This window comes from Bradyrhizobium sp. Kon37 (assembly GCF_055807535.1).
Genome location: NZ_JBVVOY010000001.1, coordinates 449,259 through 506,569, shown reverse-complemented (window position 1 = coordinate 506,569; position 57,311 = coordinate 449,259). Strand labels below are relative to the sequence as shown.

48 protein-coding genes and 1 pseudogene (2 of these 49 cut by a window edge) are annotated in these 57,311 nt (G+C 64.1%); 30 read left to right on the top strand and 19 right to left on the bottom strand.

Annotated elements, in window-relative coordinates; all coding sequences use genetic code 11:
* Together AC0L3J_RS02410 and AC0L3J_RS02405 are read right to left on the bottom strand one after the other, a co-directional pair.
* Positions 1-362 carry the 5' portion of a cytochrome P450 gene (locus AC0L3J_RS02410; RefSeq protein ID WP_473345784.1) on the bottom strand. Its footprint begins 1,015 nt before the window's first position, so the window shows 362 of its 1,377 coding nt (coding positions 1-362); it begins with the start codon at positions 360-362; the stop codon falls past the left edge of the window.
* 237 nt (positions 363-599) lie between these two features.
* The gene (locus AC0L3J_RS02405) at positions 600-1,835 is read right to left on the bottom strand and encodes an LLM class flavin-dependent oxidoreductase (protein WP_473345783.1); all 1,236 of its coding nucleotides are present in this window, start codon (positions 1,833-1,835) and stop codon (positions 600-602) included.
* A gap of 234 nt (positions 1,836-2,069) precedes the next feature.
* Between AC0L3J_RS02405 and AC0L3J_RS02400 the strand changes: the two genes are divergently transcribed.
* Together AC0L3J_RS02400 and AC0L3J_RS02395 are read left to right on the top strand one after the other, a co-directional pair.
* Positions 2,070-3,482, top strand: coding sequence for an MFS transporter (locus tag AC0L3J_RS02400; protein WP_473345782.1), 1,413 nt, complete (start codon positions 2,070-2,072; stop codon positions 3,480-3,482).
* A gap of 141 nt (positions 3,483-3,623) precedes the next feature.
* A complete protein-coding gene (locus tag AC0L3J_RS02395; RefSeq protein ID WP_473345781.1) occupies positions 3,624-4,790 on the top strand; it encodes an extracellular catalytic domain type 1 short-chain-length polyhydroxyalkanoate depolymerase in 1,167 nt (388 codons plus the stop codon).
* A gap of 118 nt (positions 4,791-4,908) precedes the next feature.
* Here the strand turns inward: AC0L3J_RS02395 and AC0L3J_RS02390 are convergent, their stop codons facing one another.
* On the bottom strand, positions 4,909-5,589 hold the full coding sequence (locus tag AC0L3J_RS02390) for an MBL fold metallo-hydrolase (protein ID WP_473346061.1): 681 nt from the start codon (positions 5,587-5,589) through the stop codon (positions 4,909-4,911).
* Between the two features lie 170 nt (positions 5,590-5,759).
* Between AC0L3J_RS02390 and AC0L3J_RS02385 the strand changes: the two genes are divergently transcribed.
* Positions 5,760-7,361, top strand: coding sequence for an alpha-amylase family glycosyl hydrolase (locus tag AC0L3J_RS02385; protein ID WP_473345780.1), 1,602 nt, complete (start codon positions 5,760-5,762; stop codon positions 7,359-7,361).
* Positions 7,362-7,512: 151 nt separating this feature from the next.
* On the opposite strand, the gene AC0L3J_RS02380 is transcribed toward AC0L3J_RS02385, so the two are convergent.
* Complete coding sequence (locus tag AC0L3J_RS02380) at positions 7,513-9,210, bottom strand: alpha-amylase family protein (protein WP_473345779.1); 1,698 nt, start codon at positions 9,208-9,210, stop codon at positions 7,513-7,515.
* 241 nt (positions 9,211-9,451) lie between these two features.
* Between AC0L3J_RS02380 and AC0L3J_RS02375 the strand changes: the two genes are divergently transcribed.
* Positions 9,452-9,940: an MmcB family DNA repair protein gene (locus AC0L3J_RS02375; RefSeq protein ID WP_473345778.1), complete on the top strand. Its 489-nt coding sequence runs from the start codon at positions 9,452-9,454 to the stop codon at positions 9,938-9,940.
* 109 nt (positions 9,941-10,049) lie between these two features.
* Here AC0L3J_RS02375 and AC0L3J_RS02370 read toward each other — a convergent pair whose 3' ends face one another.
* Together AC0L3J_RS02370 and AC0L3J_RS02365 are read right to left on the bottom strand one after the other, a co-directional pair.
* Positions 10,050-10,604: an ActR/PrrA/RegA family redox response regulator transcription factor gene (locus AC0L3J_RS02370; RefSeq protein WP_007598178.1), complete on the bottom strand. Its 555-nt coding sequence runs from the start codon at positions 10,602-10,604 to the stop codon at positions 10,050-10,052.
* A gap of 103 nt (positions 10,605-10,707) precedes the next feature.
* On the bottom strand, positions 10,708-12,018 hold the full coding sequence (locus tag AC0L3J_RS02365) for an ActS/PrrB/RegB family redox-sensitive histidine kinase (protein WP_473345777.1): 1,311 nt from the start codon (positions 12,016-12,018) through the stop codon (positions 10,708-10,710).
* Positions 12,019-12,123: 105 nt separating this feature from the next.
* On the opposite strand from AC0L3J_RS02365, the gene AC0L3J_RS02360 reads away from it, so the two are divergent.
* The 4 genes and pseudogenes from AC0L3J_RS02360 to AC0L3J_RS02345 all read left to right on the top strand — a co-directional run bounded on the left by AC0L3J_RS02360 (position 12,124) and on the right by AC0L3J_RS02345 (position 16,361).
* Positions 12,124-12,927: an ABC transporter ATP-binding protein gene (locus AC0L3J_RS02360; RefSeq protein ID WP_473345776.1), complete on the top strand. Its 804-nt coding sequence runs from the start codon at positions 12,124-12,126 to the stop codon at positions 12,925-12,927.
* 109 nt (positions 12,928-13,036) lie between these two features.
* The gene (locus AC0L3J_RS02355) at positions 13,037-13,855 is read left to right on the top strand and encodes an ABC transporter permease (RefSeq protein WP_007616001.1); all 819 of its coding nucleotides are present in this window, start codon (positions 13,037-13,039) and stop codon (positions 13,853-13,855) included.
* Positions 13,856-13,976: 121 nt separating this feature from the next.
* The gene (locus AC0L3J_RS02350; protein WP_456767092.1) at positions 13,977-15,305 is read left to right on the top strand and encodes a polyhydroxyalkanoate depolymerase; all 1,329 of its coding nucleotides are present in this window, start codon (positions 13,977-13,979) and stop codon (positions 15,303-15,305) included.
* A gap of 217 nt (positions 15,306-15,522) precedes the next feature.
* Positions 15,523-16,361: pseudogene (locus AC0L3J_RS02345) on the top strand (M48 family metallopeptidase).
* 174 nt (positions 16,362-16,535) lie between these two features.
* Here AC0L3J_RS02345 and AC0L3J_RS02340 read toward each other — a convergent pair.
* Together AC0L3J_RS02340 and AC0L3J_RS02335 are read right to left on the bottom strand one after the other, a co-directional pair.
* The gene (locus AC0L3J_RS02340; RefSeq protein WP_473345775.1) at positions 16,536-17,195 is read right to left on the bottom strand and encodes a hypothetical protein; all 660 of its coding nucleotides are present in this window, start codon (positions 17,193-17,195) and stop codon (positions 16,536-16,538) included.
* A gap of 368 nt (positions 17,196-17,563) precedes the next feature.
* Complete coding sequence (locus AC0L3J_RS02335; RefSeq protein WP_473345773.1) at positions 17,564-19,777, bottom strand: transglycosylase domain-containing protein; 2,214 nt, start codon at positions 19,775-19,777, stop codon at positions 17,564-17,566.
* A gap of 167 nt (positions 19,778-19,944) precedes the next feature.
* On the opposite strand from AC0L3J_RS02335, the gene AC0L3J_RS02330 reads away from it, so the two are divergent.
* Positions 19,945-20,370: a DUF1330 domain-containing protein gene (locus AC0L3J_RS02330; RefSeq protein ID WP_219679800.1), complete on the top strand. Its 426-nt coding sequence runs from the start codon at positions 19,945-19,947 to the stop codon at positions 20,368-20,370.
* Between the two features lie 60 nt (positions 20,371-20,430).
* Here AC0L3J_RS02330 and AC0L3J_RS02325 read toward each other — a convergent pair whose 3' ends face one another.
* From AC0L3J_RS02325 to AC0L3J_RS02315, 3 genes are all read right to left on the bottom strand, one after another.
* Positions 20,431-21,657, bottom strand: coding sequence for an ABC transporter substrate-binding protein (locus tag AC0L3J_RS02325; protein WP_473345772.1), 1,227 nt, complete (start codon positions 21,655-21,657; stop codon positions 20,431-20,433).
* 217 nt (positions 21,658-21,874) lie between these two features.
* A complete protein-coding gene (locus tag AC0L3J_RS02320) occupies positions 21,875-23,101 on the bottom strand; it encodes an ABC transporter substrate-binding protein (protein WP_473345771.1) in 1,227 nt (408 codons plus the stop codon).
* Positions 23,102-23,236: 135 nt separating this feature from the next.
* On the bottom strand, positions 23,237-23,680 hold the full coding sequence (locus tag AC0L3J_RS02315; protein ID WP_473345770.1) for a DUF1304 domain-containing protein: 444 nt from the start codon (positions 23,678-23,680) through the stop codon (positions 23,237-23,239).
* 9 nt (positions 23,681-23,689) lie between these two features.
* Here AC0L3J_RS02315 and AC0L3J_RS02310 point away from each other — a divergent pair, with 9 nt between their 5' ends.
* The gene (locus tag AC0L3J_RS02310; RefSeq protein ID WP_473345769.1) at positions 23,690-24,220 is read left to right on the top strand and encodes a methylated-DNA--[protein]-cysteine S-methyltransferase; all 531 of its coding nucleotides are present in this window, start codon (positions 23,690-23,692) and stop codon (positions 24,218-24,220) included.
* Positions 24,221-24,227: 7 nt separating this feature from the next.
* Here the strand turns inward: AC0L3J_RS02310 and AC0L3J_RS02305 are convergent, their stop codons facing one another.
* A complete protein-coding gene (locus AC0L3J_RS02305) occupies positions 24,228-27,017 on the bottom strand; it encodes a [protein-PII] uridylyltransferase (protein WP_247285190.1) in 2,790 nt (929 codons plus the stop codon).
* Positions 27,018-27,204: 187 nt separating this feature from the next.
* Here AC0L3J_RS02305 and AC0L3J_RS02300 point away from each other — a divergent pair, with 187 nt between their 5' ends.
* From AC0L3J_RS02300 to AC0L3J_RS02275, 6 genes are all read left to right on the top strand, one after another.
* A complete protein-coding gene (locus AC0L3J_RS02300) occupies positions 27,205-28,176 on the top strand; it encodes an aliphatic sulfonate ABC transporter substrate-binding protein (protein ID WP_473345768.1) in 972 nt (323 codons plus the stop codon).
* 212 nt (positions 28,177-28,388) lie between these two features.
* Positions 28,389-29,234, top strand: coding sequence for an ABC transporter permease (locus AC0L3J_RS02295; RefSeq protein WP_473345767.1), 846 nt, complete (start codon positions 28,389-28,391; stop codon positions 29,232-29,234).
* 4 nt (positions 29,235-29,238) lie between these two features.
* On the top strand, positions 29,239-30,024 hold the full coding sequence (locus AC0L3J_RS02290) for an ABC transporter ATP-binding protein (protein ID WP_473345766.1): 786 nt from the start codon (positions 29,239-29,241) through the stop codon (positions 30,022-30,024).
* 53 nt (positions 30,025-30,077) lie between these two features.
* On the top strand, positions 30,078-30,587 hold the full coding sequence (locus tag AC0L3J_RS02285; protein WP_027566043.1) for an OsmC family protein: 510 nt from the start codon (positions 30,078-30,080) through the stop codon (positions 30,585-30,587).
* A gap of 177 nt (positions 30,588-30,764) precedes the next feature.
* Positions 30,765-31,568 carry a hypothetical protein gene (locus AC0L3J_RS02280; RefSeq protein ID WP_473345765.1) on the top strand — a complete coding sequence of 268 codons (804 nt, stop codon included), beginning with the start codon at positions 30,765-30,767 and terminating at the stop codon, positions 31,566-31,568.
* A 360-nt stretch (positions 31,569-31,928) separates the two neighbouring features.
* Entirely contained in the window at positions 31,929-33,605 is a 1,677-nt protein-coding gene (locus AC0L3J_RS02275) for a methyl-accepting chemotaxis protein (RefSeq protein ID WP_473345764.1), read from the top strand.
* A 109-nt stretch (positions 33,606-33,714) separates the two neighbouring features.
* Here AC0L3J_RS02275 and mutS read toward each other — a convergent pair whose 3' ends face one another.
* A complete protein-coding gene (gene mutS / locus AC0L3J_RS02270; RefSeq protein WP_473345763.1) occupies positions 33,715-36,453 on the bottom strand; it encodes a DNA mismatch repair protein MutS in 2,739 nt (912 codons plus the stop codon).
* Between the two features lie 214 nt (positions 36,454-36,667).
* Here mutS and pcaF point away from each other — a divergent pair, with 214 nt between their 5' ends.
* The 6 genes from pcaF (at position 36,668) to AC0L3J_RS02240 (ending at position 43,309) form a co-directional block, all read left to right on the top strand.
* Positions 36,668-37,876, top strand: coding sequence for a 3-oxoadipyl-CoA thiolase (pcaF, locus tag AC0L3J_RS02265; protein WP_456767105.1), 1,209 nt, complete (start codon positions 36,668-36,670; stop codon positions 37,874-37,876).
* A gap of 115 nt (positions 37,877-37,991) precedes the next feature.
* A complete protein-coding gene (locus AC0L3J_RS02260; RefSeq protein WP_473288398.1) occupies positions 37,992-38,885 on the top strand; it encodes a dioxygenase family protein in 894 nt (297 codons plus the stop codon).
* Positions 38,886-38,977: 92 nt separating this feature from the next.
* On the top strand, positions 38,978-39,679 hold the full coding sequence (gene pcaH / locus AC0L3J_RS02255) for a protocatechuate 3,4-dioxygenase subunit beta (protein ID WP_027514573.1): 702 nt from the start codon (positions 38,978-38,980) through the stop codon (positions 39,677-39,679).
* Positions 39,680-40,270 (top strand): protocatechuate 3,4-dioxygenase subunit alpha, encoded by a 591-nt coding sequence (gene pcaG / locus AC0L3J_RS02250; protein WP_027566037.1) that lies wholly within the window; start codon positions 39,680-39,682, stop codon positions 40,268-40,270. It abuts the gene before it with no gap.
* 207 nt (positions 40,271-40,477) lie between these two features.
* The gene (locus tag AC0L3J_RS02245; RefSeq protein ID WP_473345761.1) at positions 40,478-42,169 is read left to right on the top strand and encodes a methyl-accepting chemotaxis protein; all 1,692 of its coding nucleotides are present in this window, start codon (positions 40,478-40,480) and stop codon (positions 42,167-42,169) included.
* Between the two features lie 48 nt (positions 42,170-42,217).
* On the top strand, positions 42,218-43,309 hold the full coding sequence (locus tag AC0L3J_RS02240; RefSeq protein ID WP_473345759.1) for a phosphotransferase: 1,092 nt from the start codon (positions 42,218-42,220) through the stop codon (positions 43,307-43,309).
* 171 nt (positions 43,310-43,480) lie between these two features.
* Here AC0L3J_RS02240 and AC0L3J_RS02235 read toward each other — a convergent pair whose 3' ends face one another.
* The 3 genes from AC0L3J_RS02235 to AC0L3J_RS02225 are packed head-to-tail and all read right to left on the bottom strand — an operon-like array spanning position 43,481 to position 46,704.
* Positions 43,481-45,037: an MDR family MFS transporter gene (locus tag AC0L3J_RS02235; RefSeq protein WP_456767109.1), complete on the bottom strand. Its 1,557-nt coding sequence runs from the start codon at positions 45,035-45,037 to the stop codon at positions 43,481-43,483.
* 16 nt (positions 45,038-45,053) lie between these two features.
* Entirely contained in the window at positions 45,054-46,229 is a 1,176-nt protein-coding gene (locus AC0L3J_RS02230; RefSeq protein ID WP_473345758.1) for an HlyD family secretion protein, read from the bottom strand.
* Positions 46,222-46,704 (bottom strand): MarR family winged helix-turn-helix transcriptional regulator, encoded by a 483-nt coding sequence (locus AC0L3J_RS02225; RefSeq protein ID WP_007598134.1) that lies wholly within the window; start codon positions 46,702-46,704, stop codon positions 46,222-46,224. The genes AC0L3J_RS02230 and AC0L3J_RS02225 overlap by 8 nt, the downstream gene beginning before the upstream one ends.
* Before the next feature lie 157 nt (positions 46,705-46,861).
* Between AC0L3J_RS02225 and AC0L3J_RS02220 the strand changes: the two genes are divergently transcribed.
* From AC0L3J_RS02220 to AC0L3J_RS02195, 6 genes are all read left to right on the top strand, one after another.
* Positions 46,862-47,356 (top strand): Fur family transcriptional regulator, encoded by a 495-nt coding sequence (locus AC0L3J_RS02220; RefSeq protein ID WP_007598132.1) that lies wholly within the window; start codon positions 46,862-46,864, stop codon positions 47,354-47,356.
* A 36-nt stretch (positions 47,357-47,392) separates the two neighbouring features.
* The gene (locus tag AC0L3J_RS02215) at positions 47,393-48,346 is read left to right on the top strand and encodes a DMT family transporter (RefSeq protein ID WP_007615962.1); all 954 of its coding nucleotides are present in this window, start codon (positions 47,393-47,395) and stop codon (positions 48,344-48,346) included.
* 12 nt (positions 48,347-48,358) lie between these two features.
* Complete coding sequence (gene ispG / locus AC0L3J_RS02210) at positions 48,359-49,642, top strand: flavodoxin-dependent (E)-4-hydroxy-3-methylbut-2-enyl-diphosphate synthase (RefSeq protein ID WP_027514566.1); 1,284 nt, start codon at positions 48,359-48,361, stop codon at positions 49,640-49,642.
* Positions 49,643-49,775: 133 nt separating this feature from the next.
* Entirely contained in the window at positions 49,776-50,672 is an 897-nt protein-coding gene (locus AC0L3J_RS02205) for a TauD/TfdA dioxygenase family protein (RefSeq protein ID WP_473345757.1), read from the top strand.
* A gap of 80 nt (positions 50,673-50,752) precedes the next feature.
* Positions 50,753-52,090 (top strand): Rieske 2Fe-2S domain-containing protein, encoded by a 1,338-nt coding sequence (locus AC0L3J_RS02200; RefSeq protein ID WP_473345755.1) that lies wholly within the window; start codon positions 50,753-50,755, stop codon positions 52,088-52,090.
* A gap of 3 nt (positions 52,091-52,093) precedes the next feature.
* On the top strand, positions 52,094-52,915 hold the full coding sequence (locus tag AC0L3J_RS02195; protein WP_473345754.1) for an N-acetylmuramoyl-L-alanine amidase: 822 nt from the start codon (positions 52,094-52,096) through the stop codon (positions 52,913-52,915).
* 26 nt (positions 52,916-52,941) lie between these two features.
* On the opposite strand, the gene AC0L3J_RS02190 is transcribed toward AC0L3J_RS02195, so the two are convergent.
* From AC0L3J_RS02190 to AC0L3J_RS02180, 3 genes are all read right to left on the bottom strand, one after another.
* Positions 52,942-54,549 carry a Na+/H+ antiporter gene (locus AC0L3J_RS02190; protein WP_473345753.1) on the bottom strand — a complete coding sequence of 536 codons (1,608 nt, stop codon included), beginning with the start codon at positions 54,547-54,549 and terminating at the stop codon, positions 52,942-52,944.
* Positions 54,550-54,597: 48 nt separating this feature from the next.
* A complete protein-coding gene (gene bla / locus AC0L3J_RS02185; protein ID WP_473345751.1) occupies positions 54,598-55,464 on the bottom strand; it encodes a class A beta-lactamase in 867 nt (288 codons plus the stop codon).
* Between the two features lie 192 nt (positions 55,465-55,656).
* A complete protein-coding gene (locus tag AC0L3J_RS02180) occupies positions 55,657-56,031 on the bottom strand; it encodes a nuclear transport factor 2 family protein (protein WP_473345750.1) in 375 nt (124 codons plus the stop codon).
* A gap of 94 nt (positions 56,032-56,125) precedes the next feature.
* Here AC0L3J_RS02180 and AC0L3J_RS02175 point away from each other — a divergent pair, with 94 nt between their 5' ends.
* Together AC0L3J_RS02175 and AC0L3J_RS02170 are read left to right on the top strand one after the other, a co-directional pair.
* Positions 56,126-56,554 (top strand): GFA family protein, encoded by a 429-nt coding sequence (locus AC0L3J_RS02175; protein WP_473345748.1) that lies wholly within the window; start codon positions 56,126-56,128, stop codon positions 56,552-56,554.
* A 180-nt stretch (positions 56,555-56,734) separates the two neighbouring features.
* Positions 56,735-57,311, top strand: partial view of a caspase family protein gene (locus AC0L3J_RS02170; protein WP_473345747.1) — the 5' portion only. The gene runs 1,250 nt beyond the window's last position; the window shows 577 of its 1,827 coding nt (coding positions 1-577); the start codon lies at positions 56,735-56,737; the stop codon falls past the right edge of the window.

Genomic DNA, 57,311 nt, shown 5'->3' with positions numbered 1-57,311 from the left:
GACAGCGCCTTGCGGTGCAGCCGGTGCTCCTCGAAATCCAGCAGCATCAATCCGCGCGGAAACAACAGGCCCAGCACCTTGTTCCAGCCATGGGTGGAGGAGAACAGCTTTTGCTGGTCGAACAGCACGAGCTCGTTGGCCTCGGGGCCGAGCAGCACGACATTGGTCTCGCCGAAGAAATGCGTGCGATAGACCAGGCCGTATTTGGCGCCGTTCGCCTCGATATGCCCCTTGGGGTCGGCGAGCACCTGGAAGGTCTTGCCGATGATCGGCCAGCCTTCGTCGCCGGGGATATGTGTCAGCTCGTTGCGCTTGGGCGGAGTGAAGCCGAGCGCAGGCGCGGCCACATTCTGCATCGACATGACGATTGCTCCGGTTGGCTGAACCCAACATAACACAATCCGGGTGCGCTGATGCGCCGGTGCTTCGCTGCGGCCATCCTTCGAGACGCCCGCCTTTGGCGGGCCCTCAGGATGAGGACAGAGTGTGCGGCAGCAGTTTCAACGGACTCCGGTGCCGCTTAGCCTCATCCTGAGGAGACCGCGGAGCGGTCGTCTCGAAGGACGAGGCGTTCGCCGAGGTCCGGGCGGGCCCCCAACCTACCGTTTCGCCGCTTCCTTCTGCAAATCCGGCGCGTTGACGGCCGGAATCGCAACGCGGCCGGCGCCGGTCACCTTCAAAGCCTCGGCGGCCTTCTCGTTTTCCATGATCTTGGCCATCACGGCTTGGCCCGCGCGTTCGAAGATCGCGCGGTTCTCGATCACGAATTTTTGCGATTTGCGCAAGCCGTCGATGTAGCCGTTGATTTCGGGCACGACGTAGCGCGCGACCATGTCCCAGCTCCGGCGCGTGTTCTCCGGATTGGCCCAGTCGTGCACGAAGCCGATGACGGCGCCGACACCGCCGGAGACCTGCATCACGTTCTTGATCATCTTGACGAGGTCGTCGGGCGTGCCGATGACGGAGGCCGCGCCGTCGACGAAAGCGGTCTTGTCCACGGCCTCGTCGGGTGAGGCGAACGCGGTCAGGCCCGGCCGCTGCAGCGTGCCGACATTATATTCGTTGTGCCAGCGCATCAGCCCGGCGCCGGCCTCGCGGCGGGCCTGCTCGCGGGTCTCGGCGATGTGCCAGGTCAGCAGCACGCGCCAGTTCGCGCGATCGACTTTGGTGCCGTGCTTTTTCGCCGCGTCCTCGGCGAACTGCCATTGCTGTTGCAGCGACATCAGCCCCTGCGTCGTCATCGACCCCAGCGAGATGATGCCGATGCCGTATTTGCCGGCGAGCGTCATGCCGGAAGGCGAGATCTGCGAGGCCACCACGAACGGCATCTCCTCCTGCAACGGCAGGAGCTGCAGCGCGGCGTCGTTCATGGTGAACCAGTCACTCTTCGCGGTGACGCGCTCGCCGTCGAAGAGACGGCGGATCACCCCGATCGCCTCGTCCTGGCGGTCGCGCTGCGTCATCGGATCAATGCCGAGCGTATGCGCGTCGGAGGCGAGCGCGCCGGGACCGGAGCCGAAGATGGCGCGGCCGCCGGTCATGTGGTCGAGCTGCACCATGCGCTGCGCGACGTTGTAGGGGTGGTGATAGGGCAGCGACACCACGCCGGTGCCGAGCTTGATCCGCTTGGTGCGCTCGCCGGCCGCCGCCAGGAACATCTCCGGGGAGGCGATCATCTCCCAGCCCGAGGAATGATGCTCGCCGCACCAGAACTCGTCATAGCCGAGGCTATCCAACTGCTCGACCAGGTCGAGATCGCGCCGGAACTGGAGCATCGGATGCTCCCCGATCGGATGATGCGGGGCGAGGAAGGCTCCGAACTTCAGGCGCGCCATGGTGTTCTCTCCAACTTACATTTTTTGTTTGTTTGTGGCGCGAAGCTACGTGCTGAAGGCAGCGAACGCAATCGCGCGATGTCCCGCGCGGCGGAATGCAGCCATGCATGTGTCGTCTCCCTCTCCCGGCATGTGGAGAGAGGCGGAGCGCGCGGGGATCCTACCTTCGAGGTAATCGCGACGCCGCATTAGGCCTGCGATGATCGGCAACGACATCCGAAGGATCGCGCGCCGATGCATCAAACCGTCACAAAGCCTCTCGATACGTCGCGTCGCTGGTGGGTGCTGGCGATCGTGGTCGCCGCCCAGTTCATGTTCGGCGTCGATGCTTTCGTGGTCAACGTCGCCATTCCGACCATCGCGGTCGAGTTGAAGGCGTCGCCTGCGCAGATCGAATCCGTCATCGCGATCTATCTGATCGCCTATGCCACGCTGGTGGTCACCGGCGGCCGCCTTGGCGACATTCACGGCACCCGGAACGTGTTCCTGGCTGGCCTGCTCGGCTTCACCCTGACGTCGCTGTGGTGCGGACTGGCGCAATCCGGTGCGGAATTGATCGTCGCGCGGCTGACGCAGGGGGCTTCCGCCGCGCTGATGGTGCCGCAGGTGCTGGCGACGCTACATCTCCTGTTCACCGACGAACAGCGCAACCGCGCCTTCGCCATCTACGGCATCGTGCTGGGGCTCGCGGGTGCCGCGGGCTTTCTGCTCGGCGGTCTCCTGGTCACGATCGATCTCGCCGGCACCGGCTGGCGCTCGGTGTTCTTCGTCAATGTGCCGTGCGGTCTCGTCATCGCGGCTGCGGCCTGGCGCATCATGCCCTCGGTGCCGCACCGCGCCGGCACGCGGCTCGATATCGCGGGCAGCATCGTCCTGTTCGCCGGATTGCTGTGCATGATCGGTCCGCTGCTGCTCGGTCACGATGTCGGCTGGGCACCGTGGCTGTGGCTGGTGATGGCGATCGGCGCCGTGATTCTCCTGGCATTCCCGAAACTGGAGCATGCGGTGGCACGCGCCGGCGGCATGCCGCTGATCGATCTCTCGCTGCTGGCGGATGTCGCTTTCCTGCGCGGCCTCGGTGCGGCGTTCTTTTTCTTCTCCGCCAATCTCTCGTTCTATCTGGTCATGACGTTGTTCATGCAGCGAGGGCTGATGATCCCGCCGCTCGCGGCCGGCATGGCCTTCATTCCGCTCGCGCTCGCTTTCGTCGTGGCCTCGCGCCATAGCGGCGCACGGGCGCGCCATCGCGGCACCAGGGTCTTGATCGAAGGCTGCGCGCTTCAGATCGCGGGCCTCGCGGCGCTTGCGCTGGTCGCGTTCTCTGTCGATGCGCCGTCCGCGCTGCTGCTCGCGCTCACCATGATCGTCTTCGGCTACGGTCAGGGGCTGGTGATGGCGCCGCTGTCCGGCGCGGTGCTCTCGACGGTGAAGCCTGTGGCCGCAGGTTCTGCCTCCGGCATGTACGGCACCACGGCGCAGATCGGAAATGCGGCCGGAGTGGCCGCAATCGGCGCCGTGTTTTTTGCCGCCGAAGCGGTGCAATCAGCGCGCGCAGGATTTCTCGTCTCGCTCGCGCTGTTCGTGACATTAATCATGATCTGCGCCGCGTTCCTGGCGTGGATGCGCCGTTCATCTGCACGAAGTTGAGGCATTGCGGTTAATACGTGCGGATTTCTGCAGGTTTTCCTGTGATTTAGCGCATCATCGACAGCACGCGGTCTTTTTATTTTGCGCTGCAGCAACTATTTGGTTTGGGTGGACGTTGAACGTCGCCTGCCAGGAGCTGCCGTGTCGTTAACCAGAAATGTCGACCTCTTGAGACGTCTGCCAAAGCTGGACGGATTGCGCTTCGCCGACTTTGGCCGGAGCGCCGATGCGTCCAGTCCGTTGCAAGAGGTCACGGGCTTCGGCGACAATCCCGGCAATCTGCGCCTGTTCGCGTTCGTGCCGCCGCAACTGCAGAAGCCGCGCGCGCTCGTCGTCGTGCTGCACGGCTGCGGCCAGACGGCGGCAAGCTACGACGTCGGTGCCGGATGGTCGACGCTCGCCGAGCACTACGGCTTCGCGCTGTTGATGCCCGAGCAGCAGCGCATCAACAACAGCAACACCTGCTTCAACTGGTTCAATCCGGAAGACACCGCACGGGACAGCGGCGAGGCGTGCTCGATTCGCGAGATGATCGCACACATGATCGAAACGCATCGCGTCGATCCCAAGCGCATCTTCATCACTGGCCTGTCGGCCGGCGGCGGCATGACGTCGGTGATGCTCGCGACCTACCCTGAAGTCTTCGCGGCCGGCGCGGTTATCGCGGGACTTCCCTACGGTATCGCGACGAATCTGCGCGAGGCGCTCGACGGCATGTTTCATTCCCCAGAGCGGCCGGCGCGCGAACTTGGCGATCTGGTGCGGCGGGCCTCGGATCATCGCGGGCCCTGGCCCAGGATCTCGGTGTGGCACGGCAGCGCCGATCGCACCGTCAACCCCGGCAATGCCAACGAGATCGTCAAGCAATGGCTCGACCTGCACGATCTGCCCGAGGCCCCGATGGCGGAAACCAATATCGACGGCTATCCGCGCCAGGCCTGGTGGAACAAGGACGGCGAGACCCTCGTCGAATCCTACGCCATCACCGACATGGCCCACGGCACGCCGCTCGGCCTTGCCGACAACGACCAGCGCTATGGCGTGGAAGGCGCGTTCCTGATCGAGGCCGGCATCTCCTCGTCCTATCACATCGCCAAATTCTTCGGCCTCACCGGCTGGATTCCCGACGCGGCGAAGAAGGCCGAGCCAAAGCCACCGCCGGCCCGCTCGTCCGCGCCGCATCTGGCCCGCTCGATCCGCGCCGCGGTCGCCGAAGCGACGGCCGAGCCGAAGCGCGAGGACGCCCGCGGCTTCGATCTCGGCCAGATCATCACGCGCGCGCTCACGGCCGCGGGATTGATGAAGTAATTCAGGCCGTCGCGCCGATAAGGCAGGAGTTTTGTGCCGGTCGTCGCTGCGATCCGCGAATGGGGTGACCGCAACCTGAGCCAGCCCGCAGCGTTCGCAGACGCCGCGGAATAGGCGCTCACATCTCGCCGGTGATGAACGGATTGGTCATCCGCTCCTGGCCGATGCTCGAGCCGGCGCCGTGGCCGCAGATGAAGCCGACATCGTCGCCGAGCGGCAGCAGCTTGGTCTTGATCGAGTCGATCAGCGTCGCGTGACTGCCGCCGGGCAGATCGGTGCGACCGACCGAGCCCGCGAACAGGACGTCGCCGACATGGGCGAAACGCAGATCCTTGTTGAAGAACACCACGCTGCCGGGCGAGTGGCCCGGGCAATGATAGATCTCGAACTGGAGATCGCCGATCGCCACGCTGTCGCCTTCGTCGAGCCAGCGGTCCGGCTCGAAATTGCGCACCCCGCTCATGCCGAAGCGCGCGCCGCTCTCGACCACGTTGTCGAGCAGGAATTTGTCCGCGACGTGCGGGCCCTCGATCGGCACCTTCAGCGCGTCGCGGAGTTCAGCCGCGCCGCCGACATGGTCGATATGGCCGTGAGTGAGCCAGATCTTCTCCACGGTGACGCCGGTCTGCTTGATGGCCTCCAGGATTTTCGGCACGTCGCCGCCGGGATCGATCACCACGGCTTTCTTGGAAGGCTCGTCCCAGATGATGGTGCAATTCTGCTCGAACAGCGTCACGGGGACGATGATCGCGCCCGCCTTCGCGCCTGCCTCGGCTTGTGTCTCGTTTTGCTCGCTCATGCGGCCCACAATGCCGATTTTTCCCATGCCGCCAAGCAAAAGATTCGTGCCCTCGCCGGGAACAGCGGCAGCCATCGTCACACGGCCTCCCAATTCGCCTGCTGTTTTGAACCGGGGCGCTCGTTCCGCGTTCTCCCGCGCGACAAGCAGTTTTTGGATGGATTTCCCGCATGGCTCAGGGCGGCAGCAATTGGTGGCGCGACGGCATCTTCTATCAGGTCTATCCGCGCTCGTTTCAGGATTCAAACGGCGATGGTGTCGGCGATCTCGCCGGCATTTTGCAGCGGCTGCCTTATGTGAAATCGCTCGGCGTCGATGCGATCTGGCTGTCGCCGATCTTCCCCTCGCCAATGGCCGATTTCGGCTACGACATTTCCGACTACACCGGCATCGAGCCGCTGTTCGGCACGATGGCGGATTTCGATGCGCTGCTTGCCGCCGCGCACGACAACGGCCTCAAGCTGATCCTCGACCTCGTGCCGAACCACACCTCGGACCAGCATCCCTGGTTCGTCGAGAGCCGCTCCTCGCGCGATAATGCCAAACGCGATTGGTACATCTGGCGCGACCCGGGCGAGGGCGGCGGCGTGCCGAACAATTGGCTGTCCGAGTTCGGCGGCAGCGCGTGGCAGTTCGACGAGACGACCGGTCAATACTACTATCACGCCTTCCTCGCCCAGCAGCCTGACCTCAACTGGCGCAATCCCGATGTCCGCGCGGCGATCTACGACGTGATGCGGTTCTGGCTGGAGAAGGGCGTCGACGGCTTTCGCGTCGACGTGATCTGGCATCTGATCAAGGACGCCGAGTTCCGCGACAACCCGCCCAATCCGCATTATGTCGAGAGCCGGCCGCCGAACGAAAAGATCCTGACGCAATACTCCACCGACCAGCCGGAGGTGCACGACGTCATCGCCGAGATGCGCCGCGTCACGGATGCCTATGATGCTCGCGTCCTGATCGGCGAGATCTATCTGCCGCTCAATCGCCTGATGGCTTACTACGGGAACGACCTCACCGGCGCGCAGATGCCGTTCAATTTCGCGCTGCTCTCGACCTTCTGGAGCGCGCGCTCGATCGAGAAGATCGTCGAGGATTACGAGAAGGCGCTGCCGAAGGGCGCCTGGCCGAACTGGGTGCTCGGCAATCACGATCGCCCGCGCGTCGCAAGCCGCGTCGGGCCGGAGCAGGCCCGCATCGCCGCCATGCTGCTGCTGACGCTGCGCGGGACGCCGACGCTCTACTACGGCGACGAGATCGGCATGCATCAGCTCGCGATCGCGCCCGAGTTCGTGCGCGATCCCTTCGAGAAGAACGTGCCCGGCATCGGTGTCGGCCGCGACGGCTGTCGCACGCCGATGCAGTGGGATTCCTCCAACTTCGCCGGTTTCTCGGACGTCAGGCCATGGCTGCCGCTGCCGGAGGATCACATCCGCAACAACGTCGTCGATCTCGAAGCCGATTCACGTTCGATCCTGACGCTCTACAAGCGCCTGATCGCGTTGCGGAAGGGGTGTCCGCCGCTGGTCGCGGGCGACTATCATCCGGTCGCCGCGCAAGGCGATCTCCTGGTCTATCGCCGCGAGGCCGAGGGCAGGGCGGTGACCGTGGTGCTCAATCTCGGCCCTGAGCCGATCGCGGTCACCACCAGCGCGATCAGGTTCGGCAGCGAGATTCTGCTGTCGACATTTCTGGATCGCGAGGGGGAGCGGATCGAAGGCGTGCTGGATTTGCGTGGCAACGAGGGGGTGATCATCACGCCGCCTTCTTAGGTCGTCCTGGACAAGCGAAGCGCAGATCCAGGACCCATTACCCCAGGGAGTAGTTTGGCGAAGATCGTGGTTATCACTTCGTACGACAATGAACGATTGGGGTAATGGGTCCTGGCTTTCGCCAGGACGACAACGGAGTGTGTGGTCGCACCTACCCCGGATGCTTGTTACCCCGAACCGTCTTGTCGATGTCACTCCGCTTCAACAGATAATCCAATCCGCCGACACGGTACCAGCGATAACCGTAAGGCTCCAGCACGACGCGGTGCTGGCCGCGCTTGTCGGCGTGGCTGTGGTCCTCCGCGAGCAGATTGATAAGGTGCGCGCCGGCCTCGCCCGGCAGCCCCGCCGAGAACGCGATCTCGCGCGGCTTCTCGTCGAGATTGTGCACGAACAGCACGGAATTGTTGCGCCAGTCGTAGCGCATGATGAACACGGCGGGATCGCGCGTCGCGATGATCGAAAAATCGCCCCAGCCGATCTCCGGCACCTCTTTGCGCATGCGGACGATGCGCTCGGTCCAGTTCAGCATCGAGTTGGGATCGCGCCGCTGCTTGGCGACGTTGACGTGCGGATAGCCGTACGGTCCTTCGTCGATGACGGGCAAGGCCGGCTTGTCGCTGGTGGTGAAGCCGCCATGCGGCTCCGTCGACCATTGCATCGGCGTGCGCGCGCAATTGCGCTCGGGGAGCGAAAGATCATCGCCCATCGCGATCTCGTCGCCGTAGCGGATCACGGGCGTTCCCGGCAGTGTGCACATCAGGCTGTAGGCGAGCTCGAGCCGCCGGCGGTCGCCACCCAGCATCGGCGCCAGCCGGCGGCGAATGCCGCGGTCGTAGAGCTGCATGTCCTTGTCAGGACCGAAGCTTTTGAACACGGCGTCGCGCTGCGCCTTCGTCAATCGCCCGAGATCGAGCTCGTCGTGATTGCGCAGGAACAGTCCCCATTGCGCCGAGGCCGGCCGCGGCTTGGTCGCCTTCAGTGCTTTCCCTAGCGGGCGGGAATCGGACGAGGCCAGCGCATAGAACAGATGCTGGTTGACCTGGAAATTGAACATCATGTGCATGCGGTCGGCATCGCGGCCGAAATATTCCATGTCCGTCTTCGGCAGCACGTTGGCCTCGGCGAGGATGATGGCATCGCCCTGCCGCCATTGCAGGAATTCACGAAACGTCCGCAGCATGTCGTACTGCTCGGCCGGCTTTTTCACCTTGGCGCCTTTGGTCGCGATGACGAAAGGCACGGCATCCATGCGAAAGCCTGAGACGCCGAGTTGGATCCAGAAGCCCATGATCTTGAGGATCTCGGCCTGCACGTTCGGGTTCGAGGTGTTGAGATCGGGCTGGAAATCGTAGAAGCGGTGGAAGTACCAGGCGCCGGCTTCCTTGTCGCGCGTCCAGGTCGATTTCTGAACGCCGGGAAACACCATGCCCTGATTGGCGTTGGCCGGCTTCTTGTCGGACCAGACATACCAGTCGCGGTAGGGCGAATTCCTGTCGCTCCGCGCCGCCTTGAACCAGGGATGCTGGTCGGAGGTGTGGTTGACGACGAGATCGATGATGACGCGAATGCCGCGTTGCTTGCAGCCATGGGTAAACTCGACGAAATCGCCGAGCGTGCCGTAGCGGGCATCGACACTGTAATAATCTGCGACATCGTAGCCGTCGTCGCGGCCGGGCGAGGTCTGGAACGGCATCAGCCAGATCGTGGTGATGCCGAGGCCGTGCAGATAATCGAGCCGGCGCAACAGGCCCTTGAAATCGCCGATGCCATCGCCGTTGGCGTCCATATAGGTGCCGACGGACAGGCAATAGATGATGGCGTTCTTGTACCAGAGATCGTCGATCATGCGCGCGCAGCCTCGGTGGTCCCGCCGAGGTGCGGCGGCTGCGTGATAAGTGTTAGGAGCGAGAGCGGTTCCGTACGCAGCCGTCGTCCTGGACAAGCGAAGCGCAGATCCAGGACCCATTACCACAGGCCAAAATTTGACGAGGGCTGGTGGTTATCAGCTCGTGCACCAACGATCCCTTGGGGTAATGGGTCCTGGCTTTCGCCAGGACGACGACGGAGGAATCGGCTATCCTCCTCCCATGGACAACGCCGCCCGCATTGCCATCGTGCCACCACCCGACCGCCGTCAGTCGGAAACGGCGCTGGCGATCGCGCGCGGTACGGCGCGATTGTTGCGCTCGCTCGGCTTCACCTGCATCAGCGAATTGCCGCTGCCCTCCGGGCGGCGCGCCGATCTCGTCGCGCTGAACGAGCGCGGCGAGATCTGGATCGTCGAGATCAAATCGTCGGTGGAGGATTTGCGCGCCGATCAGAAATGGCACGAATACCGGGCGCATTGCGATCGGCTGTTCTTCGCCTTCACGCAGGACCTGCCTTGCGAGATCTTTCCGCAAGACACGGGTCTGATCATCGCGGATGCCTATGGCGCGCACCTACACTGCGAGGCGCCCGAGCACAAGCTCGCTGCGGCCACGCGCAAGCAAATGACTGTGCGGTTCGCGATGGCGGCGGCATTGCGGATCAACCGGCTGGTCGATCCGCAGGGGCATGCGGAGTTTTGGGAGTGAGTCCGTAGCCCGGATGGAGCGCAAGCGAAATCCGGGATTTGCGCATACGGAACGGCTGTCCCGGATTGCGCTTCGCTCCATCCGGGCTATGCAATGATCCGCGACGCCGTTATCGCGGCGCGCGCTTCGCCAGAATCCGCTGCAACGTACGCCGATGCATATTCAGCCGCCGCGCCGTTTCCGAGACGTTGCGGTTGCACATCTCATAGATGCGCTGGATGTGTTCCCAGCGCACGCGGTCGGCCGACATCGGGTTCGCCGGCAATTCGGATTTGTCCGAGCCGGTCGACAGCAGCGCCGCGACCACGTCGTCGGCGTCCGCGGGCTTCGAGAGATAATCGACCGCACCCATCTTCACCGCGGTGACGGCGGTGGCGATGTTGCCATAGCCGGTCAGCACGATCGCGCGGGCGTCGGGGCGCTTCTTCTTCAGCGCCGAGACCACGTCGAGACCGTTGCCGTCACCGAGCCGGAGATCGACCACGGCGAATGCCGGCGCCGCCTTGCCGATCTGCGCCAGACCGTCCGAGACGGTGTCACATGACGTCACCGCAAAACCGCGCGTTTCCATGGCGCGCGACAGCCGCTCCAGAAACGGCTTGTCGTCCTCCACGATTAGCAGCGAGCGGTCGGTCTGTTCGTTCAGTTCGGCGATGGCGTTCAAGGTTTCGTCCTCTCTCCAGCGCTCCTACATATGGCGGCGCAATCGGGCGGTGCCAAGGGCGCCAATAGTCGATCGGCCCCGTTGTGCGACGCAAGGTCGCGGCCTATCCTATTGTTTCTTCAAAGGTCTCGATAGCCTCAAAACGCTCTCGCGGCCACGTGATCTGGACCACTGCGCCATGGTCCGGAAAGGTGCGGTTGGTAAACGAGACCTTGGCGCCGGTGCGCTCCAGCAAAGTGCGCGCGATGAACACGCCGAGCCCGAGGCCGCCGCCTTCGTCCTGGCTGCGCCGCCGCGACAAATAGGGCTCGCCGATCCGGTTGAGGATGTCAGGCGGAATACCGGGACCATCGTCGGAGATCACGATCTCGATCGTGTCCTTGTTCCACCACGCATTCACCTCGACGGTGGTGCGGGCGAAATCGACTGCGTTCTCGACGATGTTGCCGACCCCGTAGAGGATCGCCGGATTGCGCGAGCCGACCGGCTCGGCCACGATGGCGACGGCGATGCGCACCTTGATATCCACGCCGAAATCGCGGTGCGGCGCCACCACCTCCTCGATCAGCTCCGACAGCTTCATGCGGTCGAACGGCGCCCCGGTGGAGGAGAGCTGGGTGATCTTGCTCAATATGTCGCGGCAACGCTGCGTCTGCTCGCGCAAGGTCTTCAGGTCGGCGGCAAAGTTCGGCTCCTTCACCGTCTTCTCCAGCTCGCGCGAGATCAGGAAGATCGTCGCAAGCGGCGTGCCGAGCTCGTGCGCTGCGGCCGCAGCCAGGCCGTCGAGCTGGGTCAGATGCTGCTCGCGCGTCAGCACCAGCTCGGTCGCGGCCAGCGCGTCGGCGAGCTTGCGCGCCTCTTCGGTGACCTGGAACGAGTAGAGGCTGGTGACGCCGATCGCGAGCGCGATCGAAAGCCAGACGCCGACGAGATAGATCGGCGGCAGCACCAGCGGATCGTCGGAATCCCAGGGCAGCGGCAGATGGAAAAAGAACAGCACCGAGGCGCAGGCGACAGCCAGCACGCCGAGGCCGAAGGTGAAGCGGGCCGGCAGCGCGGTCGCCGAGATCAGCACGGGCGCGAGGAACAGGAACGAGAACGGGTTCTGGAGTCCACCGGTGAAGAACAGGAGACCCGCCAGCTCCACGATGTTGAGCGCGAGCAGTCCGGCCGCCTGCATCGGCTCCAGCCGCTGCAGCGGATTGGACACGGTCTGGAGCCCCAGATTGAGCGCCGCCGACAGCGCGATGATGCTGACGCAGGGGACGATCTCGACGTTGAATTCCAGCCCCTGCGCCACGATGAAGATCGCGGCGAGCTGGCCCAGCACCGCGAGCCAGCGCAGCCGCAGGATGGTATCCAGGCGGATATGCCGCTGCGCGGGGCGAAAGTCGGAAGCGGCAAGTTCGGTCATTTCGGCCAATGGGGCGGTGCCTTCTCGATCACAAGCGCGCGGCTCACGGAACCACCGGATTACAAGCCTTGCGCTCTCCGCTGCAATAGCAGAAGAACGCCCAGCATGACCGAGAATGACAAGGCTTCAAGCTGGCCGACTGTCGCGGATCGCAGCCTCTCCGCGGCAATCGCGGTCGATCACCTCGTCAAGGTGTACAAGCAGACCCGCGCTGTCGACGACATCTCCTTTTCGCTTCCGCGTGGCAGCATCACCGGGCTGCTGGGCGGCAACGGCGCCGGCAAGACCACGACCATCGCGACGATCATGGGCCTGGTGCTACCGACCTCCGGCCGCGTGCAGGTGCTCGGGCATCGAATGCCGGAGGACAGCGCTTCCGTGCTGGGGCGGATGAATTTCGAGAGCCCCTATGTCGACATGCCGATGCGGCTCACGGTGCGTCAGAACCTCACCGTGTTCGGCAAGCTCTATGCGGTGAAGAACCTCTCCGACCGCATCGCTGAGCTGGCCTGCGACCTCGATCTCACCGAATTCATCGACCGCGCCAACGGCAAGCTCTCCGCAGGACAAAAGACGCGTGTTGCGCTTGCCAAGGCGCTGATCAACCAGCCCGAGCTGCTGTTGCTGGACGAACCGACCGCCTCGCTGGATCCCGACACCGCCGACTGGGTCCGGGGTCATCTGGAGCGTTATCGCAAGGCGAACAACGCCACCATCCTGCTGGCCTCGCACAACATGCTCGAAGTCGAGCGGCTCTGCGACCGCGTCATCATCATGAAGCGCGGCCGTATCGAGGACGACGATACGCCCGAAGCCATCATGGCGCGCTACAACCGCAGCACGCTGGAGGAAGTGTTCCTGGACGTCGCGCGCGGCCGGGTGAACGGCGCGCAGGAGGCGGCACGATGAGTGAGGCCGTATGTTGCGACCGTAGCCCGGGTGAGCGAAGCGATACCCGGGAACGCCGCCAGCAAGGTCCCGGATGTCGCTTCGCTCATCCGGGCTACGCGGTGCAGCAATGAGTGAAGCCTCCCTCCATCGCGGCATCTCCCTCCACCGCATCGGCGCGATGATCCTGCGCTATTGGTACCTCTTGCTGTCGTCCTGGCCGCGGCTGCTCGAGCTGCTCTACTGGCCGGCGCTGCAGGTCATCACCTGGGGCTTTCTTCAGCTTTACATCGCGCAGAATGCAAACTTCTTCGCGCGTGCCGGCGGCACCCTGATCGGCGCCGTCATCCTGTGGGACATCCTGTTTCGCGGGCAGCTCGGCTTTTCGATCTCGTTCCTGGAAGAGATGTGGGCGCGCAACCTCGGCAATCTCATGATGAGCCCGTTGAAGCCGATCGAATTCCTGCTGTCGCTGATGATCATGAGCCTGATCAGGCTCGCGATCGGCGTCATTCCGATGACGCTGCTCGCGCTGTTCCTGTTTCACTTCAACGTCTATGCGCTCGGTGTCCCGCTGATCGCGTTCTTCTGCAACCTGATCTTCACGAGCTGGTCGGTCGGCATCTTCGTCTCCGGCTTGGTGCTGCGAAACGGCCTCGGCGCCGAGAGCATCGTCTGGACCTTGATGTTCGGCATCATGCCGCTGGCCTGCGTCTACTATCCCGTCAGCGTGCTGCCGGTCTGGTTGCAATATATCGCCTGGACGCTGCCGCCGACCTACGTGTTCGAAGGGATGCGCGCGCTGCTGATCGAAAACACCTTCAGGACCGATCTGATGCTGAGCGCGTTGGCTATCAACGCGGTGCTGTTGGTTGCATCTTTTGGGGCATTCCTTGCTCTTTTGCGCAGCGCCCGGATGCAGGGCTCGCTGCTGTCAGGCGGCGAATAACGTCACTTTCTCGTGGATTCAGCCCGGTTTGGGCACCTGGGCCACGTAGATGTACGGAACCATGCATTGACGCAATATTACGCATTCGGCAGTATGCTGCGATGCGAAGAGGAATATAGCGATGCCGATTGGTGAGTTTGGCGGCGCGCCGCCCCTGGTGGCCGAAGGCAGTCCGGTCCTGACGACGCCGATGTACTGGATGTACGAGATGGGGCAAGCCTCTCTCAATCCGGCGCGTGCGATCACGGACGCAACCAAGCTGCTGTTTCAGAATCCGCTGAACCCATGGGCGCGCACCGAAGTCGGCAAGTCGGTTGCCGCAGCCTGCGAGTTGTTCGAACGCACCACGCGCCGCTACGGCAAGCCGGAATGGGGTCTCAACGACACCGAGGTCAACGGCATCCGCGTCCCCGTCGAGGTCCGCTCGGTCTGGGAAAAGCCGTTCTGCCGTCTGCTCTATTTCGATCGCAAATTCACCCGTCCGCTGCGCAGCCCGCAGCCGCGCGTGCTGATCGTCGCGCCGATGTCCGGCCATTACGCGACTCTCTTGCGCGGTACGGTCGAGGCTTTCCTGCCGGCGCATGAGGTCTACATCACCGATTGGGCCGATGCCCGCATGGTGCCGCTCAGCGATGGCCGCTTCGATCTCGACGACTACATCGACTACGTCATCGAGATGCTGCACGTCCTCGGCGGCAACACCCATGTGCTGGCGGTGTGCCAGCCCTCGGTTCCCGTCGTCGCTGCCGTTTCGATCATGGAAGCGCGCCGTGATCCCTTCGTGCCGACCTCGATGACGCTGATGGGCGGCCCGATCGACACCCGTCGCAATCCGACCGGGGTGAACAACCTCGCCCAGGAGCGCGGCATCGACTGGTTCCGCAACCACGTCATTACCAAGGTGCCGTTTCCGCATCCGGGCATGATGCGCGACGTCTATCCGGGCTTCCTGCAGCTCAACGGCTTCATCAGCATGAATCTCGACCGGCACATGGATGCCCACAAACAGCTGTTCGCCAATCTGGTGAAGGGCGACGGCGACCTGGTCGACAAGCATCGCGACTTCTACGACGAATATCTCGCGGTGATGGATCTCTCGGCCGAGTATTACCTGCAGACGGTCGATACCGTGTTCGTGAAGCATTCGCTGCCGAAGGGCGAGATGACCCATCGTGGAACACGCGTCGATCCCTCCAAGGTCACGCGCGTCGCGTTGATGACGGTCGAAGGCGAGAACGACGACATCTCCGGCATCGGTCAGACCGAAGCAACGCACACATTGTGCAGCTCGATTCCCGATGACCGCCGCGTTCATTACGTTCAGAAGGGCGTCGGACATTACGGCGTGTTCAATGGCTCGCGCTTCAAATCGGAAATCGTGCCGCGCATCCACGACTTCATGGTCTCGGCGGCGAATCCGAGCTCATTGCAGGCGCTCGCGGCCGAATAATCGCGTTTTTCGGCTTTCCCGCTGAAAATCGACGCCCTGTCGGAGGCTCCGACAGGGGCAAGTTCCCGCCAGATTCGCGGTATTTAGGTAGTTTTGTAAGAGTGAGTCCAACCTCACCCCTTGGGGGTGTCGCATGCGTGTGATGGGGGCGAAAAAAGCCGGTTCCAACCCCAGTCTGTAGGGTCTCCCGGACGCCAGACCCCTGTATATTGGGCAAATGATTTGTTTTTGCGCCGAGCGCTTTCCCTGGCGGCGGTTATGGCAGAATCCGGGCGCTCTCCTGCCCCCGGACTGACAGACATGGCCACTCGCGCACTCCTCTATCGCCGGCCCCACGAGCCGAAGACCCTCCTGATCACCCATGGATCGCAATATTTTGCGATTCGACTGCGCCGGCATCGCCGCGCGCGCCGTTACACGCTCAGAATTCATCCGAGCGATCGCGAAGCCATCCTCACCATGCCGCCGCGCGGCACGCTCGCCGAAGCAAAAGACTTCGCGCAGCGCCACGGCGCATGGATCGCGGCACGTCTCGGCCGTTTGCCGAAGGCCGCGCCGTTCCAACCTGGCACAGTGATACCGCTTCGCGGCGTTTCTCATCGCATCGTTCATCGCGCCGGCACCCGCGGGACGGTGTGGACGGAAGTGCGCGATAGCGGGGAACGCATTCTCTGCGTCGCCGGCGGCGTCGAACATGCGGACCGTCGCGTCAGCGACTTCCTCAAGCGCGAGGCCCGTCGCGATCTCCAGCGCGCGGCGGAATCCTATGCCGTCGAACTCGGCGTCAAGGTCAAGCGGCTCTCGATCCGCGATCAATCGAGCCGCTGGGGCTCCTGCACCTCGGCCGGCTCGTTGTCGTTCTCCTGGCGCCTGATCCTCGCGCCGCCCTATGTGCTCGACTACCTCGCCGCGCACGAGGTCGCCCATCTCGTCGAGATGAACCACTCGGCGCGATTCTGGCGCGTCTGCGGCAAGGTCTGCCCGTCGATGGAGCGCGCCAAGAAATGGCTCGATACATACGGCAACGATTTGCACCGCTACGGGGTCGAGGATTAGGGCTCGTTGATGCCTCATGTGACGCTGTCATCGCCCGGCTCGACCGGGCGATCCAGTATTCCGAGGCGGTTGTTATTGAACCGAGAAGCCGCGGCGTACTGGATTCCCCGCTTTCGCGGGGAATGACAGTTGAGAATGCGGCGACGTCCGCGCGAACTCAATTCATCCCTCTGCTCAGGCGCTGACATCCGCGCTTGTCCCCGGCTGCGTGCGCGAGGCGAGATAGGATGACTGCAATTGCGCGGCCGCCTTCTGGCCCTCGGCCAGCATCGCCTGGAAGGCCGCGTCGAGTTGATCGCGGCTATAGGTTGCGGAGCTGCTTTCACGCGGGGTCCATTGCGATTGCGTGATCGCGGTGGAAGCTTTTTCAACGGTGCCTCCGAGCCGCTCGGCGTATCTGTCGGCCCGCCACTGCGCCAGATCCGGTCCACTCAGACCGGGAGGATCGTCCAGCTTGCCGATCTTTGCGGCCGCCTCGTTTGTCATCGTCGAGGACCCGCCATTGTACAGGGTGGCGACCACCTTGCCGTCGACCTTCACCTGAGCATAGGTATTCTCCGGTGCATCGTCCGAGACGGCCGATTGAGTCGCGCTCGTATCATGGGTCATCAGCCAGTTCGTTGCCATGAGGTCGCGCAGGTGAGGATTGTCCGCCGCCGATATCGACTTGGCGCCTGTCAGGGGCTTGACCTGCGAGACGTCAATCCGAAAGCCGTCGGTCGCAGCATCAGTCGCGTCCGGTCCCGCCGGCTGAAGACTCGATGTCCTATTCGAAGCGGACGTTGATGCGGGCCGTAGATGTGGCAACGCCGCGCTGGATACACCTGACATCATGGAACGCTCTCCGATACTTGCTCAACCTATGAGAGCAAATCCCGGGCCGCCGACCGGGGTTTGAAGAGACTGGTTTTTTTGCGTTCCCGGAGCTGCGGGGATCGGTCGATTTTGCCATGGTAGGCAGGACTTGCGTAGGCAGGACTTGCCGAAGACGAGACCGGTGGCGAACAGGGATAGCCGAGATAGTTGCCCCGTTCGGGATGATGGCGGGACGGTTCAGTTTTGCCCGACGTGTCAAATGGCCTTGCTGCCAGAATCAGCCGTCTTGCGACTCGCGTAAGCCGTTGATTCCGCTATCACTGGCTACTGTGCATGGGGTTGTTTTCGCAGTTTTGTTTTGAGGTCACCCGGACCTCGAGCAGAACCTAGCGATTTCCGCCGAACAGCCGGTCCATCAGCCAGCCGTCGAGTCCTGCAGCCGCTTCCGGTCGCGCATTGGCGCGCGTGGGGGGTGGACGATAGCCGCCATTGTTGGCCGCTACCGGTGCGGGCGCTGCCGCGGTTGGCGGCGACACTTGCGACGTCGCCTGCGCCAGGTTCGACAGGCTCCAGCCACCTGGAGAGCTCGGCAAGGCTGCCACGGGCACGCCCTCGTGCGCCGTCTTCATGAAGCGCGACCAGACTTCGACCGGCAAGCCGCCGCCGGTCGCCTTCTTGGTCGGCGAGTTATCGTCATTGCCGAGCCAAACGCCGGTGACGAGGTTGGCGGTGTAGCCGATGAACCAGGCGTCGCGGTAGTCTTGGCTGGTGCCGGTCTTGCCGGCCGCCGGCCAGCCCGGGATCTCCGCCTTCTTGGCGGTGCCACTGATCAGCGTTTCCCGCATCATCGCGTTCATCATGCCGACATAGCGCGGATCGACCACCTGGTTGTGCTCGTCCGGCTGGCGCATGTAGAGCAGCTTGCCACCGAGCGTCCTGATCCGCGTCACGACATGCGGCGTCGCCGTGAAGCCGCCATTGGCGAAGGGTGCGTAGGCGCCGACCAGCTCGACCATCGAGACTTCGGAGGTGCCGAGCGCGATCGAGGCGTTGGGCTCGAGTTTCGAGGAGATGCCGAGCCGGTGCGCGGTGCGCACCACGTTCTTCGGCCCGACCTCGAGGCCGAGACGGATCGCGACCGTGTTGAGCGACATCGCGAGCGCCTGGGTCAGCGTCACCGCGCCGAAATATTCGTGCGTGTAGTTCTCAGGCCTCCAGCCCTTGACCTCGATCGGCGCGTCCTGGCGGAGCGTGTCCGGCGTCAGTCCCTGCTCGAGCGCGGTGAGGTACACGAACGGCTTGAACGAGGAGCCCGGCTGGCGCCTGGCGGTGACCGCGCGGTTGTACTGGCTCTCGGAATAGTTCCGGCCGCCGACCATGGCGCGCACCGCGCCGTCAGGCGTCATCGCCACCAGCGCGCCCTGGCTGACATTGAATTTCACGCTCTTGGCCGCGAGCTCGTCGATGATGGCGGCTTCCGCCACGCTCTGGAGCTTCGGATCGATCGTGGTCTCGACCTTGATGCTCTCGTCGATCTGGCCGACCAGATCGTCCAGCACCTCGCCGATCCAGTCGGCGACGTAGTTGACCGTGCCGGCGCCGACCGGCTTCACATTGTAGGAGGGTTGGCCGATCGAGGCCTGCGCCTGCGCTTCGGTGATGAATTTGGCATCCGCCATCGCCGTGAGCACGATTTTCGCGCGCGCTTCGGCGCCCTCGGGGTTGCGGTTCGGCGCGAGCCGCGAGGGCGATTTGACGAGGCCGGCCAGCATCGCGGCCTCCGCGACGGTGACGTTCTTGGCCGACTTGCCGAAATAGCGCTGCGCGGCGGCCTCGACGCCATAGGCGCCGGAGCCGAAATAGACGCGGTTGAGATAGAGCTCTAAGATCTCGTTCTTGGAATGCTTACGCTCCAGCCAGATCGCGAGCTCCGCTTCCTGCAGCTTGCGCGCCATGGTGCGCTCCTGGGTCAGGAACAGGTTTTTCGCCAATTGCTGCGTCAGCGTCGAGCCGCCCTGCGACACGCCGCGATGGAGCAAATTGGTGACGAGCGCGCGCAGGATGCCGACGGGATCAATGCCGAAATGCGAATAGAAGCGGCGGTCTTCGATGGCGATGAACGCCTTGGGCAGATATTGCGGCAGATCCTTCAGCGAGACGTTGGCGCCGGCCATCTCGCCGCGCTGCGCCAGCATGCTGCCGTCGATGCCGACGATCTGGATCGTCGGCGGCCGCTTGGGGATTTCCAGCGACTGGATCGGCGGCAGATGAGCGCCGACATAGATCACGACACCGATCACGGCGATCGCGCCCCACAAGCCCAGCACCGCGCCCCAATAGACCAGGCGGCCAAGGCTCGCGCCGATGCGTGCCTTCGATCGCCGCTTGGCACTGCCGCGGCCGGCTGGCGCCTTCCGCTCGCGCGGCGGCTCGTCGCCGGCATCCTCGCTCTTGCGCTTGGCAGATAATTTCGTTGATTTCTTCGGCTTGTCGTCGCCGCCGGGAATGCGATCGGCCGCGGTCAGGCGCAGATCGGCGAGTGCCGCAGGCAAGCCGAACAACGGCTCCTTCCGCCCACCCTTTTTCTTTCCCAACCCCATACGCAAACGCCCGGTCAACCCGCCCCGCCGCACGCTAGCGGTCGCTGTTTAAGGCCCGGTTACCCAGAGCTTAACGCGCGATTAGGAGGTGCGGCATTCGCTGGCCGCAGTTCCGCTGGGAGGTCGGCAGAGCTAGGATCGCCGGCATAAAACAAAAGGAAACTCAGATGGGCCACATCGATCCAACCAAGGAGATTTTCGCGCAGTTCCGGGACAATGACCGCCCCGGCCCGATCCACATGCTCAATTTGGTGCGCTTGCGCAAGGAGGCGGCCTATCCGGATGGGCGCAAGGCGAGCGGCGCGGAAGCCTATGCGGCCTATGGCCGCGAGAGCGGCCCGGTGTTCGAACGCCTCGGCGGCCGCATCGTCTGGCAGGGCAAATTCGAGCTGATGCTGATCGGCCCGGAGACCGAGCGCTGGGACCATTGCTTCATCGCCGAATACCCAAGCGTCGCCGCCTTCGTCGAGATGATCCGCGATCCCGTCTATCGCGAAGCGGTGAAGCACAGGCAGGCCGCCGTGGAGGATTCACGGCTCATTCGGCACGCGGTGCTGCCGGTCGGAAAGAACTTTGGCGAGGTGCCGGATTGATTTCCGTCATGGCCGGGCTTGACCCGGCCATGACGACGTTGAGGCAGTTGCTTCCGAGAACTAACCCGCCGGACCCGCATCCTCAATGATCGGGCCGAACAGCTCCCAGCGCTCGCCGTTGAACTTCATCATCTGAAGCTGCTTGTTGACCCGGTAGTCGGTCGGTGAGGTGTTGGCCTTGATGCCGGGCAGCGCGGTGTCGCTGGTCACGTCCTTCAGCGACGCGGCCTGCTTCATCACGTTCTCGCGCGTCAGGTCGTCGCCGCACTGCTTCAGCACATGGACCAGCAGCTGCGCCGTGCTGTAGCCGTAGGTGTTGAAGTTCGAATCCTTGTCGCCATCCGGATAATACTTGGCCATGAAGTCGAAATACCTCTTGAGGCCGGCATCGTCCTTCCAGGTCGGATCAAGCGGTTCCTTGCCGTAATTGACGCTGATCAGGCCCTTGGCGGCGTCGAGGCCGGCCGGCTTCAGCACCGCGCCGACTGAGGTGGCGTTGATGTCGACGATCTGCACCGGATGCCAGCCCATCTCGGCGATCTTCTTGATCGCCTGGGCCGCCTGCTTCGGCGTGGTGGCGCTGAAGAACAAATCGGCGCCGGCGTCCTTGATCTTGAGGATCTGTGAGTCGACCGTCGGATCGGAGACTTCGTAGGAAGCTTCAGTCACGATCATCTTGGCAGCCTTGTCGCCGAGGCCGGCCTTGATGCCGTTCAGATAGTCCTTGCCGAGGTCGTCATTCTGATAGAGCACGCCGATCTTGGCGTTCGGATGCTCCTTCAGGATGTACTGTCCGTAGATGCGGCCTTCGACGAAGTAGTTGGGGTTGAAGCCCATCGTCCACGGAAAGTTCTTCGGATCCGTGAACCTCGAGGCTCCGGTCGCCGCGAACAGTTGCGGCACCTTCTTCGAGTTGAGATATTTCTGCACGGCTGCGTTCACCGGCGTGCCGATGATCTGGAAGGTCAGCAGGACCTCGTCGCTCTCGACCAGCTTGCGAATCTGCTCCACCGCTTTCGGCGGCGAGTAAGCGTCGTCATACTGGATCAGATTGATCTTGCGGCCGTTGACGCCGCCCTGGTCGTTGATCATCTTGAAATAGGCGGCCTGGGTCTTGCCGATCGACGAATAGGCCGACGCCGGTCCGGAAAACGGCATCGTCTGGCCGACTTTGATCTCGGTATCGCTGGCGCCCGGATCATATTTCTTCTGGGCATTGGCCGCCGGCATCGACAGCGCCAGGGTCAGCGCCGTTGCAGTGGCCAGATGCAGAATTCCATTCCTCATTCGCGTTTCCTCATTGTTTATTGCCGGTGATCAATCGGGTGCGCTTGTGCGCACGGGGCGTCACCGCTGAGGGCGAGTGTGAATGAGGCATTGTTGCAACGCAAGGTGCGCGTGCACCCCCAGTTCGTAGGATACGCAACGTCTCAGTTCGTAGGGTGGGTCAGCCTTGCGGCTGCGCAAAGCGCAGTCCGCTGGGCGTAACCCACCCTACCAGTAACTAGCCCGCTGGGCCCGCATCCTCCATGATCGGGCCGAACAGCTCCCAGCGTTCGCCGTTGAACTTCATCATCTGCATCTGCTTGTTGACGCGGTAGTCGTTCGGCCCGGTGTTGATCTTGATGCCGGGCAGCGCGAAGCTCGGGGTGAAGTCCTTGATGCTGGCGACCTGCTTCATCACGTTCTCACGCGACAGGTCGTCGCCGCACTGTTTCAGAACTTGCGTCAGCAATTCGGCGACGGAATAAGCATAGGTGTTGACGGTATTGAGCTTGTCGCCTTCGGGGAAATACTTGTCCATGAACGCGAAGAACGCTTTCACGCCCGGATCGTCCTTCCACTGCGGATCGCCGGGCTCCTTGCCGTATTGGGTGGAGATGATGCCCTTGGAGATGTCGAGGCCGGCCGGCTTCAGCGTCGCCGAAATCGGGCTCGCATTGATGTCGAGAATGTGCACCGGCGTCCAACCGAGCTCGGCGACCTTCTTGATCGCTTGCGCCGCGAACTTGGGTGTCGAGGCATCATAGAAGAGATCGGCGCCCAACGATTTCAGTTTGACCACCTGCGAGTCCACCGTCGGATCGGTGACCTCGTAGGAGACTTCGCCGACGATCATGCTCGCGGCCTTATCACCGAGACCGCTCTTGAGGCCGGCGAGATAGTCGCGGCCCATGTCGTCGTTCTGATAGAGCACGCCGATCTTGGCGTTCGGATGCTCCTTGAGAATGTACTTGGCGTAGATGCGTCCCTCGGACACGTAGTTGGGATTATAGGCAATGGTCCAGGGATAGTTCTGCGGATCGTTGAAGCGCGCGGCGCCGGTCGAGGCCAGGAGCTGCGGGATCTTCTTGCCGTTGAGATATTTTTGCACGGCGGCGTTCGCGGCGGTGCCGATGATCTGGAAGGTGAACAGCACCTCGTCGCCTTCGACGAGCTTGCGCACCTGCTCGACCGTCTTCGGCGGCGAATAGGCATCGTCATACTGGATCAGATTGATCTTGCGGCCGTTGATGCCGCCCTGATCGTTGATCATCTTGAAATAGGCGGCCTGGGTCTTGCCGATATTGGCGTAGACGGAATAGGCGCCGGAGAACGGCACAGTCTGGCCGATCTTGATCTCGGTGTCGCTCGCGCCGGTGTCGTATTTCTTCTGGGCGAGAGCTTGGTTGGCGGAGAACGCGAAGGCGAGCGCCGCCGTGGCAGTGATGAAGGCTCTGCGATTGCTCATGTGGGGTTGTTCCTCCTGACGGAATTTCCGACCGACGGTCTTGTCCCGTTGATTGCCAACGGTCGCCATCGCTGTCGGAGATTGTGGAGGAACGGCAGGCGACGCGCAAGGATCGCGGCGCCGCGCTATGGCGTCTCAGGTCAGGAACAAGACTAACAGCGCGAGCGCCGCCGGCAGCGCCTGCACCATCAGGATGCGCGTGCTGACGGTCGCCGCGCCATAAGCGCCGGCCACGATCACGCAGAGCAGGAAGAATGCCTTGATCTGGAACGCGAAGGCCGGATTGCCGTGCACCAGCCCCCACACCAGGCCTGCGGCCAGGAAGCCGTTATAGAGCCCCTGGTTGCCGGCCAGCACCTTTGTGATCGCCGCCTTCTCCGGCGTGTTCCGGAAAACCTTCAGGCCCTGCGGCTTGTCCCAGCGAAACATCTCCAGGATCAGGAAGTAAGCGTGCAGTGCGGCGACCAGCGCCACCAAAATATTCGCGATCCAGATCAAGTTGAGCTCCCCCAGCGTCAGCTTTCGGGTGGACGCTAGCACGGCCGGCGTGGCAATTGCGATGGCGTGTTTCGATGCCATGGTGCCGCAATGCCCGCGCGACCGACCAAATCACCTGTAAGCTTCGGCCTCGATCGGCTGGCGACGCCGATCGGGATTGCGCTGCTGGTCACCGACGCTGCGGGCGCCTTGCGCGCGCTCGACTGGGAGGATTACGAGCACCGCATGCGCGGGCTCTTGCGCCTGCATTACGGTGCGGTGGAGCTGAGTGACCGGCCCGCGCCCGCAGCCATGCGCACTGCGCTGTCGGATTATTTCGACGGCGATCTCGGCCAGCTCTCAGGCATCGCCTGGCGCATCGCCGGCACGCCGTTCCAGCAGAAGGTCTGGAATGCATTGGCGCAAATTCCTGCCGGCACCACGATGAGTTACGGCGCGCTCGCCGCCAGGATCGACATGCCCAAGGCCATTCGCGCCGTCGGCCATGCCAATGGCTCCAACCCGATCAGCGTGGTGCTGCCGTGCCACCGTCTGATCGGCGCCGATGGTTCTCTGGTGAAGTACGGCGGCGGCCTCGAGCGCAAGCGCTGGCTGCTGCGGCACGAAGGCGTGGTGGTTTAGGCCCCGCTCACGCCGCGGGCTGAACCGCCTTGTCGCCGGCCATCACGTGGGTCAGCGCGCTCTTGATCGCGGCCTGGCGTGTCGGCGCGCTGATCTGCGCGCCCAGGAGATCGGTGACGTAGAACACGTCGCGGGCGCGCTCGCCGAAGGTCGCGACATGGGCCGAGGCGATGTTGAGGTTGAGCTTCGAGATCGCGGTGGTCAGTTCGTAGAGCAGGCCGGGCCGGTCGAGGCCGGACATTTCGATCACTGTGTAGCGGTCGGACCATTGGTTGTTGATGGTCACTTCCGGCTCGATCACGAACGGCCGCGCCTTGCCGCGCACGGTGCGCCGCGCCACCACTTCGGGCAGACGCAGCTTGCCTTCCAGCACGTCCTCGATCATCTCGCCGATGCGCGTCGCGCGCCGTCCCTCGTCCTCGTCGCGATCGTATTCCCTGGAGATCGAGATGGTGTCGAGCGCGCGACCGTCGGTCGTGGTGTAGATCTGGGCGTCGACGATGTTGGCGCCGGCCGAGGCACAGGCACCCGCGATGATCGACAGCAGCCAGGGATGGTCGGCGGCGAAGATGGTCAGCTCGGTGACGCCGCGCACCTCGTCGAAGCCGACATTGATCGCGAGCTTGTGGCCCGCCTGCTCGCTGGCACGGACGAAGCGCGCGTGGCGGATCTTGCGCGGCAGCTCGACCTTGAGCCAATAGGCCGGATAGTGCCGGCCGATATAGGCGTCGAGCTCCTCCGCCGGCCATTCCGCGAAGGCGTTGCGGAATTCGGCGTATGCGGCCGTGAGGCGCTTGCCGCGGTCAACCTCCGAGAAGCCGCCCGTCAGCACCGGTTCGGTCTCGTAGTACAGCGAGCGCAAGAGCTGCGCCTTCCAGCCGTTCCACACGCCCGGGCCGACGCCGCGGATGTCGGCGGTGGTCAGGATCGTCAAGAGCTTCATCTGCTCGACCGACTGCACCACGGCGGCGAAATTCTCGATGGTCTTGCGGTCGGAGAGATCGCGCGATTGCGCGACCGTGGACATCGTCAAATGCTCCTCGATCAGCCAGGCCACGAGCTCGGTGTCGGCCGGACTGAAGCCGAGCCGCGGGCAAAGCCGTCGCGCCACCTTGGCGCCGGCGATCGAGTGGTCCTCGGGCCGGCCCTTGGCGACGTCGTGCAGCAGCGTCGCGATGTAGATCACGGAGCGATGCTCCGGCCGGATCTTGCGCATCAGGTCGCTTGCCACCGCGAATTCCTCGATGCCGCCGCGCTCGATGTCCTGGAGGAAGCCGACGCAGCGGATCAAATGCTCGTCGACGGTGTAGTGATGATACATGTTGAACTGCATCATCGAGACGATCTTGCCGAAGGCGCGGATGAAATGGCCGAGCACGCCGGTCTCGTTCATCCGCCGCAGCACGATTTCCGCGTTGTCGGACGTCAGGATTTCCATGAACAGCCGGTTGGCCTCGGGATTCTCGCGCATCTGCGCGTTGATCAGGCCGAGCGAGCGCGTCACGTCACGCATCGCGTCCGGGTGGAAGGCGAGATTGTTCTTCTGCGCCAGGCGGAAGATGCGGATCAGATTGACCGGATCGTGCTTGAACACGTCGGGCGCGGCGACGTTGATGCGGTTGTTGTCGACGATGAAGTCGTCGCTGTCGGGCACCCGCCGCTTCACCGCGGTGGGGCGCAGCCGCGCCATCATCCGGCTCAGCACCGGTGCGGGCTTGGCCTGCTGGTCCTCGAGCTTGGCGCAGAGAATGGCGGTGAGGTTGCCGACTTCCTTGGCGACCAGGAAGTAGTGCTTCATGAAGCGTTCGACGTCCTGCATGCCGGGATGCGAGGTGTAGCCGAGCCGGACCGCGATCTCGCGCTGGAGGTCGAAGGAGAGGCGCTCTTCAGGGCGACCGGAGTAAAAGTGAAGATTGCAGCGCACCGACCAGAGGAAGTCGGCGCAGCGGCGGAAGGTGCGGTATTCCTGCGCGTCGAACACGCCGCGGTCGACCAGCTCGTCGGTGTCGCTCACGCGGTAGACGTATTTCGCGATCCAGAACAGCGTGTGCAGGTCGCGGAGCGCACCCTTGCCGTCCTTGACGTTGGGTTCGACCAGATATCGCGATTGGCCGCCGCGGCGATGCCGCTCCTCACGCTCGGCGAGCTTTGCGGTGACGAATTCGGACGCGGTGCCTTGCACGACCTCCTTGTCGAAGCGGGCGACCAGCTCGTCATAAAGCGGCCGGTCGCCGGTAAGGAAACGCGTCTCCAGGATCGCGGTGCGGATGGTCATGTCGCCGCGCGCCTGCCGGATCGACTCGTCGACCGAGCGCGTGGCGTGACCGACCTTCAGCCCCATGTCCCAAAGACAATAGAGGATGGCCTCGGCGACCTGCTCGCCCCAGGCGGTCTGCTTGTAGGGCAGGATGAAGAGCAGATCGATGTCGGACTCGGGAGCCATGAGGCCGCGGCCATAGCCGCCGGTCGCCACCACGGCCATGCGCTCGGCGCCGCTCGGGATCGGCGAGCGGTAGAGATGGCGGGTCGCGGCCGAATACAGGATGCGGATGATCTCGTCCTGCACGTGGCACAGCCGTTCGGCGCAGCGCCGGCCGTGACGGTCCTTCAGCAGGATCGTTTGTGCCGCGGCGCGCGACGCAATCAGCTCGGCCTTGAGCAGTTGCGCCATCGCGGTGCGGAATGCGTCCTCGCGTCCCTGGTGCTTCTCGGCAAGCGCGTCGACCGCGGCGGTGATCCGCGCGGTGTCGAAGCGATCGTCCACCTCGGCCTTCTGCTCAGTCGCAACGCTGTCCATGTCTCACCGGATATAAGAGGCGGCCGGCGCTGTCACCCGCCATTCTCTCGCAATAGTCATTCCATGCTGGAAAGGTGCGGCTTTGGGCAAAGCTGTTCTCAGCCGGCGCGCTTTCGAGGGATGGATTTTCTCGTTGATTTCTAGATATAACTCCTTGAAAAACAATGAAGTTTTGAGGAGGCCGGGCATGACCAGGATTACACGACGCATACTGCTGGCGGGAGCGGTCGCTCTTGCCGTGTCCCCCGCGGCGCGGGCGGCGGATCCGCTCAAGGAAATCCGTATCGACTGGGCGACCTATAATCCGGTGTCGATGGTCCTGAAGCAGAAGGGGCTCCTGGAAAAGGAGTTCGCCAAGGACGGCATCACCGTCATTTGGGTGCAGTCGGCCGGCTCCAACAAGGCGCTCGAATTCCTCAATGCGGGTTCGATCGACTTCGGCTCGACCGCGGGCTCGGCGGCGCTGGTCGCGCGTATCAACGGCAACCCGATCAAGTCGGTCTACGTCTATTCGCGCCCCGAATGGACGGCGTTGGTGACATCAAAGGATTCCAAGATCGCCGATGTCGCCGACCTCAAGGGAAAGCGCGTCGCGGTGACGCGCGGCACCGATCCGCACATCTTCCTGGTGCGCGCATTGCTTGGCGCAGGTCTTACCGAAAAGGACATCACGCCGGTGCTGCTCCAGCACGCCGACGGCAAGACCGCGCTGATCCGCGGCGACGTCGATGCGTGGGCCGGGCTCGATCCGATGATGGCGCAGGCCGAGGTCGAGGACGGCGCGAAACTGTTCTACCGCAAGGCCGACGCCAACACCTGGGGCATCCTCAATGTGCGCGAGCAGTTTTTGAAAGACTATCCGGATGTCGCCCGCCGCGTGCTTGCCGTTTACGAAGAAGCGCGAAAGTATTCGGTGGCGAATTACGATGAGCTCAAGAAGACCTTCATCGCCGTGACCAAGCTGCCGGAGCCTGTCGTCGACAAGCAGCTCAAGGAGCGTACCGAGCTGACCCACAGCCGCATCGGCGCGCCCCAGCGCGAGTCGATCCTCGCCGCGGGCCTCGCTTTGCAACAGGCCGGCGTGGTCGATGCCAAGGTCGATGTGAAGGCAACGCTCGATGCTCTGATCGACGACCGGGTCCCGCTGGCGACGAATTAAGGTGCTTTTTCCCTCCCCCCTTGTGGGGGAGGGTGCCTCGCGAAGCGAGGCGGGTGAGGGGTATCTTTCCTCACGATCAGTATTGCGAGCCGAGAGAACCCCTCATCCGGCGCTTCGCGCCACCTTCTCCCGCAAGGGGAGAAGGGAAAAGCAGCGGAAGGCTTGGCAAGAGTAGTGTTGCATTCCCTGACGAGACGCGCTTCCTACCGGCCATGATCTCTGACGCGCCAGTCTTGCAACAGACCACGGAACCGGCCGAAAGCGCCGCCGCGCCTTCGTGGTTGTCGCGTTATGCGCGTCCATTGCTGGGTGTGTTGCTGCCGCTCACCCTCGCGCTTGGCTGGGAACTCCTGGTCTGGCGCGGCTGGTCCAACGGCCGGCTGGTGCCGCCGCCCTCGCGCGTGTTCGCCACCATCGTTGATCTTGCCCGCTCCGGCGAGTTGGTCCGTCACATCGCCGCGACACTGTGGCGCGTCGGTCTTGGCTTTGCGTTCGGCGTGGTCGCGGGCACCTTGCTCGGCGCCATATCGGGCTACTGGTCGCTGGCGCGACGGCTGCTCGATCCGACCGTGCAGGCGCTGCGCGCGATCCCTTCCCTGGCCTGGGTGCCGCTGTTCATCCTCTGGCTCGGCATCTTCGAGACCTCGAAGATCGCGCTGATCGCGGTCGGCGTGTTCTTCCCGGTCTATCTCGGCGTGATGGGCGCGATCCTCATCGTCGATCGCAAGATCGTCGAGGTCGGTCGCACCTTCCGTCTCTCCGGACCCGCCATGATCCGGCGGATCCTGCTGCCCGCAGTGCTGCCGGCCTATGTCGTGTCCTTGCGCGTCGGTCTTGGTCTGGGCTGGATGTTCGTGGTGGCGGCCGAGCTGATCGGCGCGTCCGAAGGCCTCGGCTATCTCCTGCTCGACGGCCAGCAGCTCGGCAAGCCCGCGCAGATTCTCGCCGCCATCGTGATCTTCGCGATCCTCGGCAAGCTCACGGATTGGTTGATCGAGATCGCGGCTGCGCCCTTCCTGCGCTGGCAGGACGCCTTCGGACGTACAGTGGGAGCATAAGGCGATGCTGGCGCTCGACCGGGTCAGCAAGACCTATCCCAACGGCGTGCAGGCGCTGGCGCGCTTCTCCGCCGAGATCAGGGAAGGCGAGATCGTCGCCATCATCGGCGGCTCGGGCTGTGGCAAGTCCACGTTGCTGCGCGCCATCGCGGGCCTCGACCGCGCGAGCTCGGGCACGGTGACGCTCGACAACGAGGCGATCGCCGCGCCGCATGCCAAGATCGGCATCATCTTCCAGGAGCCGCGGCTGCTGCCCTGGCTCAGCGTCGCCGACAATATCGGCTTTGGGCTTGCCGATGGGCCCGCGACCGAGCGGCGGGAAAAGGTGGCGCGTGCGCTCGAGCGTGTCGGGCTCGCCGAGAAAGCCCAGGCCTGGCCGCGCGAGCTCTCGGGCGGGCAGGCACAGCGCGTCGCGATCGCCCGCGCGCTGGTGCCGCAGCCCGAGGTGCTCTTGCTCGACGAGCCGTTCTCGGCGCTCGATGCCTTCACCCGCAGGGATCTCCAGGATCATCTGCTCGATCTGTGGGCCGACACGCGGCCGACGCTCATCCTCGTCACGCATGACGTCGACGAGGCCGTGGTGCTGGCCGACCGCGTGCTGGTGATGCGGCCGCGGCCGGGCCGGCTGTTCGACCAGATCGAGATCAATCTCGGCCGGCCACGCGACCGCAATTCGCCGCTGTTCGAGAATTTCAAGCGAAGTGTGCTGACGTCACTCGACCGTTCGCTCGACCGCAGCGTGCCCGACCGTGACGCAACCCAGGGTCCCGGTCAGGCCATGTGGTGGTGACAATTTCTCTCCGAGCCGGTACATCGAGAAGCAATTTTACCGGGAGAGACAAAATGGACGCCGCAGCACTGCGCCAGATGCAGGCCCCGATCAAGGAGCGTTACAAGACCGACCCCAAGACCGCGATGATCACGTTGAAGGCCAAGGGCTCGACCGACAGCGAGGGCATCGCCTGCAAGGTCGAGACCGGCCGCGCCATCGCGATGGCGGGCTTGCATCCCGCGACCGGCGGCTCCGGCCTCGAGCTCTGCTCCGGCGACATGCTGCTGGAGGCGCTGGTCGCCTGCGCCGGCGTCACGCTGAAATCGGTCGCGACCGCGATCGAGGTGCCCTTGAAGACCGGCAACGTCTACGCCGAAGGCGATCTCGATTTTCGCGGCACGCTCGGTGTCGACAAGGAGACGCCGGTCGGCTTCGCCGAGATACGTCTGCGCTTCGACGTCGACACCGATGCGCCGCAAGACAAGCTCGACCTGCTGCTCAAGCTCACCGAGCGCTATTGCGTGGTCTATCAGACCATCAAGAACGGCCCGAAGGTCTCGGTGTCGATGCAGCGGATGTAAGGCGCGGACCGCAGTCCAACAATCGGTGTCGTCCTGGCGAAAGCCAGGACCGATTACCCCGACGCCGATTGTGTTGCGATACTGGCGACTACGACCGTCTAACACAGCGAAGCCCGTGGTTATGGGTCCTGGATCGGCGCTCACTCCGTTCGCTTGTCCAGGACGACGAAGAAAAAAATGTCCCCCGAGCTCCACTTCATCCTCATCCTCGTTCTTCGCATGATGGTCGCGGCGGCGTTCGTCGTGACGGCGTCGATCATCACCGAGCGCTCAGGGCCGGTGATCGGCGCGCTGGTCGCGACCTTGCCGGTTTCGGCCGGACCATCCTACGTCTTCCTCGCGCTCGACCACGATGCCGCCTTCATCGCGAAGGGCGCACTGTCGAGCTTGCCGGTCAATGCAGCGACGATCTTCATGTGCGTCACCTATGTGGTGCTGGCACAGCGGCGCAGTCTTCTGGTGAGTTGCGGAAGCGCGGTCGCGGTCTGGATCGTGTTCGCATCGATCATCAAGCAGTTCGACTGGCCGCTCACAGCCGGGCTCGCCGCCAATCTGATCGCGTTCGGCATCTGCATTCCGCTGCTCGTGGGCTATCGCCACGTGAAGATGCCGCTGGTGACGCGGCGCTGGTATGACGTGCCGATGCGGGCCGCGCTGGTCGCGACCCTCGTCGCGATCGTCGTCTCGACCTCGGGCTGGGTCGGTCCCCGGATCAGCGGCATCATTGCGCTGTATCCCGTGGTGTTCTCCAGCATCATGGTGATCCTGCATCCGCGCATCGGCGGTCCGCCGACCGCCGCGGTGCTGGCCAATTCGGCCTGGGGTCTGCTCGGATTCGGAATGGCGATCGCGGTGTTGCACGTGGCGGTCGTGTGGTTCGGCTCCGCCGTCGGACTCTCTGTTGCGCTTGGCACTTGCGTGACCTGGAATCTGACGCTGTGGTGGATGGGCCGGCGGAGGCTTCGAGGCCACGCTGCCTGACAACATCGTCGCGCAGACTTTTCAAGGCGAGCCGCAGGTCACCCGGAGTACTACGGTGGTGGGCTGACGTGTGGCGGCAACTGCAGCCTGCAGTGCACCTTTCATCCTTGCCAGGCATCGTTGCCCCGCTAAGTCATTGAATGATCATTCATCTGCCGATGCGTCGGCGCTCCGGTGCAGGTTTTTTTCGAGCGTTCTTCAATCACTCGCGCGTGCCATTTATCGATAGCTTAGTTAGCGGTTTGTTTCAGCTTGCGTCCTATACTTGGACTCGTTGGCGTCCAGTTTAGCATTCAACGCCATTTTTTTTCGGCCATCGGTCCATGGCACCGAGCACAACCAGATCAATTTGGAGACACCATGTTCAAGCGCAAGTCGAATAGCGGTGCATTGGTTATGATGGCTGCCAAGGCTGTGAGCGCCAACCTGATGGTGGCCGACAACGACCTGAACATCGTCTACATGAATGATGCGGTGACAGACCTGCTGCGCGCGGCTGAGCCCGATCTCAAGAAAGAGCTGCCCCACTTCAACGTGGCGACGCTCGTTGGAACCAACATCGATGTGTTTCATAAGAATCCCCAGCATCAGCGCAAGATGCTGGCGAGCCTCAGCGCGGTGCATCGCGCGATGATCCAGGTCGGTGGCCACAAATTCGACCTCGTCGCGACGCCGCTGAAGAACGAAGACGGCAGCCGGGCCGGAACTGTCGTGGAATGGTCCGATGCTTCGATCCGCCTTCAGAACCTCGACTTCGGGGGACAGGTTGCGGCCGCGAACCGCTCACAGGCGGTCATCGAGTTCGCGATGGATGGCACGGTCCTCACCGCCAACGAGAATTTCCTGCGTACGCTCGGATACACGATGAACGAGATCCAGGGCAAACATCACAGCATGTTCGTTCCGTCTGTCGAACGCGAAAGCCCGGCCTATCGCGAGTTCTGGGCTGCGCTCAACCGCGGCGAATATCAGGCCGCCGAATACAAGCGGATCGGCAAGGGCGCCAAGGAAGTCTGGATCCAAGCCTCATACAATCCCGTTTTCGACGAGAAGGGCAGGCCCACCAAGGTGGTGAAGTTCGCGACCGATGTCACTGAACAGAAGCTCAGGAATGCCGACCTTGCGGGCCAGATCGCGGCGATTGACAAGGCACAAGCCGTGATCGAGTTCAACATGGACGGCACGATCATCACCGCCAACCCCAATTTCCTCGGCGCTCTCGGCTATTCGCTGGCGGAGATCAAGGGCAAGCACCACAGCATGTTCGTCGAGCCGTCGGAGCGCGATGGCAATGACTATCGCGAGTTCTGGGCGGCGCTCAACCGCGGCCAGTACCAGGCGGCCGAATACAAGCGCATCGGCAAGGGTGGCAAGGAGGTCTACATCCAGGCCTCCTACAACCCGATCATGGATCTCAACGGCAAGCCGTTCAAGGTCGTGAAATATGCGACCGACGTCACGAAGCAGGTGCTGGTCCGCATGGGCAACGAGCGCGTCCGCAGCATGATGGAATCGGTCGCCGCGGGTTCGGAGGAGCTGAACGCCTCGGTGCGGGAGATTTCCGAGGCCATGACCAAATCGCGCGAGACCGCGATGAGCGCGGTGGAGCAGGTCGCGTCCGCTGATGCCCAGGCCCAGCGCCTCACTGAAGCGGCGCTGGCGATGAGCGGGATTGTCGAGCTCATCAACAACATCACCGGGCAGATCAACCTCCTGGCACTTAACGCCACCATCGAATCCGCCCGCGCCGGCGAAGCCGGTCGGGGCTTTGCGGTGGTGGCCTCGGAGGTCAAGAGCCTCGCCAACCAAGCCAAGCAGGCCACTGACAAGATCGGCGCGGAGATCGGCAGCCTCAACGGCATCTCCGGAGACGTCGTCACTGCCCTGGCTTCGATCAAGACGGCCATCAGCAACGTCAGCGAATATGTGACGTCGACGGCCGCGGCAATCGAAGAGCAAAGCACGGTGACCAACGAGATGTCGACCAGCATGCAACGCGCCGCTGCGGAAGCCGCGGCGATCTCGGCGAGGGCATAGCCAGCGCTCGGAACGGTAGGGTGGGTTAGCGGAGCGTAACCCACCTCTTTAGTTTCTGCGTGACAGAAGTGGTGGGTTCCGCCTTCGGCTAACCCGCCCTACGGCACCGTCACTGTTTCGGCAGCTTGGCCTTCAAGGCATACAGCGCATCAAGTGCTTCGCGTGGCGACATCTCGTCCGGATGCAGCGCCTTCACCGCGTCGATCAGCAGTTCGGCCTCGCTCAGTGGGGCGGCTTCTGCGGCAGCACGCGAGGGCACTGCGAACAGCGGCAGATCGTCGGCGAGCGCGCGCGCCGTCTGACCGCGGTCCTGGGCTTCCAGCTTCGCCAGTACCGATTTCGCGCGCGTAATCACGGCCGGCGGCAGGCCCGCGAGCTTGGCGACCTGGATGCCGTAAGAGCGGTCGGCCGAGCCCGGCAGCACCTCGTGCAGGAACACGACATTGCCCTGCCACTCCTTCACCCGCACCGTGGCGTTGAACATCCGCGGCAGCTTGGCCGAGAGCGCGGTCAGCTCGTGATAGTGCGTGGCGAACAGCGTGCGGCAGCGGTTGCTCTCGTGCAGATGCTCGATCGCGGCCCAGGCGATCGAGAGGCCGTCGAAGGTCGCGGTGCCGCGGCCGATTTCATCGAGGATCACGAGCGCGCGCTCGCCGGCCTGGTTGAGGATCGCAGCCGTCTCGACCATCTCGACCATGAAGGTGGAACGGCCGCGGGCGAGATCGTCGGCGGCGCCGACACGCGAGAACAGGCGGTCGATGATGCCGATCCGCGCGCGTGTCGCCGGCACGAAGCTGCCGATCTGGGCAAGCAACGCAATCAGCGCGTTCTGGCGCAGGAAGGTCGACTTACCGGCCATGTTCGGGCCGGTCAGCAACCAGAGCTGGCCGGATTTTTGCGCAGGGCCCGGCGAGAGATCGCAGGCATTGGCGATGAACGGCTCGCCATTGCGCTTCAAGGCCTGCTCGACCACCGGATGACGGCCGGCCTCGATGGCAAAGCCGAGAGACGAGTCCACCTCGGGCCGTACATAGTTCTCGTCGATCGCCAGCTTGGCAAGCGACGTCGCGACGTCGAGCAGCGCAAAGGCGTGGGCGGCGGCGCGCAGCTCCTCGCTGATTGCCAAAGCCTTGGCGCAGAGCCGCTCGAAAATCTCGAGCTCGAGCCCGAGTGCGCGGTCGCCGGCATTGGCGATCTTGGCTTCGATCTCCCCGAGCTCCGAGGTGGTGAAGCGGACCTGGCCGGCCAGCGTCTGGCGGTGGATGAAAGTCGCGTTCAGCGGCGCCGACATCAGCTTGTCGCCGTGCTGCGCGGTAACTTCGACGAAATAGCCGAGCACGTTGTTGTGCCGGATCTTGAGACCCTTCACACCCGTGTTGTCGGCGTAGCGCGCCTGCATCGAGGCCACCACCAGGCGCGAGGCGTCGCGCAGGTTTCGCGTTTCGTCCAGCGCGGGCTCATAGCCCTGTCGAACGAACCCGCCGTCGCGCTTGATCAGCGGCAGTTGATCGTCGAGCGCCCGGGCGAATTCCGCCGCGAGCTCGCGCGATGGCCTTTGCAGCGCCGCCGTCACCGCGGCGATCTCCTGCGGCGGCTGGTCGAGTTCGTCAAGCCGCGTCAGCACCTGGTCGGCGGCGATGATGCCGTCGCGCAGGCCGGCGAGGTCGCGCGGCCCGCCGCGGCCGACGGATATACGGGCCAGCGCCCGCGACATGTCCGGGGCGCCGCGCAGGATGCTGCGGATGTCCTCGCGCGCGGCCGAGTCGGCAACGAAGCTGCCGACGGCATCGAGCCGCCGCGCAATCGCCGTCGCATCGGTCAGCGGCGCGGCAAGCCGCTGCGCCAGCAGGCGCGAGCCAGCCGAGGTCACCGTGCAGTCGATCGCATCGAGCAGCGAACCGCGGCGTTCTCCGGCCAGCGTCCGCGTCAGTTCGAGATTGGCGCGGGTGGCGGGATCGATCGCCATGGTCGCACCCGAGGCTTCGCGCGCAGGCGGCGACAGCGGCGGATGTTTGCCGACCTGGGTGCGGTCAACATAGGTGACGGCAGCGGCGGCAGCAGTGGCTTCCAGCCGCGTGAGCTGCGACAGTCCGTCCATGGTCGCGACGGCAAAATAGTCGCACAGCCGCTTCTCGGCGGTGGCGCCGTCGAAGACGTCGCGGGTCAGCGGCGTCACCGCCGGCAGCTCGCGCAGGGTCTGCCCAAGCTCGCTATCGTTATAGAGTGCGTCGGTGACGATCACCTCGTTCGGATTGATGCGCGCGAGCGTCGCGGCGAGTTCGCCGCCCGAACATTCCGTCACCATGAATTCGGCGGTCGAGATGTCGATCCAGGCGAGGCCAAAGCGGTCACCGCCCGCCGATGAGCGTGCGCGCGCCAGCGCCAGCAGGTAATTGTTGGCGCGCGCGTCGAGCAGCGTGTCCTCGGTCAGCGTGCCCGGCGTGACCAGGCGCACCACGCCGCGCCGCACGACGCTCTTGTTGCCGCGCGCCCTGGCGGCGGCGGGATCCTCGGTCTGCTCGCACACCGCGACCCGGTGGCCGCCGGCGATCAGCCGGTGCAGATAATCCTCGGAGCGCTCGACCGGCACGCCGCACATTGGGATATCGGCGCCTTGATGCTTGCCGCGCTTGGTCAGGACGATGCCGAGTGTCCTGGAGGCGATCTCGGCGTCCTCGAAGAACAGCTCGTAAAAGTCGCCCATCCGGTAGAACAGTAGCAGGCCCTGATGCGCCGCCTTGATTTCAAGGTATTGTTCCATCATCGGCGTGACGCGCGCGGCGGCTTCCGCCTGCGGCGCGGGCGTATCGTCGGGGGGCGGTACAGGGATCGGTTGTTGCATTGTCATGGGCGGCGCAACCTACAAAATTTCGCCCCGCGCTCCTATCGCTTTGGCCGGGAAGGGGAGGTTTTCCACGTTGTCCGCTCCGCGGCATGCGCCGCAGGCGTGCACGTCCCCGGAACACGCGCGCCCCAGTCAATTGACCTGCCGCGGGCACCCTCCTAAAACTCCGCCGACATTGAAGAATTTGGCCGGACCGCGGCAATCAGGGAGAACAACGATGCGTGACGTCTTTATCTGCGATGCCGTGCGGACCCCGATCGGCCGGTTTGGCGGATCGCTCGCCAAGGTGCGTGCCGACGACTTGGCGGCGGCCCCGATCAAGGCTCTGATGGCCAAGCACCCCAATCTCGATTGGGCACAGGTTGACGAGGTCTTCTTCGGCTGTGCCAACCAGGCCGGCGAGGACAACCGCAACGTTGCACGCATGGCGCTCCTGCTTGCGGGTCTGCCGGATTCGGTTCCGGGCCAGACCCTGAACCGGCTCTGTGCCTCCGGCCTCGATGCGGTCGGCGCCGCCGGCCGCGCCATCCGTTCCGGCGAGATCGAGCTTGCGATTGCCGGCGGCGTCGAATCCATGACGCGTGCGCCCTTCGTGATGGGCAAGGCGCAGGAGGCGTTCTCGCGCTCGGCTGAGATCTTCGACACCACGATCGGCTGGCGCTTCATCAATCCGCTGCTGAAGGCGCAGTATGGTGTCGACGCGATGCCCGAGACCGGCGAAAACGTCGCCGAGGAATTCCAGGTCTCGCGCGCCGATCAGGACGCCTTCGCGATCCGCTCGCAGCAGCGCGCGGGCGTCGCGATCGCGGCCGGCTATTTCGCCGAGGAGATCATCCCGATCACCATTCCCGGCGGCAAGGCGGGCCCTGTGACCGTCGACAAGGACGAGCATCCGCGTCCCGAGACCACGCTGGAAGCCCTGACCAAGCTCAGGCCGATCGTGCGCAATCCCGGCACGGTGACCGCCGGCAACGCCTCCGGCGTCAATGACGGCGCCGCCGCGATGATCCTGGCGTCCGAGGCAGCCGTGAAGAAGCACGGCCTGACGCCGCGCGCGCGCATCCTCGGCCTCGCTTCGGCCGGCGTGCCGCCGCGCATCATGGGCATTGGACCTGTGCCGGCCACCCGCAAGCTGATGGAACGTCTCGGCAAGAAAATCAGCGATTTCGACCTGATCGAACTCAACGAAGCCTTTGCCTCGCAGGGTATCGCCTGCATGCGCCAGCTCGGCGTTGCCGACGATGCCGATTTCGTCAATCCGCATGGCGGCGCGATCGCACTCGGTCATCCCCTCGGCATGAGCGGCGCGCGCCTTGCGCTCACCGCGGTGCACGGCATGGAAAAGCGCGGCGGCAAGCTGGCGCTCGCCACCATGTGCGTCGGCGTCGGCCAGGGCGTCGCCGTCGCTATCGAGAAGCTGAACTGACGGGACGCGAAGCGCGCCGTCATCCCGGGGCGGTGCATTTGCGCCGAACCCGGGATCTCGAGATTCCGGGTTCAGCCCTGTCGGGCTGCCCCGGAACGACAGGGAGAACCGTGCCATGATCATCGCGAGCGAGCAGGACGTCACGGCTGCGGCATTGGCGGTGATGGAGCAGACGTCCAATCCCCGGCTGCGCCAGATCATGGTCTCCCTGGTCAAGCATTTGCACGGCTTTGTCCGCGACGTTCGCCTGACCGAGAAGGAATTCCGCGACGCCACGGCTGTGATCGCCGAGCTCGGCAAGCTCTCGACCGACACGCATAACGAGGTCGTGCTGATGGCAGGCTCGCTCGGCGTCTCGCCGCTGGTGTGCCTGCTGAACAACGGCGATGAGGGCAACACGGAAACCGACCAGTCGCTGCTCGGACCGTTCTGGCGGCTGAACTCGCCGCGGGTGGAAAATGGCGGATCGATCGTCCGCTCCGAGACCCCAGGCGCGCCGCTGTTCGTCAACGGCCGCGTCGTGGACAGGGACGGCCGTCCCGTCGCCGGCGCCGAGGTAGACGTCTGGCATGCGTCGCCGGTTGGTCTCTATGAAAACCAGGACCCCGAGCAGGCCGACATGAACCTGCGCGGCAAGTTTACGACCGACCAGGACGGAGCCTTCTCTTTTCGCTCCGTGATGATGGTTGGCTATCCCATTCCGACCGACGGCGTGGTCGGCCGCCTCCTGGAGGCGCAGAGCCGGCATCCCTATCGTCCCGCGCACCTGCACGCGTTGGTCTTCAAGGCCGGATTCAAGGTGCTGATCTCGCAGGTCTACGACCCCGCCGATCCGCATATCGATAGCGACGTGCAGTTCGGCGTGACGAAGGCACTGGTCGGCAAGTTCCTGCGCCATGACACGCCACACCCGACCGAGCGCGACGTGGCGACGCCGTGGTATTCGCTCGACCATGTCTACCGGCTCGAAGCCGGCGAGGCCGTCCTGCCGCGTCCGCCGATCAAATAGGGCGCAAAGCCGCTTCCCCCAATTAGTTATATCCTATAATGATTGGCGGAAGCGTTGACCGGTCGGAAAAGGGCCGGGGGAGGAGTTCGCCAATGACATTCATCTATCCCGTCGACAGCAACACGGCGCATCCGTTGCCGCTGTCGCCCGAGTACAAGAGCTCGATCAAGCGCGCGCCGAACAAGCCCTTGATCCCGATGCGCCATACGCTGTCGGAGCTGACCGGCCCGGTCTACGGCCACGAGACCGTGCGCGAGGGCGACAACGACCTCACCACCCAACACACCGGCGAGCCGCTCGGCGAACGCATCATTGTGCACGGCCATGTGCGCGATGAGGACGGCCGCGGCGTGCCGAACTCGCTGGTCGAGATCTGGCAGGCCAATTCCTGCGGCCGTTACGTTCACGTCCGCGACCAGCATCCGGCGCCGCTCGATCCGAACTTTACGGGCGCCGGTCGCACCGTGAGCGACGCCTCCGGTTACTACCGTTTCGTCACGATCAAGCCTGGCGCCTATCCTTGGGGCAATCATCACAACGCCTGGCGTCCCGCACACATCCATCTCTCGGTGTTCGGCCATTCCTTCGTCACGCGTCTCGTGACGCAGATGTACTTCCCGGCCGATCCGCTATTCCCGTTCGATCCGATCTTCAATTCGGTGCCGGACGAGAAGGCGCGGGCGCGGATGGTGTCATCGTTCGATCTCGAGAACACCCAGCCCGAATGGGCGCTGTGTTACCGCTTTGACATCGTGCTGCGGGGCAAGAACGCTACCCCTATGGAGAACCATTAAGTGCAGGACAATGGGATCACGCCGTCGCAGACCGTCGGCCCGTTCTTCAAATATGGCCTGACGCCGACCGGCGAATACGCCTGGAACGATGCGTTCACCAACTCGACACTGACACCCGACGTCACCGGAGATCGCGTCCGGATCGAGGGCCGCGTGTTCGACGGTGACGGCGTCGTCGTGCCCGACGTCATGCTGGAGATCTGGCAGGCCGACGCGCAGGGGCGCTTCGCCGATCCGCAGGACAAGCGCGCGCTGCCGAATGCGAGCTTCCGTGGCTTTGCCCGCTGCGGCACCGACAAGGACGGCAATTATTCCTTTGAAACCATCAAGCCGGGCGCGGTGCCCGATCCCGACGGCAAGCCGCAGGCACCGCATATCCTGCTTGCGGTGTTTGGCCGCGGCATGTTGCGGCATCTCTATACCCGCATCTACTTCAGCGACGAGGCCGGCAATGCCGCCGATCCCGTGCTGGCGGTGGTGCCCGCCGACCGTCGCGCCACGCTGACGGCTGTGCGCGAGGCCGGCAAGCCGGTGTACCGGCTCGACCTGCGGCTTCAGGGCGACAACGAAACGGTGTTTTTCGACGTGTGAGTCCAGCGTCGTCCCGGACAGGCGGAGCGCCGACCCGGGACGACAGCGGGGGACGGACCCAGGCTTCGCTGCCCGAAACCGTTCACATGACGCCGTTTCCCGTATTTTTCCGGAGTTCGCGCGATGCAATTTCCGCGCGATGCAATCCCGTGTTTACCGTAATCCTTTAGGGTCCGTGGGATTCGGCGCGGCCCATTGGATTGTTCCATGAAAATTCGCCTTTCGCTTTCTTCCGCAATCATTGCTTTCGGCATCGTTCTGGCGATCGGTTTCACCGCGGTGGTCTCCACCAGCCTTTACGCCTTGAAAGAGCTCAAGGTCGGCGGCCCGCTCTATTCCGACATCAAGCTCGGCAACGATCTCATCGCCGACATCCTGCCGCCGCCGGAATATGTGATCGAGGCCTATCTCGAGGCTACGCTCGCCATGCGCGAGCCCGACCAGCTGGCGGCCCATGGCGAACGGCTGGTCCAGCTCCGCAAGGATTACGACGAGCGCAAGGCATTCTGGGTCACCTCCAGCCTCTCGGCCGACTTGAAGACCGCCCTGGTGTCGAAATCGGACGCCGAGGTGCAGAAGTTCTGGAAGCTGTTGTCCGACCAGCTCCTCCCCGCGCTTAAGGCCAAGGACACCGCCGCCTCCGAGCGCGCCTACGCGCAGCTCAAGGACGCCTACACCGCGCATCGCGCCATCATCGACAGCATCGTCGAGAGCGCCAACAAGCAGAATGCCGACATGGAGAAGCTGGCCGCGGACCGCGACAGCTCCATGCTTTATATCCTCCTCGGCGTCTCCGCCGCCGTCCTCGCCTTCATTGCGGCGGGCCTGCTCGGCGTCGCCCTCGGCGTGATGCGCCCGATCGTGCGCATGACCAGCACGATGCAAAAGCTCGCGACCGGCGATCTCGCCGCCGACATTCCTTTCGCGCACCGGCAGGACGAGGTCGGCTCGATGGCGGGCGCGCTCCTCGTGTTCAAGCAGGCGGCGGTCGAGAATTCCCGCCTGCGCGAGGAGCAGTTGCAGAAGGCGCAGGAGGCGGCGCTCGCCAAGCGCGGCGCCCTGCACCAGATGGCCGAAACCGTCGAGCGCGAGACCGGCCGCTCGGTCGACACCGCGAGCGCCGCAACGCAAGGCGTGGAGCGTGCCGCCTCCAGTCTGTCCGAGATCGCAAGGTCGCTCTCGACACAATCGCAGGCCGTCGCAGCCGCCTCCAACCAGGCTCTCGGCAGCTCGCAGACTGTCTCGGCCGCAGCTGAAGAACTCAGTGCTTCGATCCGCGAGATCGCAACCCAGGTCGCGCGGACCAGCACGGTGACGAAATCGGCGGTCGCTGGTCGGGAACAGGCGCGCTCGACCATCCAGACGCTGGCCGGATCGGTGAAGAAGATCGCCGAGGTCTCCGACCTCATCGGCGGCATCGCCGGCCAGACCAATCTGCTGGCACTCAACGCCACCATCGAGGCGGCGCGCGCCGGGGAGGCCGGCCGTGGCTTCGCGGTGGTCGCCGCCGAAGTGAAATCCCTGTCCGACCAGACCGCCAAATCCACCGAGGAGATCGCGCGGCTGATTGCCGAGATCCAGGCCTCGACGCAGGCCGCAGTCGATGCCGTCGAAACCATGGGAGGTCACATCGTCGAGATCGACGGCGTCGCCACCTCGGTTGCCGCCGCGATGGAAGAGCAGGACGCCGCGACGCGAGAGATCACGCGGTCGATCTCCGAATCGGCGTCCGCGGCCAAGGAGGTCTCGGCCAAGATCGGTGATGTCAGCCGCGACGCCGCCTCCGTGAACGAGCGCGCCGCGGAGGTCAGACAGGCGATCGCCGGCATGGCGGCCAATCTCGAACAGCTCAGGTCGGTCGTCGTCAGGACCGTGCGCGACTCGACCGCCGCGGCTTGAGCCGGGCGCGACGTCGTTCGCTGGCGCCTGCGGCCGTGATCGTGCAGGATGACGCGGGGCAGGGGCATCGTGGTTATGACAACTCCACAATTGCCGGCGGTCGTTGAGCCCGCCCAACTGACAGCTGCGCTGCGCAGGAGTGGCGTGCTGGACGCTGGTGCAGTGCGCGAAGTGAAGGTGCTGCATCAGCGCGACACCGTCGTCTCACACATCGTTCGCCTCGGCCTGCGCTATGTCGGCGAGTCGGCCGGTGCGCCGCAATCGCTGATTCTGAAGACTGCGAATTCCGACTTCGCCGAGACGCTTGCAGATGCGGGTCGACAGGAAGTGGCTTTCTACACAGAGCTTGCGCCAAGCATGCCGCAGGGGCTCGTGCCGCGCTGCTTCGACGGGAGTTTCGACGAGGAGAGCCTCGGTTGGCACCTGCTGCTCGAGGATCTCACCGACAGCCATGAGATCGCGACCCAATGGCCGCTGCCGCCGTCACGTGAGCAGGCGGTGGCGATCGTCACGACGCTGGCACGCTGGCATGCGGCATGGTGGGACCATCCTGGTCTCGGTGATACCGTCGGGACCTGGGCGAGCCCCGAGGACCGCATGCAGCACATGGAGACCTTCGCCGGCCATTACGACCGTTTTGCCGATCTGCTCGGCGACCGCCTTAGCGAAGAGCGCCGCACCCTCTACCGCTGCCTGATCGAGCAGTCGGCCCGGCTATCTCAGCGCTATCATTCGCGACGTCACATCAGCATTGCCCATGGTGATGCCCATATCTGGAATTTCCTGCTGCCGCGGCCCGGCGTCGCGGATACCGCGCGCATCTTCGATTTCGACCAGTGGCGCATCAACGTGCCTACGAGTGACCTCGCCTACATGATGGCGATGCAGTGGTATCCGGACCGCAGGCAGATGCTCGAGCGGCCGCTGCTCAACCTTTACCACGAGACGCTGATCGCCAGCGGCGTCAGCGGCTACACGCGCGGCGCACTCGATCAGGACTATCGTCTATCGGCGCTCTGGCACATCACGAGGCCGGTCTGGCAATGGAGCATCAACCTCCCGCCGGTGATCTGGTGGAATAATCTGGAGCGGGTGATGATGGCGGTCGAGGATCTGGGCTGCGAGGAATTGTTGGGGTAGGTGCACTGCACGCTCGCCGTCGTCCTGGCGAAAGCCAGGACCCATTACCCCAGGGAAAGCCTGTAGAGCGAAGCTGAAAATCGCGGGTCTTCGCCAAACTCCTCCCGGGGGTAATGGGTCCTGGATCTGCGCTTCGCTTGTCCAGGACGACAGTGGGGGGTTCAAGGCCTTCTACTCCATCACCGCGTGCTCCGGCCCGGCCGCCTGCTTGCGCAGGGTGGCCTTGGTCGAGCCGATCAGCAGGGCGAGCGGGATGGTGCAGAGGATGAAGAACATCACCAGCTCGTAGTCGTGCGCGAAGGCGATGATCTGCGCCTGCACGCTGACCATGCGATCAGCCATGGCGCGGCCGGCGTCGGTGGAGAGATTGATCATGCCGCTGACGCTGGGCATCTGGAGCGCGTGGTTGAATGGGTTGATGTGCTCGGACAGGATCGCATAGGTCCGCCGTGTACCCTGCGTCAGCTGGGCGATGACGACGGAAATGCCCACCGAGCTCGCGACGTTGCGCATCAGGGTCAGCATCGCGGTGCCGTCGGTGCGCAGCTCATTCGACAAGGTCAGGAACGCCACCGTCGATAGCGGCACGAAGACGAGGCCGAAGCCGAAGCCCTGGATGACGCTGACGGTCACGATCTCCGGCACCTGGGTCAAATCGGTCCAGCCGGTCATCTGGAACAGCGAGCCCGCGGTCAGCGTCAGGCCGGTGATGATCAGCGTGCGGGCCTCGATGTAACGCATCATGCGGCCGACCAGCATCATGGCGAAGAAGGTGCCGAAGCCGCGGCTCGCCAGCAGCAGGCCCGCGGTGATGATGGGATAGCCGATCACGTTCTGCATGTAGGGCGAGGCCAGCGCCATGGTCGAGAACAGCACGAGGCCCATCACGACCATGAACATGCAGCCGGTGACGAAGTTGCGATCCCTGAAGAGCGCGAAGCGGATGAACGGCGTCGAGGTCGTGAAGGAGTGCGCGATGAAGAAGTAGAAGGCGACTGCCGAGACGATGAACTCGGCAAGGATCTCGGCCGATTCGAGCCAGCCCAATTGCTCGCCGCGGTCGAGCGCGAGCTGAAGCGAGCCGATTGCGACCGCCAGTGCCGCGAAGCCGAACCAGTCGAATCTGAGACTGAGATCCTTCCGGGTCTCGTCCATGAAGATGATCAGCCCGATCACGGTGATGGCGCCGAACGGCAAATTGACGAAGAACACCCAGTGCCAGGAATAAGTCTCGGTCAACCAGGCGCCGAGCGAGGGACCCATGATCGGCCCCATCATCACGCCCATGCCCCAGATCGACATCGCCTTGGCGCGTTCCTGGAGCGTGTAATAGTCGAGCATCACCGATTGCGACAACGGCACCAGGGCGGCGCCGAACACGCCCTGCAGCAGGCGGAATAGCACCATCTGGTTGATGTCCTGCGCAAGCCCGCACAGCACCGATGCCATGGTGAAGCCGGCCGAGCAGATGATGAAGATACGCTTGCGGCCGAAGCGGTTGGCGATCCAGCCCACCGGCGCGGTCATGATCGCGGCGGCGACGATGTAGGAGGTCAGCACCCAGTTGATCTGATCCTGCGAAGCCGACAGCGTGCCCTGCATGTAGGGCAGGGCGACGTTGGCGATGGTGGTGTCCAGCGCCTGCATGATGGTTGCCGTCATGGCGCAGATCGTCACCATGTTCCGGCGCAGGCCGGGAACCATCAAATGGGCATTGGGGCCGGACATCGGATCAGTCCTTGTCTCAGTCTTTGTCCGTATCTTTGTCCTGGCTCGCGGTCGCCGACAGGCCGAGCAGGCCGGCGAGCGAGCGCCGGTGACCGGTATCGATCGTGGCGTAGACGCTCATGCCGGCCTTCAGCTTGCGCACGGATTTATCGGTCTCGTCGAAATAGATGCGGATCGGCACGCGCTGCACCACCTTGACGAAATTGCCGCTGGCGTTCTGCGGCGGCAGGATCGCGAATTGCGCGCCGGTGCCGGGCGAGAGCGAGCCGATCTTGCCCTTGAAGGTATGGTTCGGGAACGCGTCGACCTCGAGCGTGACCGGCTGTCCTTCGGTGACATAGGTGAGGTCGCTCTCCTTCGGATTGGCGTCGACCCAGGGATGGGCCACGTCGATGATGGAGAACACCGGCGTGCCGGCAGCGACGTAGCGGCCGAGCTGGATCTGCTCGACTTGTGTTGCCACGCCATCCATCGGCGCCCGCAGCACGGTGTGGTCGAGGTTGCGCTGGGCATCGTCCAGCTTGGCTTTGGCTTGCGCGTAGGCGGGGAACTGCTCCAGCGGCAATTCGGGATTGCCGAGCAATTGCGTCCTGGCATTGGAGAGTTGCTGCTTGATGTATTGCGCCTGCGCGCCGGCGGTCACCAGTGCATTCGACGCGTTGTCGAGATCGAGCTGCGAGCCGTAATTGTTCTTCACCAGCGACTGCTTGCGTTCGACGTCGCGCTGCTTGAGGTCCATGCCCTGCTGGGCGAGATTGAGCATGTCGCCGTAGATCTTGATGTTGGCAACGAGATTGTCATAGGTGACGCGGGCTTGGGCGAGTTGCGCTTTGGCTTCTTCCAATGCGTGACGGAACGGAGCGGGGTCGATCTCGAACAGCTCGTCGCCGTGCTTGACGATCTGGCCTTCCTTGACGACGACCTTCTGGATTTTGCCGGAGATATCGGGCGTCACCAGCACCTTCTGGGCGCCGACATAGGCGTCGTCGGTGCCGACGTAACGGCCGCCATTGAGATAGAAGGTGAAGCCGGCAGTCGCGACGACGAGCGGCAGCACGACCAGGAGCAGCACGCGGCGATAGCGGCGCAGGCCCGCCACCAGGCGGCGGCGCGGATTGGTGCCGGCTTTCTTGGTGGGCTTGCCGCCGTCGATTTTCTGCTCGGGCTGGAACTTGAGAACCTGATCAGCCATAGCGCTGCTCCTTACGCGCTTGTTCCGCTCCGCTGGTCTGGATCGCGGACCGCACGTTTTCCTTGATTGTTTCGAGTTGGGTGAGGAGGCGGTGGGCGTCCGCCGGAGTGATGCCATCGAGCGCGTTGGCCGTGAGCTCGGACTTCAGCCCGCTCATCCGCCCGAGCAATTGCCGCCCGGCCTTCTTCAGGTACAGCCGCTTGACGCGGCGGTCCGAAGGATCGTTGCGTCGCTCGATCCAGTCGCTGTCGCAGAGCTTGTCGATCAGGCGTGTCAGCGTGATCGGCTGCACCTCGAGAAGCTCGGCGAGCTCCGACTGCTTCATGCCTTCGCTGCGCTCGACCTTGGCCAGCACCGCCCATTGCGCGCGGGTGATGCCGAAGCGCGAGGCTTCCTTGTCGGCATAGACCCGGAGCAGGCGATAGAGCTCGGCGAGCGTAAACAGGAAATTCTGGTCCACGGGCCCTGGGCTCATGAGCTTGGTCTCCAATAAGCTTGGAATATAATAAGCAAGCTTATGATTATTTCATGGCGGGTTTGCGGGACACTGTCCCGCAGGCCAAGCATGGCTGATGGCCGCACCGCCGGTCCTGCTTTGGGTTCCTCTTTCGAAATGCTAGAACGCCGGTCGCATGACCCTCGCAAAACCGGCATTTCCCGCGCCCGACCACGATCACGGCCGCTGCACCGCGGATGCGCTGGCGCATGCCGAGGCCGTCTGCGGAGAGCGCGCGCAGAAATTCACGCCGATACGCCGCCATGTGCTGGGGGCGCTGCTCTCGAGCCACCGGCCGCTCGGCGCCTATGAGGTGATCGACGAACTGGCAAAGTCGATGCCGCGGCCGGCGCCGATCACGGTCTATCGTGCTCTCGATTTCCTGATGGCCAACGGCCTCGTGCACCGGATCGAAAGCCGCAACGCCTATCTCGCCTGCGCCGCTCACGATCACGACGCGACCTCGGCGGTGACGTTCCTGATCTGCGAGCGCTGTGGCCTGGTCGGCGAGATTCCGTCGGCTTCCTTCGCCAAGGACCTCAACGCCGCCGCGCGCAGCTCAGGCTTCGCTCCCAAATTGTCCGTGGTGGAAATCACGGGCGTTTGTGCCCATTGTCAGAAAGCTGCATAGAGCAACAACGGCGCAAAGCCGGTTTTTCAGGAAGAAATGTCCTCACCTCAAGCCATACCGTCCGCCGGTCGTCCCCTCAGTGCCGGCGCCATCGCCCTGATGCTCATGCTGTGCCTGACCTGGGGCTTCAACCAGATCGCGGTGAAGCTGGTGCTGCCGGACATCCCGCCGATGCTTCAGGCCACGTTCCGCTCGATGGGCGCGCTGCCGGTGCTGTTCATCATCGGCAGCTTGCGCGGCGTTAAATTCTTCGAGCGCGACGGCACCTGGAAGCCCGGTGTCATCGCTGGCTTGATGTTCGGCATCGAGTTCGTGCTGATCTTCCAGGGCCTGCGCTTCACACCGGCATCGCGGGCGGTCGTGTTCCTCTATACCGCGCCGTTCTTCGTCGCGCTCGGCTCCTACCAGGTGCTCGGCGAACGACTTGGCGGGACGCAATGGCTGGGGCTCGCCATCAGCTTTGCCGGCGTCGCGCTCGCGATCGGCGTGCCGCAGCCCAATGTCGATTCGCATGTTCTGCTCGGCGACCTCATGATCGTCGGTGGAGCCGCGCTGTGGGCGGCGACCACGCTGGTTGCCAAGGGCACCCGGCTGCGCTTCGCCGCGCCCGAGAAGGCGCTGGGCTACCAGGTCGCGACCTCGATCCCGATCCTGGGGCTGGCCGCCTGGCTGTTCGGGGAGACCATCCCCCACACCCCGTCGCCGCTGTCGCTGGGCCTGATGGCCTTCCAGGCGATCTGGGTCGTGGGAACCACGTTCACGCTTTGGTTCGCGCTGGTGAAGACCTATTCGGCCAGCAAATTGTCGGCTTTTACCTTCATCACCCCTTTGTTTGGCGTGGTGGGTAGCTATTTCATCATGCACGACACGCTGAACCTGACATTCGGGGCTGCCGCCGTCCTTGTCATTGCTGGGCTTTTTCTGGTTAACCGTCCCAGCCAATCCGCTGCGGCACCGCGCGATGCATTGCTGAACGTCACCAAAACCTGATATTTGGACGCCATGAACAAGCTCGAAAAGACCATCGATTCCGACGTTGCGGGCCCCGCGCCCCGGCACAAGACCACCCAGGTCAAGGTCGGCGACGTCGCCGTCGGCGGCGGTGCGCCGATCGTCGTGCAGTCGATGACCAACACCGACACCGCCGATATCGACGGCACCATTGCCCAGGTCGCCGCGCTCGCCCGCGCCGGCTCCGAAATGGTCCGCATCACAGTGGACCGTGAGGAGGCCGCCGCCGCCGTCCCGCACATCCGCGACGGCCTGCTCAAGCGTGGCATCACCACGCCGCTGATCGGCGACTTTCACTATATCGGCCACAAGCTGCTCGCGGCCTATCCGGCCTGCGCCGAGGCGCTCGCCAAATATCGCATCAATCCTGGCAATGTCGGCTTCAAGGACAAGCGCGACACCCAGTTCGCCGACATCATCGAGATCGCCAACAAGAACAACAAGCCGGTGCGCATCGGTGCCAATTGGGGGTCGCTCGACCAGGAGCTCTTGACCAAGCTGATGGACGAGAACGCCGCGTCCGCCGATCCGCGCGACGTGCGCGCGGTGACGCGCGAGGCCATGGTGCAGTCCGCGCTGCTCTCGGCCGCGCGCGCCGAAGAGCTCGGCATGCCCAAAGATCGCATCATCCTCTCTGCCAAAGTCTCGGCCGTGCAGGATCTGATCGCGGTCTACCAGGATCTCGCCAGCCGTTCCGACTACGCGATCCATCTCGGCCTGACCGAGGCCGGCATGGGCACCAAGGGCATCGTGGCGTCTTCGGCGGCGCTCGGCATCCTGTTGCAGCAGGGCATCGGCGACACCATCCGCATCTCGCTGACGCCGGAGCCCGGCGGCGACCGTACCCGTGAGGTGCAGGTCGGCCAGGAGCTCTTGCAGACCATGGGCTTCCGCACCTTCGTGCCGCTGGTTGCGGCGTGCCCCGGCTGCGGCCGCACCACCTCGACCACCTTCCAGGAGCTGGCCAGCTCGATCCAGGGGTTCATCCGCGACGAGATGCCGACCTGGAAGACGAAGTATCCCGGCGTGGAAGAGCTCAACGTCGCGGTGATGGGCTGCATCGTCAACGGCCCCGGCGAATCCAAGCACGCCAATATCGGCATCTCGCTGCCGGGCACGGGCGAGGCGCCGGCTGCCCCGGTGTTCGTCGACGGCAAGAAGTTCCGCACCCTGCGCGGCCCGACCATCTCCGCCGACTTCAAGGCGCTCGTGATCGACTACATCGAGCAGCGCTACGGCCAGGGCGCCAAAGTGCCGGTGACCGCGGCGGAGTAGCCTTTTGCGGCGTGTAGCCCGGATGGAGCGCAGCGAAATCCGGGTTCTCGCAAGCTGACGAACTCAACCCGGATTGCGCTTCGCTCCATCCGGGCTACGATGTCCCCAATCAAGAGCGATCGGGAGACACGCCATGAGCTCACTCGCCGGCAAGCAGGGCCCGCGCTATCGCCATGCGGCGGACGATGGCGCGCCATATCAAACCATCGCGGTCGAAAAGCTCACCCCGATCATCGGCGCGGAAATTTCCGGCGTGGACATCGGCAAGCTTGTCTCGGACGACGCCCGCTCCAACCGGCAGATGGACGAGGTCCACCGCGCGCTCGCCGAAAACCTCGTCATCTTCTTCCGCGACCAACACATCACACCGCAACAGCACCTCGCCTTCGGTCGCAAGTTCGGCGAGCTGCATTTCCATCCTGCCGCGCCGCATGAGGATGAAGACCCGGCGCTGATGAAGATCTATGCGGATGCGAACTCGCCGCGCGCCAACGGCGAGGGCTGGCATTCCGACGTCTCCTGCGATCTCGAGCCGCCGATGGGCTCAATCCTCTACATCAAGCAGTGCCCGCTGCGCGGCGGCGACACGTTGTTTGCCAACATGTACGCAGCCTACGAGGCGCTGTCGGACCGGATGAAGGCCTACCTCGACGGCTTGACCGCGCTGCATGACGGCGAGCCGATCTATCGCGGGCTCTACGCCAATTACGGCGTCGCTGACCGCCCGTCCTATCCGAGTGCCGAGCATCCCGTGGTGCGCACGCATCCGGTCACGGGCAGGAAGGCGCTCTACGTCAACCGCGGCTTCACCCGCCACATCAACGGCATCCCGCGCGACGAGAGCGATGCGATGCTGGCCTATCTCTACCAGCACGCGGAAAACCCGCTGTTCCAGTGCCGCTTCCGCTGGACCGAGAACGCCATCGCGTTCTGGGACAACCGCTGCACCCAGCACCGCGCGATGTGGGATTACTGGCCGCACACGCGCTCGGGCACGCGGGTGACGGTGAAGGGGGAGCGGCCGGTTTAACCCGCCTGCGCACCGCTTCCGCGTTGACGTCTTCCCGCGTCCGCGCCAATCTCGCCGAAAACAAATCGGGAGGATCATCCATGCTCCGCGCCGAGGACAACAAATTCCTGACTGAGTCGGGCCCCGGAACGGGGATGGGCGAATTGCTGCGCCGGTTCTGGATCCCCGTGCTTCTCTCCGAAGAACTCCCCGAGCCCGACGGCGAGCCGAAGAAGATCGTCGTGCTCGGCGAGGAGCTGCTTGCCTTCCGCGACTCCCGCGGCGTCGTCGGAATCCTCGACCAGTACTGCCCGCATCGCGGTGCCAATCTCTGGCTCGGGCGCAATGAGGAATGCGGCATCCGCTGCGTCTATCACGGCTGGAAGTTCGATACCGACGGAAGCTGCGTCGACATGCCGACCTCCTATCCCGATCTCAACGCCAAGGATCTCATCCGCATCAAATCCTATCCGGCGCGTGAATGGGGCGAGATGATCTGGGCCTATATGGGCCCGGCTGACGCCATGCCTGATCTGCCCGATCTCGAAATGGCGCTGCTGCCGGCTTCGCACCGCTATGTCAGCAAGAAATGGCAGGACTGCAACTGGGTGCAGGCGCTGGAAGGCTCGATCGACACCGCGCATTTCACCTTCGCCCATCTCTCCTTCGACAAGGAGGAGAACGAGATTCTGGACATCAAGAAGCATTTCGTGAATCCGATCGCGCGGATGTCGAGCGATCACATGCGCTGGATCGCCGAAGATCCACGGCCTGTGATCAAGATCCAGGCGCACCCGGCTGGCCTCACCATCGCCGGCGGGCGGCTCACCGGCGGCGACAACATCTACTGGCGCATCGCGCAGTTCCTGATGCCGTTCCACGCCTACGCCCCGAGCGCGATGCCGGGCGAGAACATCTTTGGCCAGACCTTCGTGCCCGTCACCGACACCAATTGCTGGATCTACACCTATGCCTGGAATCCGGAGCGGCCGCTGACGCAAGCCGAGCGTGACGCCTTTGACCGCGGCAATGGCGTGATCGCGGAGGTCGGCGACGATTATGTGCCGCTGCGCCACAAGGGCAACGACTATCTGATCGACCGCAAGCTGCAGAAGACCAGGAGCTACACCGGCATCAAGGGTGTCTCCGAACAGGATGCGGCCGTGCAGGACAGCCAGCGCCCGATCGCCGACCGCACCCGCGAGCATCTCGGTCCGACCGATCTCGGCATCATGCATTTCCGGAAAGTCGTGATGGAGCTGGCGCGGGCGCTTCAGCAGGGCGAGCCGCCGCCGCAGGCCGCGCATCAGGACCGCTACGCTGTGCGCTCGGGCGCCTGCGTCACCAGCAAGGCCAAGGACCTTTCCGCGGTGATGCTGGAGCGTTTCGGTGACGCCACGGGCTTTGTCGGCCGACCGCGAACAGCGGCAGCGGAGTAGCGCTTGGGGCAGCCGCGCAGCATCCTTGCAAGTCTCGTCTCGACGCTCATCGCGTCGATCTTGCTATGGTCGCTGGCGCCTGCAGGTGAGGGCCATGCTGCTATCGCGCGGAAAATCGCGAAACCCAAGCCGCAGCACGCGCCGGTCAAATGTGAGATGTCGAAATTCCGGATCGTCGTGGATGTCGGGCACACCCCGGACTCCTACGGCGCGTTGAGCGCACGCAACGACACTGAGTTCGGCTTCAACTTCCGGCTTGCGAGTCTGATCACGGCGAGGCTCAAGGCCGAAGGCTTTGCCGCGACCCGGCTGCTCGTCACGGCCGGCAAGGCGCGGCCGAGCCTGCTCAAACGCGTCAGCACCGCGAATGACGCCCGGGCCGATCTCTTCCTGTCGATCCATCACGATTCGGTGCCGGACAAGCTGATCGAGACCTGGGAGTTCGACGGCGCGAATAGCTATTTCAGCGATCGCTTTTCGGGCCACTCTCTGTTCGTGTCGCAGCGGAATCCGCACTACGCTGCGAGCCTGATGCTGGCCCGGATGATCGGCCGGCAGCTAAAGGATCAGGACCTGCATTATGCCGGCCAATACACCCTGCCGGTGATGGGCCGCTACCGGCGCCAATTGCTCGACAAGGATGTCGGCGTTTACCGCTATGACGGGCTCGTCGTGCTCTCGCAAACCCGCAGCGCCGCAGTGCTGCTCGAAGCGGGCTCCATCATCAACCGCGACGAGGAGATGGCGATGAACTCGCCGGAGCGTCAGGAGATCATTGCGGGCGCGGTGGCGGTGGCGATGAAGGAATTTTGCGCGAGGCGGTAGCTTGCGCCGCTAGCAATGACGGGAATCTATAGCGGCCCGCCCCGGTACTCCCGGTTCGCCAAGCTTGCCTCCTCCAGATCCAGATCCCGCTCGATCCGCCGGCGCGTCTCGTCGGTGATCTGGCCGTCGCGCAGCAGTTCGTGGATGAATTTGCGCTCGGCGGCGATCAGGTCGCGGGTCAGCGCGGTACCTGCGGCGGAGACGTCGTGGTGGGTGGGATCGAGCGAATCGGGAAGCTGGTTGACGCGGATCTCGTGGCGCGCGCGCAGGAGCCGCATCACCTCTTCGGATACGTCCTTCTCCTCGTTCAGTGCGTCGAGCGATTTCAGCGCTGCGTCGAGGGCCTGGCGCCGTGCGGCAATCTCGGCCTCGTGCTCGGCGGCATGCTCGCTGCGGCCGGCTTCGGCGACACCGAGCCAACGCACCACCGGGGGCAGCGTGAGGCCAACGCCGATCAGCGTGATGAAGATGACGCCGAAGGCAACGAACAGGATCAGGTCGCGAAACGGAAAGGCCTCGCCGCCCGGCAGCGTGAACGGCAGCGCCAGCGCTGCCGCCAGCGACACCGCGCCGCGCACGCCGGTGAACGCAAGCACGAACGGCCATTGCCATGGTGGTGACGGATCGCGCGCGCGCAACGACTTGCTGAGCATCCGTGGCAAATAGGTCGCGGGATAGAGCCAGGCGAAGCGCGCGATCACGACGACCGCCAGCACCACGGCGGTCGCGATCATGATGTCGTCGAGCGGGAACGCCTTCGACTTCTCGTAGAGCGCGCGCATCTGGAACCCGGTGAGCAGGAACAGCAAGCCCTCGATGAGATAGATCACAAGGTCCCAGAAGAAGATGCCCTGCAGGCGCGTCGATGCCGAGATCAGCAGCGGACCGTTCCAGCTGACATAGAGGCCACAGGCGACGGTGGCGATCACGCCGGAGCCCCCGAGATGCTCAGGCAGCCAGTAGGAGACGTAGGGCGTGATCAGCGAGAGTGTCAGCTCGACCTGCGGGTCCCCCGACCATTTGCGGAACCGCAGGGAGAGCCAACCGACCCCGATGCCGAAGGCGATCTCGCCGGCGACGATGAGCAAGAACTCGCCGCCTGCCAGAGGCAGCGAGAAGTGTCCGACCATGATTGCGGCGAGCGCGAAGCGGTAGAGGATCAGCGCGGTGGCGTCATTCGCGAGCCCTTCGCCTTCGAGGATGACCATCAGCCTGCGCGGCAGATGCAGCCGGCGCGCGATCGCGAGCGGCGCCACCACGTCGGGCGGCGCCACGATGGCGCCGAGCAGGAAGCCGATGGTCCAGGGCAGGCCGATGAAATAATGCGTGGCGGTTGCGACCAGTGCTGTGGTGAAGATCACCGCGCCGACCGCCAGCATCACAATGGGGCGAAGATTCTTTTTGAACTCGCGCCAGCTCATCGCGACGCTTGCCGAGTAGATCAGCGGCGGCAGCACCATCAGCAGCACCAGTTCCGGCGGCAGTTCGACCGGCGGCATGCCCGGCACGAAGGCGAGGCCGACGCCGGAGAGCATCAGCAGAATGGCAGGCGCGATGTTGAAGCGGCGGGCGACAAGCGCGGTGCCCGCCAGCACGGCGAGCAGGATGAGAAAGGTCTGAAATTTCGCTTCCATGATGATCTGTCTTCACCCGGAAGCGGCCGCAAGGTCAATGCATGCGGCTCACGCCAGCCGCTCGGCCACCATGCGGCCGATGCGTGCGAACACGGCTTCGATCTGTGCCGCGCTCGGCGTGCCGCCCTGGGTATAGGCCGCGATCAGGATCGGCGCATCCGGCTTCGTGTCGGGCTTGGGCCAGGCCACCGCGATGTCGCCGGAGGCGTCCTTGCCGTTGTTGCCGGTCTTGTCGCCGATCTTCCAGCTTGCGGGGAGCCCGCCACGCAGCCGGTTCGCACCGGTCTTGCAACCCACCATCCATTCCGTGAGTTGAGCACGCGAGGTGGCCGACAGCGCCTCGCCCGTGAGCAGCCGGCGCAGATTGCCCGCCATCGCTGCCGGCGTCGTGGTGTCGCGGGGATCACCGGGCGGTGAGCGGTTGAGCTCGGGCTCGTTGTGGTCGAGCCGCGAGGTGCTGTCGCCAAGCGATCGCCAGAACGCGGTGAGTGCGGCGGGGCCGCCGATCCGCGCCAGCAACAAATTGGCGCAGGTGTTGTCGCTGAGCTCGACGATCGCCTTGCACATTTCGGTGACCGACATTGCGCCGGCGGCAATGTTTTGCTTGGCGACCGGTGCGTACTCCAGCAGGTCGGCCTTGCCGTACGGGATCATGGCCGCAAGCTGATCTTCGCCACGATCGACCCGCGCCAGGACGCAAGCCGCCAGCGAAGCCTTGAATGTCGAGCACATGACGAACCGTTCGTCGGCGCGCCAGGCGAGCTTCGCGCCGGTCGCGAGGTTCTCGGCATAAACCCCGATCCGGCCGCCACTCTCGCGCTCATAGGCTTCGAGTTCGGGTGCGTCCGCGGCGAGCGCTGGAGAGGCGGCAATCCAGCACAGTGAGGCAAGCAGCGAACGGCGGTCGAGAAGCATGGGGGACCTTTTGAGCGAGACGGGGCGAGATGGAGATGCGGCATGCACTCCATCCGCATCGTCATTGCGAGCGCAGCGAAGCAATCCAATCTGTCTCCGCGGAAAGACTCTGGATTGCTTCGCTTCGCTCGCAATGACGGAGGATGTGGGAAGAGTGCGCCCGATTTCGGGCAGCGGAAGATTAGGCCTCCCTCACTCCCGCAGGTCATACCGATAAGACTTCGATACGATCTGCCAGCCGTCGGCGAGCTTCATCGCCACCAGATAGTCGGTGAAAAAACGCGGCGGCAGTTGGCACCGAACCTTGATGAAGGCGGTCTTGTCGTCGGAACGGTCGATCGTGACAATGAAATCCTCGCGCGCCTTGCCTTCGGCCTTGCCGGAGGGGCGCTTGCGCACCCGGTCGAGCCAGTCCGGCACGGTCAGCACCTGCAGCTCACCTTTCTCGACCCAGCGCAAATCGGCGGAGGGATGGAAGATCGCGCCGAGTTTGTCGGCATCGCCCTCGTAAAGTCCGTCGAAATAGGATTGCACGACGGCTTCGACGCTCGAACGGTTCTGGCTCATGGGTCATCCCTTTGAATGATGGCTCGGGGCGAACTTAGTCGTACACATCAAAATGCGCTATGGGAGTGCGTACCATTTGCGCGAGGACACTGTGATGACCGGATCAGAGAATTCGAACGCTCGTATCCTGGTCGGCGAATGCTACTGCCGCGCCGTGCGCTACGAGGTGGCGGACGCATTCTCCTATGCGTTGAACTGTCATTGCTCGGATTGCCGCCGCACCACCGGCGCCGCCTTCAAGCCGTTCGCCGGCATCGAGCAGAGCAAGCTCCGCATCGTCAGGGGCGAGAACCAGCGCACCATCTACGGTGACGACACCACCCACGACGCCCACTGCGCCCGTTGCGGCTCGCTGCTTTATTCCCGGGTGCGCGAGGGAAAATGGGTCCATGTCGCCATGGGAACCCTGGTCGATGCCCCCTCGATCCGACCGAGCGCCCACATTTTCGTGGGCTCGAAGGCGCCCTGGCACGAGATTACGGATAATCTGCCGCGATATCGGGGCCACGTGGGAGATGGCTGAGGGAACCTGCTGCGCGCCTGTTTCTCGGCGAACCGCGCCCGGACTGGCGCGACAAACAAAAGGGGCCTTTCGGCCTGCCGCTGGCGCCACCTTCGTGACCTCCATCACAAGCGCTCGCGGCGGATCCTGCTAAAGCCATCCCAAAGGGGCTTGAAATGCCCTGAACCCGGAAGTCGTGCCATGCGCAAATTGCTCAGACTTTGCCCCCTTCTCCTTGCCGTCGCGCTGCTATTCGGCACCGGGCCGGCTTTCGCCGGAAAGCGCGTCGCGCTGGTGATCGCCAACTCCGCCTATCAGCATGCGCCGTCACTGACGAACCCCGTCAATGACGGTTCGGTGATGACCAGGACGCTGAAGGAGGCCGGGTTCGACATCGTCGATTCCCGGCACGATCTGACGGCGCAGGAAACCCGGCGTGTGCTGCGCGAATTCGCCGACGGGACCCGCGATGCCGATATCGCCGTGGTCTATTATGCCGGCCACGGCATCGAGGTCGAAGGCTCGAACTATCTGATCCCTGTCGACGCCAAGCTGGAGCGTGACACCGACGTCTTTGACGAGGCGCTCTCCCTCGACCGCGTCCTGGTTGCGGTCGAACCGGCCAAGCAGCTTCGCCTGGTTATCCTGGATGCCTGCCGTGACAATCCCTTCGGCAAGACCATGAAGCGCACGGTTGCCTCGCGCGGCATCGGCCGCGGCCTCGCCCAGGTTGAGCCGACCAGCCCCAACACGCTGATCGCCTATTCGGCCAAGGCCG

Bases quoted from the DNA above. Each gene is read 5' to 3' on its own strand.
- AC0L3J_RS02405 (WP_473345783.1), bottom strand. From the start codon at position 1,835: ATGGCGCGCCTGAAGTTCGGAGCCTTCCTCGCCCCGCATCATCCGATC.
- AC0L3J_RS02400 (WP_473345782.1), top strand. From the start codon at position 2,070: ATGCATCAAACCGTCACAAAGCCTCTCGATACGTCGCGTCGCTGGTGG.
- AC0L3J_RS02390 (WP_473346061.1), bottom strand. From the start codon at position 5,589: ATGAGCGAGCAAAACGAGACACAAGCCGAGGCAGGCGCGAAGGCGGGC.
- AC0L3J_RS02385 (WP_473345780.1), top strand. From the start codon at position 5,760: ATGGCTCAGGGCGGCAGCAATTGGTGGCGCGACGGCATCTTCTATCAG.
- AC0L3J_RS02380 (WP_473345779.1), bottom strand. From the start codon at position 9,210: ATGATCGACGATCTCTGGTACAAGAACGCCATCATCTATTGCCTGTCC.
- AC0L3J_RS02375 (WP_473345778.1), top strand. From the start codon at position 9,452: ATGGACAACGCCGCCCGCATTGCCATCGTGCCACCACCCGACCGCCGT.
- AC0L3J_RS02365 (WP_473345777.1), bottom strand. From the start codon at position 12,018: ATGACCGAACTTGCCGCTTCCGACTTTCGCCCCGCGCAGCGGCATATC.
- AC0L3J_RS02360 (WP_473345776.1), top strand. From the start codon at position 12,124: ATGACCGAGAATGACAAGGCTTCAAGCTGGCCGACTGTCGCGGATCGC.
- AC0L3J_RS02355 (WP_007616001.1), top strand. From the start codon at position 13,037: ATGAGTGAAGCCTCCCTCCATCGCGGCATCTCCCTCCACCGCATCGGC.
- AC0L3J_RS02350 (WP_456767092.1), top strand. From the start codon at position 13,977: ATGCCGATTGGTGAGTTTGGCGGCGCGCCGCCCCTGGTGGCCGAAGGC.
- AC0L3J_RS02340 (WP_473345775.1), bottom strand. From the start codon at position 17,195: ATGATGTCAGGTGTATCCAGCGCGGCGTTGCCACATCTACGGCCCGCA.
- AC0L3J_RS02335 (WP_473345773.1), bottom strand. From the start codon at position 19,777: ATGGGGTTGGGAAAGAAAAAGGGTGGGCGGAAGGAGCCGTTGTTCGGC.
- AC0L3J_RS02330 (WP_219679800.1), top strand. From the start codon at position 19,945: ATGGGCCACATCGATCCAACCAAGGAGATTTTCGCGCAGTTCCGGGAC.
- AC0L3J_RS02325 (WP_473345772.1), bottom strand. From the start codon at position 21,657: ATGAGGAATGGAATTCTGCATCTGGCCACTGCAACGGCGCTGACCCTG.
- AC0L3J_RS02320 (WP_473345771.1), bottom strand. From the start codon at position 23,101: ATGAGCAATCGCAGAGCCTTCATCACTGCCACGGCGGCGCTCGCCTTC.
- AC0L3J_RS02315 (WP_473345770.1), bottom strand. From the start codon at position 23,680: ATGGCATCGAAACACGCCATCGCAATTGCCACGCCGGCCGTGCTAGCG.
- AC0L3J_RS02310 (WP_473345769.1), top strand. From the start codon at position 23,690: ATGCCCGCGCGACCGACCAAATCACCTGTAAGCTTCGGCCTCGATCGG.
- AC0L3J_RS02305 (WP_247285190.1), bottom strand. From the start codon at position 27,017: ATGGACAGCGTTGCGACTGAGCAGAAGGCCGAGGTGGACGATCGCTTC.
- AC0L3J_RS02300 (WP_473345768.1), top strand. From the start codon at position 27,205: ATGACCAGGATTACACGACGCATACTGCTGGCGGGAGCGGTCGCTCTT.
- AC0L3J_RS02295 (WP_473345767.1), top strand. From the start codon at position 28,389: ATGATCTCTGACGCGCCAGTCTTGCAACAGACCACGGAACCGGCCGAA.
- AC0L3J_RS02290 (WP_473345766.1), top strand. From the start codon at position 29,239: ATGCTGGCGCTCGACCGGGTCAGCAAGACCTATCCCAACGGCGTGCAG.
- AC0L3J_RS02285 (WP_027566043.1), top strand. From the start codon at position 30,078: ATGGACGCCGCAGCACTGCGCCAGATGCAGGCCCCGATCAAGGAGCGT.
- AC0L3J_RS02280 (WP_473345765.1), top strand. From the start codon at position 30,765: ATGTCCCCCGAGCTCCACTTCATCCTCATCCTCGTTCTTCGCATGATG.
- AC0L3J_RS02275 (WP_473345764.1), top strand. From the start codon at position 31,929: ATGTTCAAGCGCAAGTCGAATAGCGGTGCATTGGTTATGATGGCTGCC.
- mutS (WP_473345763.1), bottom strand. From the start codon at position 36,453: ATGACAATGCAACAACCGATCCCTGTACCGCCCCCCGACGATACGCCC.
- pcaF (WP_456767105.1), top strand. From the start codon at position 36,668: ATGCGTGACGTCTTTATCTGCGATGCCGTGCGGACCCCGATCGGCCGG.
- AC0L3J_RS02260 (WP_473288398.1), top strand. From the start codon at position 37,992: ATGATCATCGCGAGCGAGCAGGACGTCACGGCTGCGGCATTGGCGGTG.
- pcaH (WP_027514573.1), top strand. From the start codon at position 38,978: ATGACATTCATCTATCCCGTCGACAGCAACACGGCGCATCCGTTGCCG.
- AC0L3J_RS02245 (WP_473345761.1), top strand. From the start codon at position 40,478: ATGAAAATTCGCCTTTCGCTTTCTTCCGCAATCATTGCTTTCGGCATC.
- AC0L3J_RS02240 (WP_473345759.1), top strand. From the start codon at position 42,218: ATGACGCGGGGCAGGGGCATCGTGGTTATGACAACTCCACAATTGCCG.
- AC0L3J_RS02235 (WP_456767109.1), bottom strand. From the start codon at position 45,037: ATGTCCGGCCCCAATGCCCATTTGATGGTTCCCGGCCTGCGCCGGAAC.
- AC0L3J_RS02230 (WP_473345758.1), bottom strand. From the start codon at position 46,229: ATGGCTGATCAGGTTCTCAAGTTCCAGCCCGAGCAGAAAATCGACGGC.
- AC0L3J_RS02225 (WP_007598134.1), bottom strand. From the start codon at position 46,704: ATGAGCCCAGGGCCCGTGGACCAGAATTTCCTGTTTACGCTCGCCGAG.
- AC0L3J_RS02220 (WP_007598132.1), top strand. From the start codon at position 46,862: ATGACCCTCGCAAAACCGGCATTTCCCGCGCCCGACCACGATCACGGC.
- AC0L3J_RS02215 (WP_007615962.1), top strand. From the start codon at position 47,393: ATGTCCTCACCTCAAGCCATACCGTCCGCCGGTCGTCCCCTCAGTGCC.
- ispG (WP_027514566.1), top strand. From the start codon at position 48,359: ATGAACAAGCTCGAAAAGACCATCGATTCCGACGTTGCGGGCCCCGCG.
- AC0L3J_RS02205 (WP_473345757.1), top strand. From the start codon at position 49,776: ATGAGCTCACTCGCCGGCAAGCAGGGCCCGCGCTATCGCCATGCGGCG.
- AC0L3J_RS02200 (WP_473345755.1), top strand. From the start codon at position 50,753: ATGCTCCGCGCCGAGGACAACAAATTCCTGACTGAGTCGGGCCCCGGA.
- AC0L3J_RS02190 (WP_473345753.1), bottom strand. From the start codon at position 54,549: ATGGAAGCGAAATTTCAGACCTTTCTCATCCTGCTCGCCGTGCTGGCG.
- bla (WP_473345751.1), bottom strand. From the start codon at position 55,464: ATGCTTCTCGACCGCCGTTCGCTGCTTGCCTCACTGTGCTGGATTGCC.
- AC0L3J_RS02180 (WP_473345750.1), bottom strand. From the start codon at position 56,031: ATGAGCCAGAACCGTTCGAGCGTCGAAGCCGTCGTGCAATCCTATTTC.
- AC0L3J_RS02175 (WP_473345748.1), top strand. From the start codon at position 56,126: ATGACCGGATCAGAGAATTCGAACGCTCGTATCCTGGTCGGCGAATGC.